The organism is Kitasatospora sp. CM 4170 (assembly GCF_032110285.1).
GTDB classification, from domain to species: domain Bacteria; phylum Actinomycetota; class Actinomycetes; order Streptomycetales; family Streptomycetaceae; genus Kitasatospora; species Kitasatospora aburaviensis.
This window is the reverse complement of sequence record NZ_CP134877.1, coordinates 2,054,861-2,111,576: the sequence shown is the minus strand read 5'-3', so window position 1 is coordinate 2,111,576 and position 56,716 is coordinate 2,054,861. Positions and strand designations below refer to the sequence as shown.

The window sequence follows — 56,716 nt, the reverse complement described above, 5'->3', positions numbered from 1 at the left end:
GCTGGACGATCCGCTGTTCTGGACGGCCCTGCGCAACACCGCGCAGATCCTGGTCCTGCAGGTCCCGCTGATGCTGGGCCTGGCCCTGCTGCTCGCCGTCGGGATCAACTCCGCGCTGGTCCGGTGGCGCGCCGTCTGGCGGCTCGGCGTCTTCATGCCGGCCGTCACCGGCCTGGTCGCGACCGGCGTCCTGTTCGCCTTCCTGCTGCGCACCGACCACGGCGCCGTCAACTGGCTGCTCGACCTGGTCGGCCTGCCCGCCGTGGACTGGCTCGGCAGCCCGTTCTGGTCCCGGATCGCCATCGTCCTCGTGCTGACCTGGCACTACACCGGGTACAACGCGGTCATCTACCTGGCCGGGCTCCAGGGCATCCCCAGGGAGCTGTACGAGGCCGCGATGGTCGACGGCGCCGGCCCGCTGCGCCGCTTCTGGTCCATCACCGTGCCGGCGCTGCGCCCGGTGCTGCTCTTCACCGTGGTGCTCTCGACCATCGGCACCCTGCAACTGTTCGACGAGCCCTACGTGCTGACCCACGGCGGGCCGGACAACGCCACCCTCACCGTGTCGATGTACCTGTACCAGAACGGCTTCCGCTACTTCGACTTCGGCTACGCCTCCGCCATCGCCTACGTGCTCACGCTGCTCGTGTCGGTGCTCGGCGCGGTCCAGATGCGCCTGATGGGAGAACGCGAATGACCACCCGTCCCGCCGCGGCGCGCCCCCGCACGCCGGGCCCCCGTACCCCGGCCGCCCCCCGCACGCCGGGCTCCGGAACCCCGGACGGCGCCGCCGCGCCCGCCCCCACCGGCCGCCCCGGCCGGTGGCGCGGCTGGCCGCTCACCTTCCTGCTGGCCGCCGTCGCCGGGCTCTCGGTCGGCCCGTTCTACTGGCTGCTGGTCGCCGCCACCCACAAGGACTCGGAGATCTTCTCCTGGCCGCCCAGCCTGCTCCCCGGCGGCAGCCTCGGGGACAACCTGGACCGCCTCCAGGCCAAGATCGGCGTGGGCCGGGTCCTGCTCAACTCCCTGCTGGTGGCGGGCCTGCAGACGGTCGGTGCGCTGATCGTCGCGCTGCTGGCCGGCTACGCCTTCGCCAAGTTCCGCTTCCGCGGCCGCTCGTTCCTCTTCGTCCTGCTGCTCTCCACCCTGGTGGTCCCGGAGCAGGTCATGCTGGTGCCGCTGTTCAAGATGATGCGGAGCTTCGGCCTGCTGGACAGCTACCAGGCGATCGTCCTGCCCGGCCTCTGCGTCCCGTTCGCGATCTTCCTGATGCGCCAGGCGCTCGCCGGGATGCCCGACGAACTGCTGGACGCCGCCCGGGTCGACGGCGCCGGCGAGTTCCGGGTGCTGTGGAGCGTGGTCGTCCCGGTCATGCGCCCCGTGCTGGCCGCGCTGTCGATCTTCCTCTTCCTGGGTGCGTGGAACCAGTTCGTCTGGCCGCTGATCGCGCTGCGCAGCCCCGAGATGCACACCCTGCCGGTGGCCCTCGCCACCCTCCACGGCGTGGAGGCCTCCACCGACTACGGCGCGATCCTCGCCGGGACCGCGCTCTCCACCGTGCCGATGATGGTCCTCTTCCTGGTCCTTCAGCGGCAGTTCATCTCCGGCCTGCTGGCCGGCGCCACGAAGGGCTGATCTTGACCGACATCTGGGAACCGCACGCCCCCGCGGCTGGCAGCGGGCTCCGGCCCCTGGACGCCGACGGCCTCACACTCTCGGTCAGCGGCGCCGCCACGGCCCGGACCACCGGCGAGGGCGTGGTCGAGGTGACCGCCGACCACGAGGGCGACGTCCGGATCGAGTGGCGCGTCCCCTGCGTGGACGCCACCGCCTTCTGGACCCCCGACACCAGGGCCACCGGCTGGCTGCCCGCCGCGTGGAGCGCGCCGCGCCGGGTCACCCTCACCCGCGGCGCCCCGGTGGCCGCCCTGGTCGGCACCGGTGACGTGGCCATCTGCGCCTTCGCCGCCGACCGCGACGACGTGCTGGCCGGCGCCGGGGTGGTGGAGGAGACCGGCGAGTTCCGGATCTGGGTCCAGGCCACCGGCCGGCTCACGCTCCGGATCGACACCTCCCGCCGCCACTTCGCCCGCTGCCTGGCCGCCGTCGCCGGCTGGTGGTGGGCCGACCGCGAGGCGTACATCCCCGACGCCGCCCGCCTGCCCGCGTACTCCACCTGGTACTCGCTGCACCAGAACGTCAGCCCCGAGGCGGTGGAGACCCAGGCCGCGCTCGGCAAGGAGCTCGGCCTCGACACGATCATCGTCGACGACGGCTGGATGACCCGCGACCGCACCCGCGGCTACGCCCACTGCGGGGACTGGGAGCCGCTCTCGCTGCCGGACACCGCCGCACACGTCCGGCGGGTGCACGAGCTCGGCGTCGCCTACCTGCTCTGGTACGCCCTGCCGTTCATCGGCAAGGACAGCGAGGCGTTCAAGAAGCTCGGCGGGTACGCGCTGGCCGACGCCGACCACATGGGCGCGATCGTCGCCGACCCGCGCTACCCGGAGGTGCGCGAGCACCTCGTCGGCCGGCTCGCCCGGGCCGTCGAGGAGTGGGGCATGGACGGCCTGAAGGTCGACTTCATCGACTGGTTCGGCGTCGCCGACCCGCCGGAGCCCGGCCCCGGGGCGGACAGCGCCACCGTCGACGAGGGCCTGGTGAAGCTCCTCGCCGAGCTGCGCCGCCGGATCACCGCCGTCCGGCCCGACGCCATGCTGGAGCACCGCCAGCCCTACGTCAGCCCCGGGCTCTGGCCGTACACCACCATGATCCGCGCCACCGACTGTCCGCTCAGCCCGGGCGAGAACCGGCAACGCACCGTCGACACCCGGCTGGTGGCCGGCCCGGTCGCGGTCCACGCCGACATGCTGATGTGGCACCCGGAGGAGTCGGCCGAGCAGGTCGCCTGCCACCTGATCAACGTGCTCTTCTCGGTCCCGCAGATCTCCGTGGACCTGGCCGCGCAGACCGCCGGGCAGCGGGCCGCGCTCGCCTTCTGGCTCGGCGTCTTCCGGGAGCACCTCGCCACCCTGCAGCTCGGCGAGCTGCGTCCGCACCGGCCCGACCTCGGCTACCCGATGATCACCGCGGCCGGCCCGTCGACCGTCGTGGTGGCCCGGTACGCGCCGCTGCCGGTGCAGCTCGGCGGGGCGCCGTGGCAGACCCTGCTGGTGGCCAACGCCGACCCGGACCAGGCGGTCCGACTGGTCGGCGGCGAGGGACCGGCCGAGGTCACCGTCCAGGACGCCCAGGGGCGTATCGTCCGGCAGGGCACCCTCGACCTGGCCGGGGACGGGGCCGCCGTCGCCGTTCCGCGCGGTGGCCTGCTGACCCTGCGCCGGATCTGACCGGCGGCCGGGCGGTCGAGCCGCCGAACCGCCCGCCCGACCGACCGGTCGAACCGCCCGACCGTCCCGTACCGGAGGACCGATGCCCCAGGGAGCGCCCCGACCGCGCCGCGCCGCCGCCACCATCGAGGAGGTCGCCCGCGCGGCCGGGGTCTCCCGGCAGACCGTCTCCAACGCGCTCAACGCCCCGCAGCGGGTGCGGCCGGACACCCTGACCAGGGTGCGGGCGGCGATCGAGCGGCTCGGCTACCGGCCGGACCAGTCGGCCCGCTCGCTGCGCACCGGGGCCCGCCGCACCCTCGGCTACCTCGCCCCGGTGGACGACCCCTACGACCCCAATCCGCTGATGGCCGGCTTCCTGGAGGCACTGGTCGACGCCGCCGCGGCCGCGGGGTACCGGCTGCTGCTGTTCCGCCCGGCCCCGGGCACGACGGACGCCCGGCCGGCCATCGACGAGCTGATCGCGGCCCGGCAGGTGGACGGGCTGGTCCTGGCGGACGTGCTGCGCGACGACCCGCGGGTCGGCCACGTCGCCCGGACCGGCGTCCCCTTCGCCGCCTTCGGCCGGACCGGCCCCGGCGAGCCGCAGCACTGGGTGGACATCGACAACGGCGCCGCCACCGCCGGGGTCGTCCGGCACCTGGCCGACCGCGGCCACCGCCGGGTCGCCTTCGCCGGCCCGGCGGGGGAGGAGCTGCCGTGGATGGCCGCCCGCCGGGCCGGCTTCGCCGCCGAGGCGGCGCGGCTCGGGCTCACGGCCGAGCTGCCCGGGGGCGCGCCCGGGGCCGCCGGTCCGGGCGGCCCGGCCGGGACGGCGGCGGGGCGCTCCCCGGCGGGTGCCTCCGCCGGGCCCGGGGTGCCGCAGCTCCGGGCGCTGCTGCAGGGCCCCGACCGGCCGACGGCGGTGGCCGCCGGCAGTGACCTGGCCGCCCTCGCCGTGTACGAGGCGGTCCGCGCCGAGGGGCTGGTCGTCGGCCGGGACGTCGCGGTGGTGGGCTTCCACGACACGCCGCTCTGCCGGCACCTGCACCCGGCGCTGAGCTCGGTGCGGCTGCCGCTGCGGGCGATCGCGGCCGGGCTGGTCGGGCTGCTGCTGACCCAGATCCGCGGCGAGACCGTACGGGGGGAGGGGCTGGTCCTGCAGACCGAGCTGGTGGTGCGCGCCAGTTCGGGCTGACCGTACGGGCACACCGGTGTCCGGCACTCCGGGCCGCGTACGGCCGCGGCCAGTCGCCGGACACGTCCGGAGAACACCCCGCCGGTGGGGCGGGGACCGGCCGGGCTGCTTGGGGCGCCCGGCCGGGCCGGGGCCGCGCGGGTGGGGTGCGGCCGCGGCGGGGGCGGCGCTGAGGACGGGTGGGGCCCGTCCGCAGCGCCGCCCCCGGGCGTTTCCTCCCGTCCCCCCGCGCGCCGGGGCGACCACTCGCCCGCCGAGGCGGCCGCCTCCCGCACCGGCTGCCGGCGGGTCCTCGCACGCCGCCGGGGCGACCACTCGCCCGCCGAAGCCTCCGTCTCGGCCACCGACAGCCGGCAGGTCCTTCCTCAGATGCCGTCCTGTTGGTTAATGTTCGATATTGTTTGTTCGTGTGGCAGTGGGAGGAGTCGCGGATGGTGCCGACAGAAGCCGGACCGACGACCAGGACGGTGGTCGCGCTGGCGGACGGCCGGGAGCTGATCTACTTCGACCGGGGGGAGGCGGTCGGGCGCGACGCCGTCGACAAGCGTCCGCTGGAGCCCGGCCGTTCGGCCTCGCAGGTCCGCCGTGACCCGCTCACCGGGGCCTGGGTGACCATCGCCGCGCACCGCCAGGTCCGCACCTACCACCCGCCCGCCGACGAGTGCCCGCTCTGCCCGTCGCGCGACGGCCGGCTGAGCGAGATCCCGGCCGAGGACTACCAGGTGGCCGTCTTCGAGAACCGCTTCCCCTCCCTGGCCGGCGACGCCGCCGATGCCGGGGTGGCGTCATTCGACGGCGATCCGCTGCACCTCGCGCGCCCGGGCGTCGGCCGCTGCGAGGTGGTCTGCTTCACCGCCGACCACGGCGCCTCCTTCGCCGGTCTCGACGAGGACCGCGCCCGGCTGGTGCTGGACGCCTGGACCGACCGGACGGCCGAGCTCTCCGCCCGCCCCGGCGTCGAGCAGGTCTACGTCTTCGAGAACCGCGGCGCCGAGATCGGCGTCACCCTGGCCCACCCGCACGGCCAGATCTACGCCCTGCCGTTCACCACCCCGCGCACCGCCCGGACGATCGAGCAGGCCGCCCGCCACCGCGCCGCCACCGGCCGCAACCTCTTCGAGGACCTGCTCGCCGCCGAACGGGCCGACCCCGCCCGGGTGGTGGCCGCCGGCGAGCACTGGACCGCCTTCGTCCCGTTCGCCGCCCGCTGGCCCTACGAGGTGCACCTCTACCCGCACCGCCGCGTCCCCGACCTCACCCGCCTGAGCGAGGCCGAGCGCGCCGAACTCCCCGGCATCCTCCTCGACCTGCTGCGCCGCTTCGACCGGCTCTTCGGCAGCGCCGAGCACCCCGTCCGGGCCCCGTACATCGCGGCCTGGCACCAGGCGCCCGCCACCGGCGGCGAGGAACTCGCCCTGCACCTGGAGCTGTTCACGATCCGCCGCACCGCCGACAAGCTCAAGTACCTGGCCGGGACGGAATCCGGCATGGAGGCCTTCATGAACGACGTCGCCCCCGAGTACGCCGCCGAGCGGCTGCGCGAGGTGGCGGGATGAGCGCCGCCGTCTTCCGCGGGCTGTTCGGCCACGACCCCGAGGGGGAGTGGGCCGCGCCCGGCCGGGTCAACCTGATCGGCGAGCACACCGACTACAACGACGGCTTCTCGCTCCCGATCGCCCTGGAGCAGACCGTCCGAGCCTGGGTGCGCCGCCGTGACGACGGCCTGCTCAGGCTGGCCAGCACCCGGACGCCGGGCCGCGTCGTCGAGCTCGACGTCGCCGCCCTCGCCCCGGGCGGCGCCGAGGGCTGGGCCGCCTACCCGGCCGGCGTCGTCTGGACGCTGCGCCGGGCCGGCCACGCCGTCGGCGGCGCGGACGTGCTGATCGACAGCGACGTGCCGGCCGGCGCCGGGCTCTCCTCCTCCGCCGCCCTCGAATGCGCCGTCGCCACCGCCTACGCGGACCTGCACGGCCTCGGCCTCGAACCCGGCGAACTGGCCCTGCTCGCCCAGCGGGCCGAGAACGAGTTCGTCGGCGTCCCCTGCGGGGTGATGGACCAGATGGCCTCGATGTGCTGCCGCGCCGGCAGCGCGCTCCACCTCGACGCCCGCGACCTCGCCACCCGCGACATCCCCTTCGACCCGGCCGCGGCCGGGCTGGTGCTGCTCGTCGTCGACACCCGGGTCCACCACGACCTCGGGGACGGCGCCTACGCCGCGCTGCGGGCCGGCTGCGAACGGGCCGCCGCCCTGCTCGGCCTGCCCGCCCTGCGCGACCTCGCCCCGGCCGGCCTGGACGCCGCCCTCGGCCGCCTGCCGGCCGAACTGCGGCCGCTGGTCCGGCACGTGGTCACCGAGGACGAGCGCGTCCGGCAGGCGGTGGACCTGCTGGAGAAGGACCCGGCGGCCCTCGGCCCGATCCTCACCGCCGGCCACGCCTCGCTCCGCGACGACTACCGGGTCTCCTGCCCCGAGACCGACCTGGCCGTCGCCTCCGCCGTCGCGGCCGGTGCGCTCGGCGCCCGGATGACCGGCGGCGGCTTCGGCGGCTCGGTGGTCGTCCTGGTCGAGCAGGGCGCCGCCGCCGAGGTGGCCGACGCGGTCACGGCGGCCTTCGCCGCCGCCGGCCACACCGCGCCGGAGATCCACACCGCCACCCCGTCGCGCGGCGCCCACCGGGTCCGCTGAGAGCGGCCGGGGCCGGTGCCGATGCCGGCGCCGGACCGACCGGCCCCGCGGCTGCCTGGTCCTGACAGGGCCAGGCAGCCGCCGGCGCCGTCCGGGAGACTGGCCGGGTGAGCACCTCGAACACCCTCAGCGAGTTCCTCCGGACCAGGCGCGCCCGGCTCCGCCCCGAGGACGTCGACCTGCCGGAATTCGGCGGCCGCCGCCGGGTGGCCGGCCTGCGCCGGGAGGAGCTCGCGCAGCTCGCCGGGGTGAGCGTCGACTACTACACCCGGCTGGAACAGGGCCGGGTCGGCAACCCCTCCGACGCCGTCCTCGACGCCGTCGCCCGCAGTCTGCGGCTCGACCCGGACGAGGCCCGGCACCTGCACCGGCTGGCCCGTCCCCGCCCGGCCCGCCGACCCGCCGCCGCGCCGTCGGCGGCGCGCGGCCCGCAGCCGGTCCGGCCGATGCTCGCCCGCCTGCTGGAGCAACTCCACGACACCCCCGCCATGGTGATGGGCCGCCGGATGGACGTCCTGGCCTGGAACCCGGCCGCCACGGCGCTGTTCGGCGACTACGCCGCGCTCGCCCCCGACGAGCGGAACATCGCCCGGATCACCTTCCTCGACCCCGCCTCGCGCGAGCTCTACGCGGACTGGGCCGCCTGCGCGCGGGAGAACGTGGCGTTCCTCCACCTGGAGGCCGGCCGCCGGCCCGAGGACCGCCGGCTGGCCGCGCTGATCGGCGAACTCTCCGTGCGCAGCGAGGAGTTCCGCCGCTGGTGGGCGGAGCACCCGGTGCGCGACAAGACCTCCGGCCGTAAGTGCTTCCACCACCCGCTGGTCGGCCGGCTCGACCTGGCGTACGACACCCTGCGCCCGACCGACGATCCGGACCAGGCCCTGATCACCTACGCCGCCGACCCGGGCAGCCCGTCCGACGACGCCCTGCGGATGCTCCTCACCTGGGCCGCGACCCCGGTCGGCTGACGGACCGGTCCGCTGCGCGGGCGCGCGGGGACGACGGAGGGCCCCGCCGGTGCGGCGGGGCCCTCCTACGGCCCTGTCCGGGCCTGGCCGGGTGGCGCGCCCGCGTGGCGCGGGGCGGTCCCGGTTACTGGTACTGGACGGTGGCGGTGACGCCGCCGAAGCCCTGCTGACCGGCGGCGAGGCTGAAGTAGACCCAGCCGGCCGGCGGGTTGCTGATGGTCAGCGTCTCGTTGTTGCCGGCGTTGGTGGACTTCGCCAGGTAGTTGCCGGTGGTGGCCCAGTTGCCGCCGCCGTAGTACAGGTCGGCGTTGCCGGTGCCGCCGCTGGTGGTGATGGTCAGCTGCTTGACGCCGGCCGGCAGGTTCAGGAAGTGGTAGCTGTAGTTGCCGGCGGTGGCCGAGAGGTTGTCCCGGCGGCAGTTGTTGTCGAACTGCCGGGTGTCGGCGATGGTGCAGACCGGGGTGGTCGGGGCGACCGGGGCGTCCGGCAGCGGGCCGCAGTCGTTGCTCGCGCAGGCGCTCAGCCAGGCGTCGAAGCCGGCGTCGTAGCGGGTGCCGATGGTCTGCTTCAGGATGGTGCGGGCGCCGTTCCAGTCACCCGTGCGGTACTTGGCGAGCACGGCGTCCATGTCGGCGCGGTGCTGCTGCAGCATGTAGCGGGTGGCCAGCCAGCCCCAGCGGTAGACGCGGTTGGAGTTGACGGTGGCGTCGCCGGTCTGGTCGTAGACGGTGTCGAACAGCTCGCTGAGCTTGTAGGTCTTCTTGGCGGCCTCGGCGATCGCGTCGGCGTTGCGCTCGTTGCGGTAGCCGTAGGAGATGTTCTCCGCGATGCCCTCGACCCACCAGATGGTCGGGGTGACGATGCCGGCGTCGAAGTCGCCGTACATGTTGTAGCGGCCGTCGAGGTAGTGGGTGTACTCGTGGTTCAGGTTCCAGATCGAGAACGACGGCCGCAGCCAGGACGCCTCGTGGGCGATGAAGCGGGCCTGGTTGCCCGGCTTGGACGGGTCGCCCTCCTCGTACATGCCGCCGTTGTCGACGTCGATGTTGTAGAAGGCCCAGGCGTACAGCGAGTACTGGTCGTAGTCGTCGAAGACGACGACCTCCAGGTTGGTGTTCACGTCGCCGGGGATGGCGCCCTTGTCACCGATGATCTTGTGGAAGTAGGCATCCTGGTTGATCAGGCTGGTGCAGGTGGTGGCGAGCTGCGCGGGGGACATGTCCTGCGCCTTGATCTTCAGACCGTCGTTGCAGGTCTGCTGGATCGGCAGGACCACCGGGATGAGGCGGGTGCCCAGGTCGCAGATGCCGTAGTCGGCGCAGTGGTTCTTGTCGAACTCGCGGGTGGCCCAGCCCAGGTTCATGGTGATCGGGGCGGTGGGGCCGGTGTTCGGGTAGCGGTTGATCAGGTCCTTCAGCATCGGCCGCAGCTGGGCCTGCAGCTCGGGGACCTGCAGCGCGTAGCCGAGGTAGCGGCCGATGTTGCTGACGACGTCCCAGCGGTTCAGCAGCGAGTCGTTGCGGGTGATGAAGCCGGACCAGGAGGTGAGGATGCCGGTGTCGGCCTTGAGCGCGGCCTTCCAGCCGGTGCTGTCGTTCGTGGACGCGAAGCCGTCCTTGAGGACCCAGTCGAACTCGGCGACGGTGGCCGTCATCCGCTCGGGCCAGGTGCCGGTGTAGTTGTTGAGCAGCCACTTGAAGAAGCCGGCGTAGCGGCCCAGGGTGTCGGTCTGGCCGATCACCTTGACGACCTCGACCAGGAGCTCGCCGTTGGCGGTGGTGGCGTCCTTGCTGTGCGCGTTGGCGAAGAAGGCGTCCAGCGCGCCGCGGGTGGCGGTGGCCAGCGTCGGGCCGTAGCCGCCGATGGTGCCGGGGTTGACCGACTGCTGGTAGTAGCCGGCCCGCAGGAAGAGGACCAGCTGGCCGACGGCGGTGCCGTTGTCGCCCGGGTAGGCCGGGGAGGCGTCGCGCAGCGCGTTGGCGACGGTCACCATGTTGGACTCGCGGAAGGCGGTCGCGGCGGTGTTCGCGTCGATGTTGAACAGCGGGTAGGTGCAGTCGACCCGCGGCAGCGCCTTGAGCTGCTGGACCAGCGCGCTGCCCGTGGCGTTGATCACCCCGGACAGGTCCGGACACGGGTCCCCGGCGGCGGCCGAGAGCTGCTTGGCGGCCTTGGCGGGGGCGGTGACCGGGGCGGCCGGCGGGGCGTGCTCCTCGGTGCTGTCCTGCGCGGAGATCTTGTAGGGGCTGTTGCTCTTGGCGTCGGGCGACTTGGGGACCGGGATCGACCGCGGGGCCGCGGCGCCGGTGGCGCTGGTGCCCGTCTGGGCCGCGGCGCCGGCGGGGGCGGCCTGGCTCGCCGGGGCGAAGAGGCCGAGCGCGATGAAGAAGGCCGCGCCGAGCGCAGGGAGCCTGCGCGCGTTGGCCTTGGATATCCGGAAGGGACGCATCTGTGGGGGCCTCCGGGGCCGTTCGGGGCCGCGGAATGGGGCGCGGCCTCTCGATGTGTGACATGTAAAATGTCACACCCGCGCGATGGCGGGAAGCCCCGTGCGCGGATTGCGGCCCGCCGCAACCGAAACGTTGTCAGAGATCCACCGCCGCCCCGCCCGAAGCCGGACGATTCGGGCGCTCGTGCCGCTCCGTGCCCCACGCCGCCGGGGCTCCGTCACGGCCGCGGCCCGCGGCGCGCGCTGACGGTGACTCCGTCCGACGGCATGTGAGGAATAAGCAGGAGCCCATGCTTCGTTCTTGCAACCGATACGCAATAGGGTGGCACCGGCACGATCACCACCCGTTGAACCCGCCGAAAGGGGCTGTGTCCCACCATGGGCACCTACTCGCTTCCCGACCTGCCGTACGACTACTCCGCGCTGGAGCGGGCGATGTCCGCCGAGATCCTGGAGCTGCACCACTCCAAGCACCACGCGGCGTACGTCAAGGGCGCCAACGACACCCTGGAGCAGCTCGCCGAGGCGCGCGACAAGGAGCAGTTCGGCGGCCTGGTCGGCCTGCAGAAGACCTTCGCCTTCCACCTGTCCGGCCACGTGCTGCACTCGCTCTTCTGGCAGAACCTCTCGCCCGAGGGCGGCGACCGCCCCGAGGGCGAGCTGGCCGACGCCATCACCGAGCACTTCGGCGGCTTCGAGGCCTTCAAGAAGCAGCTCACCAACGCCACCACCGGCGTCCAGGGCTCCGGCTGGGGCATCCTCTCCTGGGAGCCGCTTGGGCAGCGCCTGATCGTCGAGCAGGTCTACGACCACCACGGCAACGTGGGCCAGGGCACCACCCCGCTGCTCGCCTTCGACGCCTGGGAGCACGCCTACTACCTGCAGTACCGCAACGTCCGCCCCGACTACGTCACCCGCCTCTGGGACGTCGTCAACTGGCAGGACGTCTCGGACCGCTTCGCGGCCGTCAAGGCCGCCTGACCGGGCGGCCGCCGGTACGACGGGAGGGTCCCGGACCGCTCACCGGTCCGGGACCCTCCCCGTGGTCGTGCCGCCCGCGCGGGTTCAGTCGGCCGGGGGGCCGAAGAAGCCCTCCAGGATGCGCTGGGCGGCCAGGCCGGGGGGCAGCGAGCCGGCGCGGACCTGCTGTTCCAGGTCGGGAGCGAGGCGGCGGACCTCCGGGTGCTCGTGCAGCCGGGCGTAGAGCTGGTCGTGCACCATCGCCCAGGTCCACTCCACCTGCTGGTCCCGGCGCTTGGCCTGGAGCGCGCCGGTGGCGTCGAGGACCTTGCGGTGCTGCTGGATCCGCTCCCACAGCACGTCGAGACCGGCGCCGTCGCGGCCGCTGCAGGTCAGCACCGGCGGCGTCCACGGCGCGTCCGGGGCCTGCAACAGGCGCAGGGCGCCCGCGAGTTCACGGGCGGCGGCCCTGGCGTCGGTCTCGTGCGGGCCGTCCGCCTTGTTGACGGCGATGACGTCCGCCAGCTCCAGCACGCCCTTCTTGATGCCCTGCAGCTGGTCGCCGGTGCGCGCCAGGCTGAGCAGCAGGAAGGTGTCGACCATCCCCGCCACCGTCGTCTCCGACTGCCCGACGCCGACCGTCTCGATCAGGACGACGTCGTAGCCGGCCGCCTCCATCACCACCATGGACTCCCGGGTGGCCTTGGCGACCCCGCCGAGCGTGCCGGAGGTGGGGGAGGGGCGGACGAAGGCGTTCTGGTCGACGGCCAGGCGCTCCATCCGCGTCTTGTCGCCCAGGATGGAGCCGCCGGTGCGGCTGGACGTCGGGTCGACGGCCAGCACCGCCACCCGGTGGCCCAGCCCGGTGAGCATCGTGCCGAAGGAGTCGATGAAGGTCGACTTGCCGACGCCCGGAACGCCGGTGATGCCCACCCGGACCGCGCCGCCCGCGTGCGGCAGCAGCCGCCGCAGCAGCTCCTGCGCCAGCGCGCGGTGGTCGGGCCGGGTGGACTCGACGAGGGTGACGGCCCGCGCGATCCAGGCACGCGAGCCGTCCAGGACGCCCGTCGTGCAGCTGTCGAGGTCGATCGTCCGCGGAGGCATCCCGGTCAGCCGCTCAGAGCTCGTGGCCGAGGTCGGCCGCCAGCGACTTCAGCAGGTCGTAGGCGGCGTCCGGGATCACCGTGCCGGGCGGGAAGACCGCCGCGGCGCCCGCCTCGTACAGCGCGTCGAAGTCCTGCGGGGGGATCACGCCGCCGACCACGATGGTGATGTCGTCCCGGCCGGCCTCGGCCAGCTCGGCGCGCAGCGCCGGCACCAGGGTGAGGTGCCCGGCGGCCAGCGAGGAGACGCCGACGATGTGCACGTCCGCCTCGACGGCCTGGCGGGCCACCTCGGCCGGGGTCTGGAACAGCGGGCCGACGTCCACCGTGAAGCCGAGGTCGGCGAAGGCGGTGGCGATCACCTTCTGGCCGCGGTCGTGGCCGTCCTGGCCCATCTTGGCGACCAGGATGCGCGGGCGGCGGCCCTCGGCCCGCTCGAACCGCTCGACCAGGTCCCGGGTGCGCTGGAGGGGGGCCGACTGGCCCGCTTCGTCTCGGTACACACCGGAGATGGTACGGATCTGGCCCGAGTGCCGGCCGTACACCTTCTCCAGGGCGTCCGAGATCTCGCCGACGGTGGCCTTGGCCCGGGCCGCGTTGACGGCCAGGTGCAGCAGGTTGCCGTCCAGTGCGCCGCCGCGCTGCGGGCCGGCCTCGGCGGCCCGGGTCAGCGCGTGCAGGGCGGCCTGCGTGGCGGCCTCGTCGCGCTCGTCGCGCAGGCGGCGCAGCTTCTCGATCTGGCGCGCCCGCACCGAGGAGTTGTCGACCTTGAGCACGTCGATCTGCTCGTCGCTCTCCACCCGGTACTTGTTGACGCCGATCACCGGCTGCCGGCCGGAGTCGATCCGGGCCTGGGTCCGCGCGGCGGCCTCCTCGACCCGCAGCTTGGGGATGCCGGCGTCGATCGCCTTGGCCATGCCGCCGGCCGCCTCGACCTCCTGGATGTGCTGCCAGGCGCGGTCGGCCAGGTCGTGGGTGAGCTTCTCGACGTACGCCGAGCCGCCCCACGGGTCGATGACCCGGCAGGTGCCGGACTCCTGCTGGAGCAGCAGCTGGGTGTTGCGGGCGATCCGGGCGGAGAAGTCGGTCGGCAGCGCGAGCGCCTCGTCCAGCGCGTTGGTGTGCAGCGACTGGGTGTGGCCCTGGGTGGCCGCCATCGCCTCCACGCAGGTGCGGGTGACGTTGTTGAACACGTCCTGCGCGGTGAGCGACCAGCCGGAGGTCTGCGAATGGGTGCGCAGCGACAGCGACTTGGCGTTCTTCGGGTCGAACTGCTTGACCAGCTTGGCCCAGAGCAGCCGGGCCGCGCGGAGCTTGGCGACCTCCATGAAGAAGTTCATCCCGATCGCCCAGAAGAACGACAGGCGCGGCGCGAACGCGTCCACGTCCAGCCCCACGTCCAGGCCCGCCCGCAGGTACTCCACGCCGTCGGCCAGGGTGTAGGCCAGCTCCAGGTCGGCCGTGGCCCCGGCCTCCTGGATGTGGTAGCCGGAGATGGAGATCGAGTTGTACCGCGGCATCTTCTGCGAGGTGTACGCGAAGATGTCCGAGATGATCCGCATCGACGGCTGCGGCGGGTAGATGTAGGTGTTGCGGACCATGAACTCCTTGAGGATGTCGTTCTGGATGGTCCCCGCCAGCTTCTCCGGCGGCACCCCCTGCTCCTCGGCGGCCACGATGTAGAGCGCCAGGACCGGCAGCACCGCGCCGTTCATGGTCATCGACACCGACATCCGGTCCAGCGGGATGCCGTCGAAGAGCTGGCGCATGTCGTAGATGGAGTCGATCGCCACGCCGGCCATGCCGACGTCACCGGTCACCCGCGGGTGGTCGCTGTCGTACCCGCGGTGGGTCGGCAGGTCGAAGGCGACCGAGAGGCCCTTCTGGCCGGCCGCCAGGTTGCGGCGGTAGAAGGCGTTGGACTCCTCGGCGGTGGAGAAGCCGGCGTACTGCCGGACCGTCCACGGCTGGTTCACGTACATGGTCGGGTACGGGCCGCGCAGGTACGGGGCGATGCCCGGGTAGGTGCCCAGGAAGTCCAGGCCGGCCAGGTCGTCCGCGGTGTACAGCGGCTTGACGCCGATGCCCTCGGGGGTGTCCCAGACCAGCTCGTCGACGTCCTTGCCGGTGGCCTGCCGCCAGGCGGCGCGCCACTGGCCGTCGGTGACGTCCGCGGAGCCGTCCCGGTCCAGCCCGATTCCGGTGAAGTCGGGAATCATCGTGCCACTCCGCTTTCGTCGGTGATCAGGTTGAGCAGGCCGGTCAGGGTCGCCACGGCGTCGCCGCCGGCGAACACGAACGCGTCCACCCCGGCGGCCCGGAGGGCCTCGTGCTGCTCGCCCGGCCGGCCGGCCAGCAGCACCTGCCGGGCCCCGGCGGCCTTCAGGGCGGCGGCGACGGCCCCGGCGTGCTCGCCGTACAGCTGGTCGCTGGAGCAGAGGCAGGCGACCGGCGCGCCGGAGGCGGCGAAGGCCTCGGCGAACGCGGCCGGGTCGGTGCCCTCCAGCGCGGTGGTGGCGATGCCGCCGGCCTGGAACAGGTTGGCGGCGAAGGTGGTCCGCGCGGTGTGCGCGGCGGCGCTGCCGATCGAGGCCAGGAACAGCTTCGGCCGCTCGCCGGTGGCCGCCAGGTGGGCGTCCGAGCGGGCGCGCAGCGCCTCGTAGGCCTCGGCGCGCCGGACCCGCGGCAGCCCGCCGGCGGGCCCGGCCGGGGCCGGCTCGCGCACCGGGGACTGCTCGTCCAGGTTCGGGAACTCGCTGACGCCGGTGATCGGCTCGCGCCGCTTGGCGAGCTTCGTGGAGCGCTCCGCCCAGGTGGCGGCGATCCGCTCGCCGACCAGCCCGGAGCCCAGCGCGGCCCGCTGGCCGCCGGCCCGCTCGATCTCCTGGAACCAGGCCCAGGCGGCGTGCGCCAGCTCGTCGGTCAGCTGCTCGACGTACCAGGAGCCGCCGGCCGGGTCGACCACGCGGGCCAGGTGCGACTCCTCCAGCAGGATCGCCTGGGTGTTGCGGGCGATGCGGCGGGCGAAGGCGTCCGGCAGGCCCAGCTCGCTGTCGAACGGCAGGACGGTCACCGCGTCCGCGCCGCCCACGCCGGCGGCCAGACAGGCCACCGTGGTGCGCAGCATGTTCACCCACGGGTCGCGCGCGGTCATCATCACCGGGGAGGTGACGGCGTGCTGACGCTGCGCCGAGGCCTCCGGCGCGGCGCCCGACACCTCGGCCACCCGGGCCCAGAGTCGGCGCGCGGCCCGGAACTTCGCGATCGTCAGGAACTGGTCGGCGTCGGCCGCGTAGCGGAACTCCAGCTGGCCCAGGGCGGTGTCCACCGGGAGCCCGGCGACGGTGAGCGCGCGCAGGTAGGCGACGCCGGTGGCCAGCGAGCAGCCCAGCTCCTGCACCGGGGAGGCGCCGGCCTCGTGGTAGGGCAGGGCGTCGACGGTCAGCGCCCGCAGGCCCGGGTAGCCGTCGGCGCAGCGGGCGGCGAGCGCGGCGGCCTCGGCGAGCAGCGCCTCGGTGCGCCCGGCCTCGCCGGTCCGGGCCTCCAGGCCCAGCGGGTCGGCGCCGAGGCTGCCCGCGGCGGCCCCGGGGGAGACCTCGCGCTCCTGGTAGAGCCTGAACAACTGCTCGGCGGCCGCGCCGAATTCGGCGCCCGCGTCGAGGGTGACGCCGGCCAGGTCGAGGTAGACGCCGGTGAGCGCCTCGGGCAGGGCCGCGATCGGCAGGGCGTCACCGCCCAGCTCCAGCCAGAGCGAGCTGCCGCCGTTCTCCAGGTCGGCGAGGGCCGCCTCGTTGGTGCGGCGCGCGTCGGGGTCGGCGTGCCGCTGGCGCACGTCCCAGCCGGACGCCGCCGCGCCCTGCGGCCGGCCGCCGCGGACGAACGGCGGGAAGCCGGGGTAGCCGGGCTCGGTGGCGGAGTCCTCGGCGGTGTACAGCGGGCGGGCGTGCAGCCCGTCCTGGAGTGCGGTGGTGAGCGCCTGCTCGGCCGCTTCGCCGTCCGCGGGCTGCGCACCCGACTTGCGCAGCACGCCCTCGACGAGGTGCTGCCACTGCTCACGATGTGCGGCCGGGAACTCGGCGGCCAGGGGGAGCCCTTCGGGCGGGACCGTCATGTCCGGCAGGTTAGCGCTCGTCGGCGGGAGTGCAGCAGAGGCAGCGGGTGTGACCTTGCACTCCCTCTGCAATCGGTTGCACCGCCATTCGCGTGCCGTGACACCCCCGCCGCCCGTTGCGCCGCCCGGTGGCTGGCGGGGTGGAGCCCGGGAGCCCGGCTGCTCGGCCCTGCGTGCTTCGTCCCGGCGTGTTCTCGTTCCGCCCCGCCCGCCCGCCCGCCCGCCCGGACCGTCCCGGTCCCGGCCGGGCGGAGCCGCCGACCGGAGGGCCCCCGAACCGGCGCGGCGGGGCCGCTCAGCGGCGGCGCCGGGCCAGGTCGACGGCGGCGGCCGGCCAGTGCGGGTGCTCGAACCCGAACCCCGCCTCCTGCAACCGCCCGGGCACCACCGTGCGGCTCTTCAGCAGCAGCTCGGTGTCCGAGCGCAGCGCGAACGCGCCGAGCTCGGCCATCCACCGGGTGGCCGGCAGGCCCACCGGGATCCCCCACGCGCGCCTGATCGCCCGCATGAACGCGCGTTGCGCCACCGGGTGCGGCGAGGCGAGGTTGACCGGGCCGGCCAGCTCCTCCCGGTCCAGCAGGAACCGCACGGCGCGCACCAGGTCCCGGTCGTGGATCCAGGACATGTACTGCGAGCCGCCGTCGATCGGGCCGCCCAGCCCGCAGCGCGCCAACCGCAGCATCATGTCGAAGGCGCCGCCGCGGTCGGGGCTCATCACCATGGCGCAGCGCAGCGCGACCTTGCGGGTCTGCGGCGTGGGGGAGATCTCCTGCGCGCGCTCCCAGGCCCTGGCGATGTCGACGCTGAAGTCCCAGTATCGCGGCACGTCGGGCTCGCCGCCGCCGAGGACGCCGCTCTCCTCGTCGTGCGGTGCGCCGAAGTGGTGGGCGTAGATGGTGGCGGTGCTCATCTGCAGCCAGACCCGCGGCGGCCGCTTCGCGGCGGCGACCGCCTCGCCGACCACCCGGGCGGAGTCCACCCGGGAGTCCAGCATCTCCCGCTGGTTGGGCTCGGTGTAGCGGCAGTTGACGCTGCGCCCGGCGAGGTTGACCACGGCGTCGGCGCCGTCGACGGCCTCGGCCCAGCGGCCGAGGGTGCGGCCGTCCCAGTAGAGCTCGCGGTCGGCGCGCGGCCGGCGGGTCAGGACCAGGACCTCGTGGCCCTCGGCGGTCAGCGCGCGGTCCAGGATCCGGCCGATCTGTCCGGTTCCACCGGGTATGACGATGCGCATCGAGTCCCCCTCTCGTGGTGTCGGTCCGAGCGTAGGGCATAAATGAACGTGTTCAAAACCTGTCTCCGGGTGGTCGGTGCGTCCAGGTCGGACGATGGACCCGTTTTGCACGGCGTCGCCGTTCGCACTAGGTTTCGACGCCGTCGGTGCGGGGGGTCGCAACGGAGCTGATCAGGGGTCAGGCGGCCGGTGGCCTCGCCGGGCCGGCGGACGACACCACCTCGGGGGAAGGAAGCAGCACCTTGCGCACCAACCGCACCAACCGCACCGCCCGCACCGCCCGCGCCAACCGCACCGCCGGGACGGCCGTGGCCGCCGTGGCCGCGATCGCCTGTCTCGGCGCGCTGAGCGCCTGCGGCCCGGACAACGGCGGGGACCAGAACGCCGCGCCGGGCAAGGCCGCGAGCCCGGCCGCGACCGCCCCGGCCGGTGGGACGGCCACCGGCACCGTCGCGCCGCAGCCGTCGGGCGGCGCCGCCAAGCCGTCCGCGGCCGGCACCTCGGCCGCCGCCGGCTCCCGGGACGTCCCGGCCGGCACCTGGATCAACCCGCGCAGCATCCCGCTGGACGCGACCTACCACTGGCCCGCCCCCGCCGGCACCGCCAAGTCCGTCGCGGGCGCGCCCACGTTCAAGCTCCAGGAGCTCTGCCACTCGAAGCTGTCCCCGGACACCGCGGACCTCGGCACCGGCCGGGCGGCCGCGCAGTCGCTGCTCGGCGCCGGCGGCCCCGACCAGTGGCAGGCCCAGCAGACCCTGCTGTACGAGGGCGACCCGCGCCCGAGCAGCGGCGTCGCGCAGAGCGCCCACGCGGTCTTCAGCGACCTCCGGGAGGAGGTCAAGGCCTGCGCGAAGAGCGCCCCGGGCGCCACGGTCAAGGTGACCAGCCCCGAGGACGCGAACTACTTCGCCGCGACGGTGACCGTGCCGCAGGCCGGCGGCAACGCCGTCACCCTGCACGAGTACCTGACCGCCCCCGACGGCACGGTGAACGAGCTGGCCGTCTGGACGACCGGCAAGAGCGGCGCCCAGCCCAAGGTCCCGTGGGCCGGCCCGGCCGACGCCGACGTGGCCAAGGCGATGGACTCGGCGCTCTGCACCACCCTCAAGGACTGCTGAGGACGGGAAGGCTGCCGGGGCGTCCTCCGGCGCCGGCTGACGGCCCGCCCGGCAGCGCGCCTCTCCCCGCCCCGGCCTCTCCCGGGGCGGGGCGGCGTCGTCTCCCGGACGGCCGGTCGGGCGTAGAACGGACGGAGTGCCGGAACCGCCGGGCACGTACGACCGGAGGAGGAGCGCGATGAAGAGCGACCCGCGCCACGGCCCGCTGGTGCCGATGCTGCTGGCCCTGACCGTCGTCACCGGCGTGGTGGACGCCGTGAGCTACCTCGCCCTCGGCCACGTCTTCGTCGCCAACATGACCGGGAACGTGGTCTTCCTCGGCTTCGCCCTGGCCGGCGCCCCCGGCCTCTCCGCCACCGCATCGCTCGCCGCCCTGGCCGCCTTCCTGCTGGGCGCGCTCGCCGGTGGCCGGCTCGGCGAGCTCCTCCCCGGCCACCGCGGCCGGCTGCTCGTCGTCGGGGTCTCCGTCCAGGTGGTGCTGCTGGCCGGCGCCACCCTGCTCGCGGCCCTGGCGGACCACACCGCGGACCCGGTCCGGTACGGCCTGATCGGGCTGCTCGGCCTCGCGATGGGGTGGCAGAACGCGGTGGTCCGCCACCTGAAGGTGCCCGATCTGACCACCACCGTGCTGACCATGACCATCACCGCCCTGGCCGCCGACCGGGCGGGGCGCCGTCGCCTCGCCTCCGCGGTCTGGATGCTCGTCGGCGCGGTGCTCGGCGCCGTGCTGGTGCTCCACACCCACATCACCGCCGCCCTCGCCGCGGCACTCGTCCTGCTGGTCGCGGTCGCCCTCCTCACCCACGCCGCCGGCACCGCGCGCCCGGGCGCCCCCGCTCCGCCCTGGACCGCCCCGAACGACGCGCCCTGAGCCGTCGCTTCAGCCGGACAGGACCTAGTCGTCCTGCGGGCCGCCGGGGCTGCTGGCGGTCCGGCCGCTCCAGAGCGGTTCGTGGCGGGCCCATGACCGCGTCCAGGCGCGGTCGGCGCGGCGGTCGAGGACGCGCAGCCGCAGGGTCAGGGCGCCGGCGACGCCGGTCCCGAGGGCGGCGAAGCCGGCGAGGCCGAAGCAGACCGCCTCGACGGCGAGGCCGACCGCGGACGGCGGGGCGTCGTGGGGCGTTCCGCCCCGGTCGACCCAGAGGGTGACGGTGGATCCGGCCACGACGGTGTGGCGTACCTCGACGGCGCCGGTGTGCGGCTGCCCGTCGGGCGCGGTCCAGGCGGCCCGGACGGTGGTGCGCTCCGTGGAGTCGCCGGACCAGCGGGCGCCGGGGGTGGCGGTGGGCCGTTCGGTGGCGAGGACGGTGGCCCCGACCGGCGTCAGGCGGGCCCGGTCGGCCGCGGCCGCGCGCACGGTCGCCCGGTGGGCGAGTAACGCGCCGCCGACGGAGACGGCGAGGGCGAGCAGCAGCGCGAGCGCCGCCGCGGCCCCGGCCCGGCCGCGGGAGCGGTCCAGCGGACGGGCGAGCGGCTCGCGGAGCCGGTGGCGGCGGGTGCCGAAGGCCCGCCGCAGCTGCCGGGCCGCGCGTCGCGGCGGCGACCCGGGCCGGGGCGGGCGGGGTGTACTGGACACGGCGTGGCTCCTCGGGGTCGGCGCGGGCACGGCGACGGGCGGCGCCCGGACGGGATCGGGGGCGTCCGCCGGGCTCCGGCACCCAATCTCCCCCTGTCGGACGCCCCGCACAAGAGCCGTGCGCGCTCGTACCACCGGGACGTCCGGTGCCGTCTCCCCCTTGGCGGAAAGGGACGTTGGGCACTGGCCGACCGGCTGCGGCAGGGACGTTCGGCCCTCGGCGGGGGAGGGGGCGGCAGGGCAGGCTGGGGACAGCCGCGTCCTCCACGTGCCGGGACGCGGCAGGCCCGGCCCGCTGTGGGGGCTCGTCGGGCCGCGGTGCGGGAGCGGGCGGCGGCGTGGGGCCGCCCCCGCTCCGGCCGCCGTCACCGGGCGGGCGCCGAGCGCCCCAGCGCCCTCTTCGACCCCCTCGCGCCTCCGCCGATCCAGCGTCTTCGCAGGTCAGCGCCGTATTCTCGCCAGCTATACACTCGGAGTATACGTCTGGTGTATGTTCCTCCCATGAGTGTTCCTTTGACCCTCCTCGGGCTGCTGGAGCGGGAGCCGAGCCACGGCTACGACCTCAAGCGCGACTACGACACCTTCTTCGGCCGCGGCAAGCCCCTGCCGTACGGCCAGGTCTACGCCACGCTCGGGCGGCTCGCCCGGGACGGCAAGGTGGTGGCCGGCGAGGCCGAGCCCGGCGACGGGCCGGAGCGCAAGCGGTACGTCATCACCGAGGCCGGCGTGACCGAGTTCGAGCACTGGCTCACCGAGCCCGTCGCACCCGAGCCGAACCTGCAGTCGGTGCTGTTCACCAAGGTCGTACTCGCCCTGATGCTCGGCCGCGACGCCGAGGTGTACCTCGACACCCAGCGCGCCGCCCACCTGCGGCGGATGCGCGAACTGACGGAGCTCCGCCGCAGCGGCGCCCTGGTGGACGCCCTGCTCGCCGACCACGGACTCTTCCACCTGGAGGCCGACCTGCGCTGGATCGACCTGACCGCCGCCCGCCTGGACGCGCTCGCCGAGGCGGTGCGCCCGTGACCGCGCTGATCGAGGCCCGCGACCTCACCCTCTCCTTCGGCGAGACCCCCGCCCTGCGCGGCGCGAGCCTGGCCGTCGAGGCCGGCGAGGTGCTCGCCATCATGGGGCCCAGCGGCTCCGGCAAGTCCACCCTGCTGCACTGCCTGGCCGGCATCCTCACCCCCGACTCCGGCGAGGTGCACTTCGCCGGGCGCCGGCTCGACACCATGCCCGAGGCGCAGCGCAGCGCCCTGCGCCGCGACACCTTCGGCTTCGTCTTCCAGTTCGGCCAGCTCGTCCCCGAGTTGACCGCCGAGGAGAACGTCGCCCTGCCGTTACTCCTGCGGGGCACCAAGCGGGCGGCCGCCCTGGCCGAGGCCCGCCCGTGGTTCGCCCGGCTCGGTCTGGACGGCATGGAACGGCGCCGCTCCGGCGAGCTGTCGGGCGGACAGGCCCAGCGGGTCGCCCTCGCCCGCGGGCTGGTGGCCCGTCCGCAGGTGCTCTTCGCCGACGAGCCGACCGGCGCGCTGGACTCGCTCACCGGCGAGCAGGTGATGGAGCTGATGGTCGGTGCCGCCCGTGAGCAGGGCACCGCCGTGGTCCTGGTCACCCACGAGCCCCGAGTCGCCGCCTACGCGGACCGCGAGGCGATGGTCCGGGACGGCAGGGCCAGGACGACCCGGCTCGCACCGGAGCAGGTGGCCTCATGATCGCCTTCGCGCTCCGTCTCGCCGTCAGTGGCGGGCGGGAGGCCGTGGCCCGGCTGCTCATGATCGCCGCCGCCGTGGCGATCGGCGTCGGCCTGCTGCTCTCCGCGCTGGCCGGCATCAACGCCGTCGGCAAGTCCAACGAGCGGCTGCTGTGGACCAACACCGGCGCGGTGAGCCGCACCGAGACCGCGCCGGTGGATCCGCTCTGGTGGTGGGACCACGGCGACCACTTCGACGGCAAGGAGATCTTCCGGGTCGACGTCGCCGCCACCGGGCCGACCGCGCCCGTCCCGCCGGGCCTCGACAGGCTGCCCGCGCCCGGTGAGTACTACACCTCGCCCGCGCTCGCCGAACTGCTGCGCAGGACCCCGGCCGTGGAGCTGGGCGACCGCTTCCCAGGCCGTCCGGCCGGAGTCATCGGCGACGAGGCGCTGCCCTCCCCGGACGCGCTGTACGTGGTCGCGGGCCGCACACCGGCGGAGATCGAGCACATGCCCGGAGCGAGCAGGGTGACCACGATCGCCACCGCCCTCCCGCCCTCCTGCGAGCACGACTACTGCCCGGGGCTGGGTGTGCGCGGCGACGCGATGACGCTGATCCTCTCCGTGGTGGCCGGCGCACTGATCTTCCCGGTGGTCGTCTTCATCGGCACCGCGACCCGGCTCTCCGCCGCCACCCGCGAGCAGCGCTACGCCGCGATGCGGCTGGTCGGCGCCACCCCGCGGCAGGTCTCGGCGGTCTCGGCGGTGGAGTCCACGGTGGCCGCGGCGGCCGGCACCGCCCTCGGCTTCGGCCTGTTCCTCCTGCTGCGCCCGCTGGTGGCGACCGTCCCCTTCACCGGTGACCGGTTCTTCGTCGCGGACCTGACGCTCACCCCGCTCCAGGCGGTGGCGACCGCGCTGGGCGTCCCGGTGGTGGCGGCGGTCGCGGCCCGGCTGGCCCTGCGGCGGGTCACGATCTCGCCGCTGGGCGTCACCCGCCGGGTGACCCCGAAGCCGCCGAGCGCCTGGCGGCTGGTTCCGCTGCTGGGCGGCCTCGCCGAGCTCGGCTACTTCGCCGACCGCCGTCCGGAGACCACCGACGGGCAGACCGCGGCCTACCTGACCGGCTTCCTGGTGATCATGCTGGGCCTGGTGATCGCCGGACCCTGGCTCACCATGGCGGCAGCCCGCGGCGCGGCCCGGCGCACCAGCCGGCCGGCCACCCTGATCGCCGTCCGCCGGCTCGCCGACGACCCGAAGGCGGGCTTCCGCTCGGTCGCCGGCCTCGTCCTCGCCCTCTTCGTCACGACGGCGACGGTCTGCATCATCGGCACCATCAACGAGAACCGCGGCACGCTCAGCGGGGACCCGCAGACCCGGGTCGCGGTCGAGCAGAGCGGCCTGGTCGAGGACCCCCCGATGACGGACTCCGTGTCGGCGCAGTTGCTGGCCGACCTCCGGGCGGTGCCCGGCTTCCGCGGCCTCGCGCTGGGCCACGACAACCCGAAGGCGGTCGGCGCACTGCCGGGTGAGCGCCCCGGGTTCGCGCCGAACCTGGTGCTCTGCACCGACCTCGCCCAGGTCCCGGTGGTGGGCCGCTGCCCGGCCGGCGCGAGCGTCGCCGGTGTCCCGCCGTGGGGCTTCCTGAGCCTGCGCTCCACCTCCGCCATGGAGTGGCCGGCCGCACCGGTCTCCGCGGAGGAGGTGGCCGCGCTGCCCGTGCGCAACGTCTACGTGACCACCGACGGCTCCACCGCGGCCATGGAGCGGATCCGGACGCTGCTCACCCGGGCCCACCCGGGGTACGAGTCCCGGACGGTCGGCGACTGGGGCTCCGCCCAGCAGAAGGAGCTGGCCGGGTGGCGGCAGCTGGCCAACGTGGTGCTGCTGACCACCCTGCCGATCGCCGGCTGCAGCCTGGCGGTGAGCGTGGTCGCGGGCCTGTCCGACCGCAGGCGCCCGTTCGCGATGCTGCGGCTCACCGGGGCGCCGCTGCGCCTGCTGCAACGGGTGATCGGCCTGGAGAGTGCACTGCCGCTGCTGGTGGTGGCGGCGATCGCGACCGGGACGGGCTTCGCGGCGTCCGCGATGTTCCTCAAGTCCCAGATGCACTACGACCTGGTGTCACCGGGTGCGGTGTACTTCGTCCTGGTGGCGCTCGGCCTGGCGGCCGCGCTCGGGATCGTCGCCTCGACGCTGCCGCTGCTGAAGCGGATCACCGGCCCGGAGGCGGCCCGCAACGGCTGACCCGCCCCCGGTGCCCGGCGCGCCGCACCCCGGCGCCCGGGCGGTGCCCCGTCGTCCGCGCTCAGCGGGCGACGGGGTAGGCGTACGTGCCCGGACGGAGGGCGGACGGACGGTCCGTCAGCCAGCTGCCCAGCACCAGCGCGGACGGGTAGAACATCGGCTCCGGCAGGGCGTCCAGCGGGAACCGTTCCCAGCCGGCGCAGGCGTGCGGTTCGGTGACCTCGGCGGCGGCCAGGCTGGGCGGCGCGAGGACGGCCGCGGTCAGCCGGGGCCGGCCGAGCTCGTGGTCGAGCAGGACGCCCAGGACCCGCATCTCCCCGGCCGGCAGCACGATGCCGGTCTCCTCGGCCAACTCCCGTGCGGCGGCCTGCTCGAAGGACTCCCCGGGGGTGTCCACCTTGCCGCCGGGCAGGCTCCAGGTCGGCGGCTCGCCGGCCGTGGTCCGGCGGCCGATCAGGACCCGGCCGTCCCCGGTGGGGACGATCACGCCGGCGCCGATCAGCGGTGCGGTGGTCAACTCGGTCTCTCCTTCGGGCCGGTGTCTGCCGGGCGGCTCGGTCTGTCGGGGTGGCGCGGTCAACCAGGCGGCACGGCCTACCAGTTGGCGCGCTCGTAGTCCTTGAGGAAGCAGCCGTAGAGGTCCTCGCCCTGCTCGCCGCGGACGATCGGGTCGTAGACCCGGGCCGCGCCGTCGACGAGGTCGAGCGGGGCGTGGAAGCCCTCGTCGTGGAGCCGCATCTTGTCCGGGTGCGGGCGCTCGTCGGTGATCCAGCCGGTGTCGACGGCGGTCATCAGGATGCCGTCGGCCTGGAACATCTCCTCCGCGCTGGTGCGGGTCAGCATGTTCAGCGCGGCCTTGGCCATGTTGGTGTGCGGGTGGCCGGCGCCCTTGTAGCCGCGCGCGAAGACGCCCTCCATGGCGGAGACGTTGACCACGTACTTGCGGCGGGACGGCGAGGCGGCCATCGCCGGGCGGAGCCGGCTGATCAGGATGAACGGCGCGGTGGAGTTGCAGAGCTGGACCTCCAGCAGCTCCACCGGGCCGACCTCGGAGACGGTCTGCACCCAGCTGTTGGTGGGTGCGAGGTCGGGGACGAGGCCGCCGGCGTCGATGGCCGTGCCGGCCTCGATCCGGGCGGGCGTGGCGGAGCCGGTGACCAGGGCCAACGAGGTGACGTCCTCGGCGGAGATCCGCTCTCCCTCACCGCCCGCCTGGTGCGGCAGCGCGGGCAGGTCGACGCTGCCGCTGCCGAAGCGGCCGATGGTGGTGGACTGCGGCAGCTCGCCGGCCGGCAGCGGCGCGGACTCGGCGGCGACCAGCTCGCGGTAGGACTCCGGCGGACGGCGCACGGTCTGCGCGGCGTTGTTGATCAGGATGTCCAGCGGGCCGTCCGCGGCCACCTCGTCGGCCAGCGCCAGCACCTGGGCGGGGTCGCGCAGGTCGATGCCGACGACCTTGAGGCGGTGGATCCACTCGGCGCTGTCCGGCATCGCCTTGAAGCGGCGGATCGCGTCGTTGGGGAAGCGCGTGGTGATGGTGGTGTGGGCGCCGTCGCGCAGCAGCATCAGCGCGATGTACATGCCGATCTTGGCGCGGCCGCCGGTGAGCAGCGCCCGCTTGCCGGTGAGGTCGGCGCGGGCGTCCCGGCGGGAGCGGTTCTTGACCGCGCAGTCCTGGCAGAGGTTGTGGTAGAAGGCGTCCACCTCGACGTACCGGGTCTTGCAGGTGTAGCAGGAGCGGGGGCGCTCCAGGATGCCGGCGATCTCCGTGGTGGTGACGGTGGTCAGGCCGAAGGCGCCGGCCGTCTCGTCGTCGATCCGGGTCGGTGCCCCGGTGGCGGTGCGGGCGGTCACGGCGCGGTCGTTGGCGGTCTTCCGGGCCCGGGTCTCCTGGCGGCGGCGCTGCTTGAGCGTGCGGAATATGCCGCCGACGGCCTGGCGGACGGTGATCGCGTCCGGGTGGTCGACGTGCAGGGTGTCCAGCTCGGCGAGCACGTCGAGGCAGAGCCGCAGGCGCTCCGGGTCGAGGCCGGGACCGTAGTCGATCTCCTCCTCGGTGCCCTCGATACCGCTGTCCCGCTCGATGTCCGTACCCGCCGTCATTCCCACTGCCGCTTCCTGGTTCGCCTCACCGTTTACCGCGTGAATGCTACGGGAGGGGACACGGGCGGGGCGAAAACCCGATCATTTGGAGGAACCTCCAGTCCGGGACGCGGCACAGTGATCACGGTTTGTGCACTGCGCCAGCAAAGGTTCGCGGACTGGCGTTTTCACCCGTGGTTCGGCGAGGATTGGTCCACGGGTCAAGGGAGCCATGTGCGTCCACCCGTTCCCGGCCCAGTCCGCACCCAAGGTGTATCCACTGAACGCCGGAGTTCCCCCCATGCGTTTCCTGAACGATCTTCAGCCCTCGTACGACCTCACGTACGACGACGTCTTCATGGTCCCCAGCCGCTCCGCGGTCGGGTCCCGCCAGGGCGTCGACCTCTCCTCGAACGACGGCACCGGCACCACCATCCCGCTGGTCGTCGCCAACATGACCGCGATCGCCGGCCGCCGGATGGCCGAGACCGTCGCCCGCCGCGGCGGGCTGGTCGCCATCCCGCAGGACATCCCCACCGAGGTGATCGCCGAGGTCATCGGCTGGGTCAAGCAGCGCCACCTGGTGCACGACACCGCGATCACCCTGGCCCCCGGCGCCACCGTCGCCGAGGCGCTCTCGCTGCTGCACAAGCGGGCGCACGGCGCGCTGGTCGTGGTCGAGGACGGCAGGCCGGTCGGCGTGGTCACCGACTCCGACTGCCAGGGCGTCGACCGCTTCACCAGCCTCGCCGACGTCATGTCGCGCGACCTGGTGCTGCTCGACGAGGGCATCGACCCGCGGTCGGCCTTCGACAAGCTGAGCGAGGCGCACCGCAAGCTCGCCCCGGTGGTCGACCCCGAGGGCCGCCTGGTCGGCATCCTGACCCGCAAGAACGCGCTGCGCGCCACCCTCTACACCCCGGCCGTCGACGCGCAGGGCCGGCTGCGGATCGCCGCCACCGTCGGCATCAACGGCGACGTCGCGGGCAAGGCGAAGGCCCTGATCGAGGCCGGCGCCGACGTGCTGGTGGTCGACACCGCGCACGGCCACCAGGAGAGCATGATCAGCGCGCTGCAGGCGGTGCGCGGGCTGGACCCGCAGATCCCGATCGTGGCCGGCAACGTGGTCTCCGCCGACGGTGTCCGCGACCTGGTCGAGGCGGGCGCCGACATCCTCAAGGTCGGCGTCGGCCCCGGTGCCATGTGCACTACCCGGATGATGACCGGCGTCGGCCGCCCGCAGTTCTCCGCCGTCCTGGAGTGCGCCGCCGAGGCGCGCCGGCTCGGCAAGCACGTCTGGGCCGACGGCGGCGTCCGCCACCCGCGCGACGTCGCGATGGCGCTGGCCGCCGGCGCGTCCAACGTCATGATCGGCTCCTGGTTCGCGGGCACCTACGAGTCGCCGGGCGACCTGCAGACCGCCGCCGACGGCCGCCAGTACAAGGAGTCCTTCGGCATGGCCTCGGCGCGCGCGGTGAGCAACCGCACCGCCCAGGACTCCTCCTACGACCGGGCCCGCAAGGCGCTGTTCGAGGAGGGCATCTCGCACTCGCGGATGTTCATCGACCCGGCCCGCCCGGGCGTCGAGGACCTGATCGACTCGATCGTGGCCGGCGTGCGCAGCTCCTGCACCTACGCGGGCGCCTCCAGCCTGGAGGAGTTCCACGAGAAGGCCGTGGTCGGCATCCAGAGCGCGGCCGGCTACGCCGAGGGCAAGCCGCTGCACTCCAGCTGGGCCTGATCGCCCCGGCGCTCCCGTCCGACGGCCGGCCGGTTCCCCGCCCCGGGGAGCCGGCCGGCCGCCGGGTTCCGGGCGGGCTCCCGGCCGGGAGCCCCGTTGCGGTCCCGGGTGCGCTCCCGGTCGCGCGTCGGGCGGTGCTTCCGGCCGGACCCCTGACCGCACTCCTGGCCGCGTTCCTGACCGCACTCATGGTCGCGTTCCCGGTCGCACTCCTCGGTGAGTCCGAGCGGGGTGAGCAGGGCGCGGCCGAGCAGGCCGACCGAGGCGTCCAGCGCCTCGGCCAGCGCCGAGGCCGCACACGGCGAGCCGCGCAGCTCCCAGAGGGCGCGGGCGCTCGCCCAGGCCGCGTCCCGGGCGGTGTCCACCGACCAGGCGCCCACCCGGTGCGTCAGCGGCTCGACCCGCTCCAGCACGTCCGGCCCGGGCATCAGCTGCTCCCGGACGTCCGCCTCCACGCCGGCCAGCAGTCCGTTGATCCGCCGGTAGTCCCCGGCGAGGCGCCCCGGCGCGCAGCCGAGCCGGCGGCAGGTGTCCACCACCGCGAGCGGCAGGTCGTGCTGGATGTGCGCGTTCATCCCGGCCAGCGCGAACTGCAGTGGGTGCACACCCGGGTGCGCCCGCAGCTCGAACAGCGGCCGCCAGCAGGCCGGCGGCCGGTGCCCCGCCGCGACGGCGTCCACGGCCAGCAGGTACCGCCCGGCGAACACCGCGTCCAACTCGGCCATCGCCGCCGGGTCGGCGAAGTACGGCCGCGTCAGCCGGTCGCGCACCGCCTCGGTCACCGTGAGGTACATCCGGTTGAACACGGCGACGCCGTCGCCCGCCGGCAGGGCGGCGCCGATCGCCCGCAGCCGGCGGATCGCCCCGTCCACCCGGCGCAGGCGCGGCCGCCGGCCGTGCTCCGCCGCCGCCACGCTTCCCGCCGTTGCCGTTGCCGCCTCCGCCGTACCGGGCATGCGCCACCCTCCGCGATCGATCGTGCACTGATCGCATCATCGTGTCAGCGCGCCGATCGGCCGAGGCGGTGCCGCGCGGGCGGCGGGCGGCCCGTGTCGTCAGCCCAGCTCGTACTCCAGGGTGTAGGTGTGCCGGCCCTCGTCGTCCACGGTCAGCTCGAAGGTGCCGGTGATCCCGGCCAGCTCGCCCGCGCCCGTGCCGGAAACCACCCGGATCGCCAGCCGCTCGCCGCTGCTGCCGGGCGCCGCGTGCTGCAGGACGAACGACCCCTTCCGGCCGTCCAGCTCGCCGGTGAAGCGCTCCACCGCGACGTACGCCGCCGGCCCGCCCGCACCGTCCAGCACGGAGAGCATCCGCACCGTGCTCCGGCCGGTCAGGCCGCCCGTGAACTCCTTGGTGATCCGGACCCGGCCGAGCGTCGCACCCGGCCCCTCGTCCGTCTCCTCCGGCTCGAACGCCGTCACCTCGAACGCCCCGCTCGACCTCGTACCCATGGCGCACTCCGCTCACGACTCCGGACGGTGCGGCACCCCGCCGACCCGCGCACAGCCTTGCACGGGCCGCTGACATCGGGGCCCTGCCGGCGCACGCGGGGCCCGGCACGGCCCCGACGGGGCCCGCCCGCGACCGCTCAGCGCTCCCAGCGCAGGGCCAGCAGGGCGGCGTCGTCCGCCAGACCGGCGTCCCCGACCCAGGCGTGGACCTCCGCCAGCAGGGCGTCCAGCACGTCCTCCGGGTTGCCGGCCGTGACCTCCGCCAGCCGCTCCGCCACCGGGAAGAACCGGCCGGCCGCGTTGCGGGCCTCCGAGACGCCGTCGGTGTAGAGCAGCAGCAGATCGCCCGGGCCGGGGTCGAAGGAGCCCACCCGGTAGTGACCGCCGAGCAGGTCGAGCAGGCCCAGCGGCGGGGCGTGCTCCGGCGGCACCAGCTCGGTCACCCGGCCCGCGCGGCGCAGCAGCGGGTGCGGGTGTCCGCAGTTGACGAACCCGGGCCGGCCGCCTGGCCCGTCCACCGCCAGCAGCACCGCCGTCACGAACCGGTCGTTCTCCGGACGGCCCGCCAGTGCCGCGTCCAGCCGCTCGGCCAGCCGGCCGAGGTCCGGCTCGGTCCGGGCCGCCTCGCGGAACACCCCCAGCACGTCCGCCGCCGTCTCCACCGCCGGCAGCCCGTGCCCCTGCACGTCCCCCAGCAGCACCCTGACGCCCTGCGGGCCGTCCGCCGCCTCGTAGAGGTCCCCGCCGATCCGGGCCTCGGCCGCCGCCGCGACGTACCGCACGGCCACCCGCAGTGGGCCGAGGTGCTCCGGCGGCGGCCGCAGCAGCGCCCGTTGCGCGGCCTCGGCCACCGTCCGGACCTCGAACAGCTCGCGCTCCCGGGCCGCCACCAGGACGACGTTCCCCGCGCTGACCAGCGTGGCGGCGACCACGGTGACCAGCGCGGCCAGGTGCACGGAGGAGGGCAGCCTGCCGTTGACGACCTCCAGCACGGCGACGAGGGCCGTGGCGATCGCCCCGGTCACGAGCGGGCGCCGGGCCCGCCGGGTGGTCGCCCCGGCCAGCATCGGCGCCACCGCGAGCACCGGGGAGAGGGTCGTCCCCGGGCCGGTCACCAGGTCCACCACCACCGCGGCGACCAGCAGCAGCACCGCGCCGGCCAGCAGCCACCTGGTCCGCCGCGGCAGGCGCAGTGGCGGCAGGGCGTCCGGCGGGCCGTCGGCGGTCACACGCCACACCTCCCGGGGTTCGGTCGGACAGCGGGCCTCACCGTCCACTCTCCACCGCTCCCGCACCACCCGGCACGTCGGAGCGGCGGCGGGGCCGGCCGGGGACGGGGTCGCCGGGGGCGGGGGCGCCGGGGGCGGTCCGGGCCGGGCGGGGCGGCGTCGGACAGGACCCAGGCCTGACCCGAACGACACGCCCTAAGCTGGCGGCGAGATGAGACGCAAGAGCAAGGTGCCACCCGCCCCCCTTCCGCAGCGCCTCGGGGTCGACCCGGTGCACCTCCGGCTGCCCGCCGAGGACGCATGGCCGACGCTGCGCGCCTACCTGGCCGAGCGCCTTCCCACCGTCGCGCCGGAGCGGATCGACGCGCTGCTGTCCGGGCGCGAGATCGTCGGCGAGGACGGGCCGGTCGGGCCGGACGAGCCCTTCCGGCCCGGCGCGCACCTCTGGCTCCACCGCGACCTGCCCGCCGAGGTCCCCGTCCCCTTCGAGCTGGACGTGCTGCACCACGACGACCGCCTGGTCGTGGTCGACAAGCCGCACTTCCTGGCCACCACCCCGCGCGGGCGCCACGTGGTCGAGACGGCGCTGTCCCGGCTGCGGCACGCCCTCGGCCTCCCCGCCCTGAGCCCCGCACACCGGCTGGACCGGCTGACCGCGGGCCTGGCGATGTTCGTGGTGCGCCCGGAGGACCGGGGCGCCTACCAGACGCTCTTCCGGGACCGCCTGGTCCGCAAGGAGTACCGGGCCGTCGCGCCCTACGATCCGGCGCTGGCGCTGCCCCGCACCGTGCGCAGCCACATCGTCAAGGAGCGCGGCGTCATCGCCGCCCAGGAGCTGGACGCCCCGCCGAACAGCGAGAGCCGGATCGAGCTGGCGGAGCACCGCGACGGCCTCGGCCGCTACCGGCTGCGGCCGCTGAGCGGGCGCACCCACCAGCTGCGGCTGCACATGAGCGGGCTCGGTGTGCCGATCCTCGGCGACCCGGTGTACCCGGTGCTGCTGCCGGACCCGGCCCCGGACGACTTCCGCCGGCCGCTGCAACTGCTCGCCTCCGGCATCGAGTTCACCGATCCGCTGACCGGCCGCCCGCGCCGCTTCGAGAGCCGCCGCACCCTGGCCGCGTGGTCGGACCCGGCCGGGTGGGCCGACGGCGCGGCGCCGCGGCGCTAGGCCCTCCCTCTCCGGCGGTCGGGCGGTCGGGCAGACCGGCGGACCGGCGCTCGGGCGGTCGGTCTAGGGCGAAGGGACGACCGGCCTCCGGGGCCGGTGGCCGATCCGGACGGGACCGCGCCGGAGCGATCGTGGTGCCATGAACGTTCCGCAGAACACCGACGTCGCCGCCCCGCACGGCACCGAAGCCGCGCACGGCACCGAAGCCGGGCACCTCCCGCCCGCCGCCCGCGCCGCGTCCGCCGCGCCGGTCGCGGTGGTGACCGGCGCCTCGCGCGGGCTGGGCCTCGCGCTGGCCCGGGAGCTCGCCGCCGAGGGCTGGCAGCTGGTCGTCACCGCCCGCGACGCGGCCGAACTCTCCGTCGTCGCGGCCGAACTGGCCGCCCTCACCAAGGTCGTCGCACCAGCCGGGTCGGTGGTGGACGACGACCACCGCGAGCGCCTGGCCGAGGCCGCCGCGGGGCTCGGCGGCGCGAGCCTGCTCGTCAACAACGCCTCCACGCTCACCGGTTACGACCTCGCCGGCGCACCGCTTCCCCGCTTCGCGGACTTCCCGCTGCCCGGCCTGCTGGAGACCTTCGAGGTCAACGTGCTCGGGCCGATCGCCCTCACCCAGCTCGTCCTGCCCCAACTGCGCGAGCGGGCCGGGGCGGTGCTCAACGTCAGCTCGGACGCCGCCGTCGAGGCCTATGCGGGGTGGGGCGGTTACGGTGCCAGCAAGGCCGCGCTGGACCACGCCTCCGCGGTACTCGCCGAGGAGGAGCGGGAGCTGCGGGTCTGGGCGGTCGACCCGGGCGACATGCGGACCAGGATGCACCAGGAGGCCTTCCCCGGCGAGGACATCTCCGACCGGCCGCTGCCCGAGACCGTCGTCCCCGCGCTGCTGGCCCTGGTCCACGGCCGCCCCGCCTCGGGCCGCTACCGCGCCGCCGACCTCCTGCCGACGGCGGAGTCGGAGTCGGAGTCGGAGACGGAGGCTGAGCCGACGGGAGCCGCCGGAGCCGCGGCAGCCCCGGAGGCCCCGGCGGCCGCCACCGCCCCGACCGAGCCGGCCCCGGTCGGGGGTGGGCGATGACCGCAGCCGCCGACCCCGGGATCGACGTCGCCGTCCCGCCCGAACTCTCCGCCCGCGCCCCCGCCGAGGCCCGCGGCACCACCCGCGACGGCGTGCGGATGCTGGTCGGCCGCCGCGACGGCGGCGCGCTCGACCACCGGCGCTTCACCGAGCTGCCCGAGGTGCTGCGCCCGGGGGACCTCCTCGTGGTCAACAACTCGGCCACCCTGCCCGCCGCCCTGGCCGGCTGCCTGCCCGACGGCACCCCGGTCGCCCTGCACCTCTCCTCCGCGCAGCCGGACCGGCGGGGGGCGTACCTGGTCGAGCTGCGGCGGGTGGTCCCGGGCGCCGCGCCCGCCTACTACCCGCCGGACGAGTCGCCGGCCCGTCCGGGCCTGCGGGTGGCGCTGCCGGGCGGAGCCCGGGCGGAGCTGACCGAACCGTTCACCGCCCGCCTCTGGCACGCCCGACTCGACCTGCCCGGGCCCCTGGTGGCGTATCTGGGCCGCCACGGCAAGGCCGTCCGGTACGGCTACGTGGACCGCGACTGGCCGATCGAGGCCTACCAGACGGTGTTCGCGACCGTGCCCGGCAGCAGCGAGATGCCCAGTGCGGCACGGCCGTTCAGCGCCGAGGTGGTGGCCCGGCTGGCCGGGCGAGGGGTGCTGGTCGCGCCCGTCACGCTGCACACCGGGGTCGCCTCCCCGGAGGCCCACGAGCCGCCCTACGCCGAGCGGTTCGGCGTGCCGGCCGCCACCGCCCGGCTGGTCGGCCACGTCCGGGCCGGGGGTGGCCGGGTGATCGCGGTGGGCACCACCGTCGTCCGGGCGCTGGAGTCGGCGGCCGGGACCGACGGAACCGTCCACCCGGCCGACGGCTGGACCGAGTTGGTGATCACCCCCGAGCGCGGTGTACGGGTGGTGGACGGCCTGCTCACCGGCTGGCACGAGCCCCGGGCCTCGCACCTGCTGATGCTCGCGGCCGTGGCCGGACGTCCCCTGCTGGAGCGCTGTTACGCGGCGGCCGTCCGGCACCGCTACCTCTGGCACGAGTTCGGCGACGTCAACCTGCTCCTGCCGGACTGACCGGGCCGGACGTCGGCCGACCGGGCCGGGCGGACCGGCGCGGGTCGGACGTCGGCGGACCGCAGCGCCCGGCCCCCGGCTCGGCACCTCCGCGGCTCAGGCGGCCGGCTCCGCGAACAGCGTCCGCGCCGCGTGCTGGGTGTCAAGGTACTCGCGGACCGCCGTGATCAGCCCGTTCTCGACGGTGAAGATCCCCAGGCACCGGTTGTCGTAGGTGGAGCCGTTGGCGGCCGTGCCATGGGCCGTCCACTCGGCGACGACCTGCGGGCCGTCGGCGATCAGGCCGGTGAGGGTGATCCGCGGGCCGCCGCCGGGGGCGAACAGGGTGCCCGCCGAGCCGAGGAAGTCCTCGACGATGGCGGCCTTGCCCTGCCAGACCCGCGACAGCGGCAGGTCGCCGGGGTACTCCCAGGTGGCGTGCTCGGCGAAGCAGGCCACCGCGGTGGGGAGGTCGCCCTCGGCGATGGCGGTCACGTAGCGCTCCACGACGGTACGGGGGTCGAGCTGGTCCACGGCGGGCTCCTCGGATCGGTCGGGCCGTTCGGTTGATGGACCCAGCCAATCCCCACGCGCCCCGAGCGGGCGAACAACCGCACCGGTCCGACGACAACGATCCGTTGTCCTCCCTGGCCGGCCGGGGTGCGGCACGCCCGGCCGGCGGGCTCCGGGTACCCGCGCCCGGGCACCCCGCCGCCCCCGCCCGCACGCCGCCCCCGTCCTACCGGCCCGATGCCCCCGGCGGCAGCTCCAGCTCGAACCAGACCACCTTGCCGTCCCGGGTGCGCCGGCTGCCCCAGCGGTGCGCCAGCTCGTTGACCAGGTGCATGCCGCGCCCGCCCTCGTCCTCCTCCCGGGCGCGCCGCATCCGGGGCGTGCCGGCGTCCCGGTCGGCGACCTCCACGGTGAGCACCCGGTTGTAGAACAGGCGCAGTTGGACCGGGGAGCCGGCGTGCACCAGGGCATTGGTGATCAGCTCGCTGGTGAGCAGCTCGGCCCAGTCGGCGAGCGGGCCGAGGCCCCACTCGATGAGCGTGTCCCGGGTGAACCGGCGGGAGTGCGCGACCATCGCGTGGTCGTCGCTGAGCGGCAGGGTGGCGATCCGGTCCGAGCCGGCGGGCCGGACCTGGGCCAGGATGATCGCGATGTCGTCCTCGCTGGTGCGGCCGGTGAGTTCGGCCAGCACGGCGTCGCAGGTCTGCTCCAGCGAGCGGTGCCGGTCGGCGACGGTGCGGCAGAGCAGGTCGAGGCCCTCGTCGAGGTCGCGACCGCGCCGCTCGACCAGGCCGTCGGTGTAGAGGCCCAGGATGCCCTCCTCCGGGAGGGTGAACTCGACGCTCTCGAACGGGACTCCGCCGACCCCGAGCGGGGCGCCGGCCGGCAGCTCCAGCAGCCGGGCCCGGCCGTCGGCCTCGGCGATCACCGGCGGCAGGTGGCCGGCGCAGGCGGCGGTGCAGTGCCGCTCCACCGGGTCGTACACCACGCAGACGCAGGTGGCGAACTGGCCCTCGCCGATCGCCGTGGTGGCCTCGTCCAGGCGGTGCAGTACCCGCGCCGGGTCCAGCTCAAGGGTGATCAACGTCCGGGCGACCGTGCGGAGTTGGCCCATGGTGGCGGCGGCGCGGATGCCGTGGCCCATCACGTCGCCGACCACCAGGGCGACCCGGCCGGAGGAGAGCGGCACGACGTCGAACCAGTCGCCGCCGACCTCGCTGACCACGCTGCTGGGCAGGTAGCGGTAGGCGATCTCCAGGCCGAGGGTGCGGTGGATCTCCTGCGGCAGCAGGCTGCGCTGCAGGGTCAGCGCGGTGTCCCGCTCGCGCCGGTACAGCCGGGCGTTGTCCATCGCGAGCGCGGTGCGTGCGGCCAGCTCCTCGGCCAGCGCCCGGTCGGCCTGGCCGAACGGGACGGGATTGCGGATCCGGATGAACTCCGCACCGCCGAGCACGATTCCGCGTGCCAGCAGCGGCACCATGAGGTAGGAGTGCACCCCGGCGTTCACACCGGGCTCGACCCGGTCGGGCGAGGCGACGATCCGGCGCAGTGCCTCCTCGTCCACCTCCGAGACGAGGATCGACCGCCCGGTGCGCAGGCTCTCGGCGTAGATCTTCGCCGATTGCGAGGTCTCGCCGACCTGGTCGGCGGCCTCGGACAGGGTCCCGTCGGTGCTCGCCTCGCCGACCGCGACCGCCCTCATCAGCACCGAGCCGTCGTTCGGGACGGGTCCCGGCTCGTCGCCGCTGAGCACCGTGTCGCGCAGGTCGACGGTGACGAAGTCGGCGAAGCGCGGGATCACCACCTGCACCAACTCCTCGGCGGTGCGGTGCAGATCGAGCGTGGTCCCGATCCGGGTGCTGGCCTCGTTGAGCAGTGACAGCCGCTGCTGGGCCGCCCAGGCCTCGTCCAGGGCGCGCTGGCGGGCGGCGGCGGCGTCGCGTTCCCGGGTGAACAGCAGGGCGTTGTCGATCGACACCGCGGCCCGCACCGCCAACTCCCCGGCCAGCGCCAGGTCGTCGTCCTCGTACGGGCGCTCCACCACGGTCCGGTAGAAGCCGGCGACGCCGACCGGCGCGCCGCGCGCGATCAGGGGCACCACCATGAAGGAGAGGACGTTCTGCTCGCGCACGGCCTCCGTCCGCACCGGGTCGTCGGCGAACCAGGCCATGCCGGCCTCGTCCATCCGCGGCACCAGCACCGGCTTGCGGTGCCGCAGGCTCCACGCGTACGGCGAGCCGGGCCGGAACCGGTGCACCCCGCCGGTCCGGTCGATCGGCTCCAGGGTGGAGCCCTGCGCGGAGTGGAACGCCATCCGGCGAAGCAGGGCCGAGCCGTCCGGCATGCTGCGGGCCTCGCGCTCGCCGCGGACCAGGTCGTCCAGCACCTCGACCACCACGGTGTCGGCCAGCCGGGGCGTTGCGACCTCGGCCAACTCCTGGGCGGTGTGGGCGAGATCGAGCGTGGTCCCGATCCTGGCTGAGGCGGAGTTGACCAGTGCCAGCCGCTCCTGGGCGGCCTTCGCCTCGCGCAGCGCCTGCTGGCGGGCCAGTACGGTCTGGTGCTGGCGCAGGTAGAGGCGGGCGTTGTCGATCGCCACGGCCGCCCGCGAGGACAGTTCGTCGCCGAGGGTGATGTCCGCCTCGGCGAAGGACTCCCGCTCGCCGCGCCGTGAGTACACCACCATGCCGAGCGTGGTGCCGCGCGCGACCAGCGGGGTGATCCGCACCGAGCGCGGCCGGTCGCCGAGGTAGGCCTGGCGGCGGCTCTCGGTGATCCCCTCGCTCAGCAGCGGCAGTTCCCACGACGGGACCACCACCGTCCGCCCGGTCATCAGCGCCCGCGCGTACGGCGAATCGGGCGCCAGCTCGTAGACGGTGTCCACCGGCAGGGCCTCGGCCGGGTAGAGGGGGTCGTCGGTGGCGAGGGCGAGCCGGCGCACCAGGTGCGGGGCGGCCGGGTCGGGCGGCTCGACGTTGCGGCCGGCCACCAGCGCCTCCAGCGCGAAGACGCCGCTGATGTCGGCGACCCGCGGGACCATCGCGTCGGCCAGCTCGCGGGCGGTCTGCCGCAGGTCGAGCGTGGTGCCGATGGACGCGGTGGCGTCGACGAGCAGGGCCAGACGCTCCTGGGCCCGTGCGGCCCGGGCGTCCGCGCGGAACCGCTCGGTGATGTCGACGACGGTCGAGCTGACCCCGAGCACCTCGCCGGCCTGGTCCTCCAGCCGGAAGTACGAGGCCGACCAGGCGTGGTCGTGCGCGGGGTCGCCGGGGGTGCGGCCGTGCGAGCGGGTGTCCAGGACCGGCTCGCCGCTCTCCAGCACCTGCCGCATCACGGCCTCGCTCTCCGCGCCGTTGATCCCGGGCAGCAGGTCGGTGAGCCGGTGCCCCAGGTGCTGTTCGACGGTGAAGCCGTTGACCCGGGCGAGGGCTTCGTTCAGCCGGACGAAGGCGAGCCGGGTGTCGTACACGGCCATGCCGACGGGGGACTGGGTGAAGAACCCGTCGAGCACGGCGAGGTCCGACTGGATCCGGCGCAGCGTGGTGACGTCGGAGGCCACGGCGAGCACCAGCGGGCTGCCGCCGGGCCCGGCGATCGGGTGGGTGCGGAACTCCAGGTTGACGTGGTGGCCGTCCCGGTGCCGGACCGGGAACACGCCCGACCAGCCGCGGCCGTCCAGGATCTCCTGGAACAGCTCCAGCACGTCGGGCCGCTCGTTGTCGGCGACCAGCAGCTGGGCGGCCTTGGCGCCGATCGCCTCGTCGGCGCTGTAGCCGAGCAGCGCCTCCGCGTCGTCGCTCCAGTGCAGGATCCGGCCGTCGGCCTCGATCAGCGCGGTCGCGATCGGCACCATCAGCAGGGCGTCCGGGCGCGATTCCCCGCCCGGCTCGCCCCGGCGCGACCGGCCGGGCCCGTCGGCATCCCGCTGCTCGTTCACCATGGCCAGAGAACCGCCCGGAGATCGTTTCCACCAGCCCTGCCATCTTCCCACGCGGGCCCGGCCGCCCGCTCGTTCCGGCGGTGGCGGCCCGGCCGGGGCCCGGCGTGGGCCCGGTACGGGCCGGCCCGGCGTGGCCCGCACCGAAAGCTGGGCCTACTCCAGCGCCTCCAGGACGACGGCGTTGGCCAGGCCGCCCGCCTCGCACATGGTCTGCAGCGCGTAGCGGGCGCCGCGCTCGCGCATCGCGTGCACCAGGGTGGTCATCAGCCGGGTGCCGCTCGCACCGAGGGGGTGTCCGAGGGCGATCGCGCCGCCGTTGACGTTCACCTTCGCCGGGTCGGCCCCGGTCTCCTGCAGCCAGGCCAGGACGACGCTGGCGAAGGCCTCGTTCACCTCGAACAGGTCGATGTCCGCGAGCGAGAGCCCGGAGCGCCGCAGTACCTTCTCGGTGGCGGGCAGGACGCCGGTGAGCATCAGCAGCGGGTCCGAGCCGGTCACCGCGAAGGAGTGCAGCCGGGCCAGCGGGCGCAGGCCGAGCCGGGCGGCCGTCTCGCTGCTGGTGATCAGGACGGCTGAGGCGCCGTCGTTGATCGGGCTGCTGTTGCCGGCCGTCACCGACCAGTCGATCTGCGGGAAGCGCTCGGCGAAGGACGGGTCGGCGAAGGACGGCCGGAGGCCGGCCAGCACCTCGGGCGTGGTGCTCGGCCGCACCGACTCGTCCGCCGTGACCACCGTGCCGTCCGGCACCGTCACCGGGGCCAGCTCCGCCGCGAAGCTCCCGGCGGCGTGGGCCCGGGCGGCCTTGGCGTGCGAGGCGGTGGCGAACTCGTCCATCGCCTCCCGGGTGATCGACCACTTGGCGGCGATCAGTTCGGCGCTCACGCCCTGGGGGACCAGCCCGCCGGGGTAGCGGGCGGCGATCGCCGCGCTGAACGGGTCCGCGCCGGGCGGCACGTTGGACCACATCGGCACCCGGCTCATCGACTCGATCCCGCAGGCCACCACCAGGTCGTACGCCCCGGCGATCACCCCCTGGGCGGCGAAGTGGACGGCCTGCTGGGAGGAGCCGCACTGCCGGTCGACCGTGGTGGCCGGCACCGACTCGGGGAGTCCGGCGGCCAGCCAGGCGTACCGGGTGGTGTTCATGGCCTGCTCGCCGACCTGGTCGACGCAGCCGCCGATGACGTCGTCGACGAGCGCCGGGTCGACGCCGCTGCGGGCGATCAGGGTTCCGAGGGTGTGCGCCAGCAGCTCCACCGGGTGGACGCCGGAGAGGGCACCCCCCGGCTTGCCCTTGCGATGGGGGTGCGGACGGCTTCGACGATCACGGCGTCACGCATGACGGCCGCCTTCCTCTGAGGGTCGTTGGATTTCCAAACTTACTAGAGAGTAGTGAGTTTGGGAATCCAACCCTATGAAGTTGTGGGAGCGCGGGCGTCCGCCCGTCGATCGCCGCGCCCCAGGGCGCGCCTCAGCCCTTCTGCAGCGAGCGGAGCAGGGCCACGCCGGCCGGGTCGACCGCCCGCCGGCTGTTCGCCAGCGCGATGACGCCCACCTGCTTCTCGGGGTCGAAGGCGACGAACGACCGGAAGCCGCCCGTCCCGCCGTTGTGCCAGATCTGCAGGTGGCCGCCCTGGCGCTGGTGCAGGCGGTGGCCGAGCCAGCCGAGGTGCGCCCAGGCGAACGGGTTGACGCGGTGGCGGACCTCCCGGGTGAGCGCGATCGCGGGTGCCGGGGGCGAGCCGCCGTCCGGGCCGGAGGCCAGCTGGGCCTGCAGGAAGACCGCCAGGTCGCTCACGGTCGAGTGCAGCCCGCCGGCCCCGACCAGGTCCGCCAGGTGCCAGGCGGGCACCGGCCGGCCGCCGGTCGTGTGGCCCCGGGCGAGCCGGGCGGACCGCTCGCCGTCGACCGCCACGACCGTGTCGGTCAGCCCGAGGGGTGCGCAGACCTCGCGGGCGATCAGCTCCTCGTACCCGAGGCCGGACCGGTGGGCGAGGGCCAGCCCGAGCAGCCCCGCTCCAAGGTTGGAGTAGCGGAACCCGCGCCCGGGCGCCGTGCGGAGCCTCGTCCGGGCGAGCCCGGCCAGCAGGGCGTCACGGGTGCAGTGGCGGTACGGGTCGGGCTTGTTCGGGTTGAGCAGCGCGGGCAGCAGCATCCCGGCGGGCAGCCGGGGCAGGCCGGAGGTGTGGGTGGCGAGGTGCTGCAGGGTGATCGGGGTGCCGCCCCTGGCGGGCACGGCGGCACCGGCCGGCAGTGCGTCCGCGAGCACCACGGCGAGCGGCTCGTCGAGCGCGGCCGACCCGGCGAGCACCAGCCGCGCCAGCGCGAGCGAGGTGAACACCTTGGTCACCGAGCCGATTTCGAACAGCGTGTGCGGGCCGGGCACGTCGCCGGCGGGGTCGGTGCCGCCGGTGCGCCCGGCACCGCGGATCTCCACCGCGCCGCCGGCCAGTCCGGCGACCACCGCGCCGACGTGGTGGCCGGCGAGCCGGTCGGCGGTCTGCTGGACGAGGCTGCCAAGGTCGTTCATGGCGGTGAGCCTAGGGCGCGTCGGCTGCGCCGTCGTCCGCCGGGACGATGATTCCCCACCCCGCCGGTCCGCCGCCCGGGCTGCTCCCCGCTACGCCTCGGGGAGCAGCCCGGGTTCCGGGTGCCTGGCGGAGCCGCGGGCCCGGCCGGTGGAGCCGTCGGACCGTCAGCAGCCCAGGTTCGGGCCCGGGACGGTGCCGAGGATGCGGGTGAAGTTCTGGTACGCGTCGATCCGGCTCTGCACCTGGGCCGGGTTGCCGCCGTTGCACTCCAGGCTGCCGTTGATGCTGCGGATCGTCTCACCGAAGCCGTAGCCGTTGACCATCGCGTTGTGCGGGGTCATGGTGCCCGGCCCGGTCTGGGTGTTCCAGTACCAGAGCGCGGTCTTCCAGGCCACGGCCGGATCGGTCTGCACCAGGTTGGGGTTGTGCAGCAGGTCGATGCCGAGGGCGTCCCCGGCCGCCTTGTAGTTGAAGTTCCAGCTCAGCTGGATCGGGCCGCGTCCGTAGTACGCGGCCTGCCCGGCCGGGCACCCGTACGGCTGCGAGGTGTCGCAGTAGTGCGGGTAGTTGGCGGTGTTCTGCTCGACCACGTACACCAGGCCGCCGGTCTCGTGGTTGACGTTGGCGAGGAAGGCGGCGGCCTCCTGGCGGCGGACGGTGTCGCTGCCGGTGTTGGCGAAGCCGGGGTAGGCGCCGATCGCGTCGAGCAGGCCCTGGTAGGTGTAGAAGGCGTTCCGGTTCGGGAACATCTGGTTGAACTGCGCCTGGCTGACCGGGAATCCGCCGGGGTTCGGGGTCGTGGTGGGCGTGCCGGTGGGCGCCGGGCCGCAGGTGTACGGCTCCCAGTACCAGGTGCTGATCACCGGGTCGTAGCCCGGGTTGTCGTGGGTGGCCCGGTAGAGCCCGCCGTTGGTGTAGCGGACGATGCTCCCGGTGGTGTAGGTGCGGCCGGCCACCCAGGCCGGGTAGTCGCAGCTGCCCGCGGTGGGCGTGGGCGTGGGACCGGTGCCGCCGCAGGCGCCCTGGTCGGACCAGACGCCGGAGCCGGCGGTGCTGGGGGCCTCGTTCTGGGTCCACCACTTGGCGTTCCAGTTGTGGCCGCCGTAGGAGACGGTGGCTCCGCCGGTGTAGGCGGTGGCCGCGTTCCAGGGCGCGGCGCAGGTGGCGGCGCCGGCGGGGGCGGCGGGCAGCAGCAGCGCGAGCGCGAGCGCCGTGATGACGGCGGAGAGCAGTGCGAGCAGGCGTTTCACGGACACTTGATCACCCCTTGTGCGGTGGGGGCCGCACGGTCGTGGAGGCGGGAAGGTTCGGCGCAGGGAGTGCTGCCGGGCGCGTGGTGGTGCCCGGCAGGGCAGGGAGGGTGTCGGGGCGGGGCGGCCCCGCGGTGTGGCGGCTCGTCGTGGGGGACGGGCCGACCGGGGTGCGGGCCGGGTGCGGGGCTGACCGAGACTCAAGCGGAATGGTCTATACCTGTCAAGGGGTTTGCCCGGAGGTTGGCGCGACACGTCCGCGGATTCGGCCTGAATCGGGCGGTGGAGTGCGAAGGCCGGACCGGATCGAGGGGGTGGCGGTCGCGCCGGTGGCCGGTCGCGCCGGGGGTCGCACGGGGCGGTCCACCGGGCCCGGGCGCGGGGCCGGGTCTGGGAGGATGTCCGGATGGACCAGACCCCCGGCCCCGCCACCCCGCCGCCCGGCGGCCTCGACGCGCCGATCCGGGCCGGCATCCCCGAGCACGGCCGGGTGCCCAAGTACTACGCCGTCAAGGGCCGGTTGGAGGAGCTTCTCGACGAGCTCGGCGAGGGCGGCGTGCTGCCCACCGAGCGCGACCTCGCCGCCCGCTTCGAGGTCGCCCGGGAGACGCTCCGCCAGGCCCTGCGGGACCTGCTGATCCAGGGCCGGGTCCGCCGGCGCGGCCGCAGTACGGTGGTGGCCGGGCCCAAGCTGGAGCAGCCGCTCTCGCTGGCCAGCTACACCGAGGGCGTCCGGCGGCAGGGGCGGATCCCGGGCCGCACCCTGATCGGCCTGGAGCGGTTCGCCGCCGACCCGGCGCTCGCCGGGCAGCTGGGCCTCGCGGTGGGGGAGCAGGTCTGGCACCTGGAGCGGGTGCTGCTCGCCGACGGCGAGCGGGTCGGACTGGAGAGCACCTACCTCGCGGTGGCCCGGGTCCCGGCGCTGGAGCGGGAGTTCGACCCGGGCTCGTCGTTCTACGCGTTCCTGCGGGAGAAGGCCGGGGTCGAGTTCGGCGCGGCCGACGAGCGGATCGAGACGGTGCTGGCCTCCCCCCGGGAGGCCCTGCTGATCGGGACGCCGCCCGCGCTGCCGATGCTGCTGCTGCACCGGCTCACCCGGGACGCCGCCGGCGTCCCGCTGGAGCGGGTGCGCTCGCTCTACCGCGGCGACCGGTTCAGCTTCACCACCCGCCTCGAAGCCGACTGACGCCCCGGCGCCGACTGACGCCCCGGCGCCGACTGACTGCCGGAAGCGCCGGCCGACCTGCGTCGCCGGGCCGCCGCGCGCGAACCGCCTCTCGCACGGGCACCCTGCGCAGCCCTCTTCTGATCACCGAATGGTAACGGGTCTGGACCGAATTCGAGCACTGTTCACGCCCGGGACGAAACCCCGGCGACCGCCGTCCACCCGCCGCTCCGACCGTTGTCACCGCTCCTCCTCCGCCCCATTCCCCGCCGTGACGAAGCATCAGGAGACGAACGTGGCCGCCGGATTCCCCCGCCGCAGCCTGCTCCTCGGCGCCGCCGCCGTGCTCGCGGCCGGCCCGCTGGCCCGTACCGCCGTGGCGGCGACCGCCGCCGCCCGCACCCCGAAGGTCCTGGTCATCGGCCTGGACGGCACGATGCTCAACCGCATCAAGGACGCCGACGCGCCCAACCTGGACGCGCTGATGGCCGGCGGCCTCACCGCCGCCAGCAGCCTCTACGCCAACCCGATGGCCGCCACCGCCTCCGGCCCCGGCTGGTCCACCATCGCCACCGGCGTCTGGCCCGACAAGCACAACGTCAGGGACAACAACTTCACCGCGCCCGCCTTCGCGGCCTACCCGGACTTCCTGACCCGGATCGAGAACGCCGCCCCCGCGCTCTCCACCTACGCGGTCGCCTCCTGGGCACCGATCGCCGACACCATCTACTCCGGCAAGGTCGACACCCGCGTCGCCACCCCGTCCGCCGAGTACGACACCGGCACCACCGCCCGCGCCGTGGCCAGGCTCCGCGACGGCAACCCGGACGCCGTCTTCGTCCAACTGGACAACGTCGACCACGCGGGCCACTCCAGCGGCGCCGCGAGCCAGGCCTACCTGGACGCGATCCACGGCGTGGACGCCCAGGTCGGCCAGATCGTCGCCGCCGTCCGGGGCCGTGCCACGTACGGGCAGGAGGACTGGCTGATCATGGTCACCGCCGACCACGGCCACACCGACGCGGGCGGCCACGGCGGCTCCACCTGGAGCGAGCGGCAGACCTTCGTGATCGCCACCGGCTCGGCCTTCCCGGCCGGTTCGGTCCGCCACGACGTGCGCATCGTCGACATCGCGCCCACCGCCATCGCCCACCTCGGCCTGGCGATCGACCCGGCCTGGCAGCTCGACGGCAGCCCGATCCCCGGCCTCGTGCCGGACGCCTTCGACGCGTTGCGCCCGCAGCTCACCGGGCCGGTGGACGAGACCGGCATCGCCGCCGGCACGATCGGCTTCACCCACACCCCGCCGAGCGGCTGGTCGATCGACAACTCGGCGATGGGCACCGGCGGCGTCACCGAGTGGCGCGGCTGGTCCTTCACCACCGACGAGTTCTGGACCAAGACCCAGCGCGACCAGTACCGCGAGCTGAACGTCCGCTCCCGCAACGTCTTCGCGGTCGCCGACTCGGACGAGTGGGCCGACAAGACGTTCAAGGGCGACTACGACACCACCCTGGTCAGCCCGGAGTACCCGGTGGCCGGGCTGAGCGCGGTGCCGGTCTCCTACACCACCTACTACCAGCAGGAGGGGGCGCAGACCGCGCAGGTGCTGGCGGTCTGGGACGGCGGCACGCCGGTGCCGGTCAAGAGCTACACCGCCGAGACCAACGGCCGGCAGAGCCTGCTGCTGACCGTTCCGGCGGGCGCGAGCCGGCTGCGGCTGCGGTTCCGGTACACCGGCAGCAACAACTGGTACTGGGTCCTGGACAACGTCCGGGTCGGCTGACCGCGCCGGCGGCCCCGGGGCGCGGGTCCGGACGACGGACCCGGCGCCCCGGTGCGCGGCCGGAGGGGCTCACCCGGTGGCGGCCAGCGCGGCCCGCAGCCGCTCGGCGACCTCGGCCGCACCCGCCTCGTCCGGGTACTTCCCGCGCGGCCAGAAGAAGCCGCGCAGCCCGTCCTTCGGGTTGCGCGGCACCACGTGGACGTGGAGGTGCGGCACCGACTGGCTGATCCGGTTGTTGGCCGCGACGAAGCTGCCCGCCGCACCGAGCCCGCGCTCCACGGCCGCCGCCACCCGCTGGACCTGCAGGAAGAACGGGCCCACCTCCGCCGCGGGCAGGTCCGCCAGGGTCCGGTGGTGGGCCCGCGGCACCACCAGGACGTGGCCGGGGAAGAGCGGCCGCCGGTCCAGGAAGGCCACCGCCGCCTCCTCGTCCAGCACCCGGTGGGCGGCCTCGGTGCCCGCGACCACCGCACAGAAGACGCAGTCCATCCGTCCATTCAACCGAGCGGCCGTCCGCCCGGCGCGCCCGCGAACCCCGCCCGGCGCGGATTCACCCGCCCGGCGGCCGCCCCCGCCCCGGCCGCCCCGGCCGCCGGACGGCGGGCGCGTGCGGCTACTCGTAGCGGTAGAGCAGGGACTCGCGCTCGGCCTGCTCGATCGCCTCGATGGTCAGCGACGGGTCCCGCAGGTGGGAGAGGGTGACCTCGGCCGAGCTCGGCTGCTCGTCCTTGCCGAGCCAGTTCTCCGGCTTCCACGCCGAGCTGCGCAGGAACGCCTTCGGGCAGTGTGCGTAGACCTCCTCGACCGCCACCACGATCGCGCTGCGCGGCGGCTTGCCGACCGCCGTCAGCTGCTCCAGCAGGCGCGGGTCGGTGGAGACGCAGGCGCGGCCGTTGACCCGCAGCGTGGTTTCCCGGCCCGGCACCACGAAGATCAGCCCGACCTGGCCGGTCTCGACGACGTTGTGCAGGGTGTCCAGCCGCTTGTTGCCGGTGGCGTCCGGTATCGCCAGGGTGTGCTCGTCCAGCACCGACACCAGCCCGGCCGGCCCGCCGCGCGGCGAGACGTCGCACCGGCCGGCCGCGTCGGCGCTCGCCACGAAGACCAGCGAGGAGCAGGCGATCAGCCGCCGGGCCACGTCGTGGATGTGGTCCACCTGCTTGCGGCGGGCGTGGTCGCCCGGCTGCTCGTAGATCTCGCGCAGCTGCGCGGCCTCGCGGACGGCGTCCGCGCGGAGCGACTCGAACAGGCTCGCCGGCGCGCGATCCGGCGTCGCGGGCCCGGTGGTTGACGGTGTGACGGTCCCCGATGTTGTGGTCATGCCGGGAAATCTAGCGGAGCCCCGCCCGGCGGCCCCGATCGCCGTTCGCGAAACCCTCCGACGCCCCTCCCCACCAGCGGTTTTGCGCCGATAATGGGGCCAAGGGCTCCGTGGGAGGTGGTAGCCGTGATCGTCAGGATCTGGGCCGGGCAGGTCATGGCCGGGCGCGTCGAAGAGTTCTGCAGCGTGCTGCTCTCGCAGGTCATCCCGCAGCTCGGGGAGACGGACGGCTGCCTGGGCGGTGAGCTGCTGCGTTCGGTCACCGAGGACGGCCACCGGGTGCTGGTGGTGAGCCGGTGGCGCGACGAGGAGGCCCTGCGCGGGTACGCCGGGCCGATGTGGCGGATCCGGCCGGTCTGGTCGGAGGGCGAGCTGCGCTACCTCGCGCACCCGCCCGAGGTCACCCACTTCATGCCGGTGGCGACCGCCCAGCCGGTCTGAATCCGTACGCCCGCAGCGCCCGCAGCGCCCGCACGACGTGGCGCGGCGTCCGGCCCGGGGCCGCGCGCCGACCCGCGCGAGCCCCCGGGCCGGAGAGAGCCGGCGGCCGTCAGACCATCAGCGGCACCGGGTGGATCTCGTCCGCCGGGTGGCCGGTGCGCTCGTGGACCCGCATCACGGCTTCCTTGGACGGAGCCTCGGAGAGGCAGTAGACGGTGCCCGATGCGGGGTCGGCCCAGGCCTGCTCGAAGTGCACGCCCTCGGCGCCCTCGGCGTCGAGATCGGCCTGGTGCGCCATCCGCAGCTGCTCCTCGGTGATCCCGGTCATACCGTGGTGGACGTCCATGAACTTCGCCATCGCCCTCGCACCTCCTGGGTCCGGGCCGGCGGTTGCCGACCGCCTCTCACCAGCCTGCGCCCGCCGCACCCCGGCCCGCCACCGGGCGGCGGCCCGGGGCCCGTCTTCGAACTCCCGCCGCCCGCTGCCCGCCGCCCGCTGCCCGCCGCCCGCATCGCCGGGCGGCGGCCCGGTCCGGCGGCCTACCCTCGGAGCGGGGGCGGTCCCGGGTGTCCCCGCGGTGGAGAGGACGGTCCGATGCCCGTGCTTCCCTTCGTCGGCCGAGCCGACCTGCTGGCCGAGCTGACCGCGGCGCTCGCCGACGCCCGGGCCGGCCGGGGCGGCCTGACCGTCCTCACCGGTGCGGCCGGCGCGGGCAAGACGCGGGTGGCGGAGGAGGCCGTCCGCCGGGTCGAGGGGTTCCGGACGCTCTGGCTCTGGTGTCCGCCGCAGGCGGGCGGCCGAGCCGACCCGCTCGGCCCGTGGGCGCAGGCCGTGCACGAGCTCGCCGCCGCCGACACCGCCTGCAGCCGGCTGGTCCGGTCCTCACCCGGGCTGCGCGCCCTCGTCGCGGCCGGGACCGAACCGGCGGGTGCCCCGGCCCGGGGCGAGCCGCGCACCCGCGACCCGCAGGCCGCCCGCCGGCGCCTCGGCACCGATCTCGCCCTCCTCCTGCGCACCGCCGCCGGGACCGGCCCGCTGCTGCTCGTCCTGGACGACGTCCACGAGGCCGACGCCTCCACCCTGCGGCTGCTGACCGAGCTCGCCGCCGCGCTGCGCACCGCGCCCGTGCTGCTGCTGGTCACCGCCCGCGACGACGAGGCCGCCTGGCAGGGGCGCACGGCGGAGCGGGCGGCGCTGCTCCGGGCCGGACGGAGCCTGCCGGTCGGCCCGCTCGGCGAGCCGGAGGTCCGGACGCTGCTCGCCGCCGCCGGAGCGGCGCGTACCGGTCCGGCGGAGGTCCGGGAGCTGCTGGAGCGCACCGGCGGTGACGCCTTCTTCGTCACCGAACTCCTGCGCCACGGCGGCGCCGAACGGCCGGGCCCGCTGCCGGCCACCGTCCGGGCGGCCGTCGCGGCGCGGCTGGCGCGGCTGCCGGGGGAGTGCGCCCGGGTGCTCGGCGCGGCCTCCGTGCTGGGCAGCCGCTTCGCCCTCGACGTGCTCGCCCACCTGGCCGGGGTGCCGCTGGCCGACCTGCGGACGGTGCTCGCCGCGGCGGCCGACGAGGGGCTGCTGGCGCTGGTCGAGCCGGGGGCGGGCGAGTTCCGCCACGAGTTGATGCGGGAGGCCGTCCTGGACGGCCTCGCCCCGGCCGACCGCGCCGCGCTGCACGCGCGGGCGGGCACCGTCCTGGCCGGTCTCGCCGACCGCGGCCGCGACACCGGACCGGCCGGGGCCGCCCGCCACCTGCTGCTGGCGGGACCCGAACACGCTGCTGCCGCCGCAGAGTTCGCCGGCCGGGCGGCGGACCGCTCGGCCCGGCTGCTCGCCTTCGAGGACGCCGTCCAGTGGTACGGGCAGGCTCTGACCGCGCTCGCCGCGGCCGGCGGCGACGACGCCCGGCGGGCGTCCCTCCTGGTCGGCCTCGGCACCGCCCGGCTCGGTGCGGGCCGCCGCGAGGAGGGCCGGGCGGACCTCCTCGCCGCCGCCGACCCTGCCCGCCGCGCCGACCGCCCGGACCTGTTGGCCCGGGCCGCGCTCGGCCTCGGCTCCGGCCCGGTGGGCTTCGAGGTGGAACTGCTCGACCGCCCGCAGATCGACCTGCTCGCCGAGGCGCGGACCAGGCTGCTCGCCCGCCCCGACCGGCCGCCGGGGCCGGGGGTGCAGCCGGCCGCCGGGTCCGCGGTCGGCGCCGCCGCGCTGCTCGCCGCCGTCACCGCCCGGCTCTCCGTCGCCGGCGCGCTGGTCGAACCGGACCGGGACCGGCTGGCACTCGCCGAGGAGGCGGTCCGGACCGCCCGGGCGAGCGGTGACTCCGCCGTGCTGGCGTACGCGCTCTCGGCGCTCTGCGACGCGCGCTCCGGTCCGGCGCACCGCACCGGGCGCCGGGCCTGGGCGGGCGAGATCGTCGACCTCGCGCGCGGTCTGCCCGAACCCGATCGCGAACTCGAACTCCTCGGCCGGCGCCTGCGGTTGGTCGCCCTGCTGGAGGGCGGGGAGCTGGCCGCGGTGGACGCCGAGAGCCAGGCGTACGAGGCGGTGTCGAGGGCGCTGGGCCGGCCGTTCTACGCGTGGTACGTGCCGCTCTGGCGTGGCATGCGCGCCCTGCTGGAGGGCCGGTACGAGGACTGCCCGGCCGCGCTGGCGCAGACGGAGGAGCTCGGGCGGCGGGCGGACAGCCCCAACGCCGCGCTGCTCGCCGCCACCCAGCGCTGGTGCCTGTACGCCGAGACGGGCCGGACCGAGGAGCTGGCCCGGATGCTCGCCGGGATGCCCCCGCTGGACGCGCTGCCGGGTGTCTGGCCCCGGGTGGCGGTCGCGCTGGTCGCCGCCCAGTTCGGCGACCGGGCCGAGGCCCGGCGCCGACTCGCCGCCGCCGCACCGCTGTTGGACTCCGCCCCGGTGGACAGCGAGTGGCTGCCGATGCTGGCCCAGGGCGCCGAGGCGCTGGCCCTCGTCGGGACCGCAGGGCCCGGCGGTCCCGACGAGCCGGCCGTTCCCACCGTCCCCACCGGCCCCACCGGCCACGTCGGCCATGTCGGGCCCGAGGACCCCGCCGGCCCCGAGAGCGACGAGGACGCCGAGCTGCGCGCCCTCGCCCGCCGCCTCTACGACGCCCTGCACCCCCACCGCGAGCTGCTGGTGGTGGAGGGCATCGGGGCCGCGGTCCGCGGTCCCGTCCACCGCCACCTCGGCCTCCTCGCCGGTGTCCTCGGCCGATCCGCCGTCGCACGGGAGCACTTCACCGCGGCCCTCGCGACCGCCCGCGCGCTCGGTGCGCCGCGCCTCGCCGAGCGGATCGCGCGCGAGGCCGACGCCTTGGCACCGCTCGGCCCCCGGCCGTCGGCCGCTGCCGGGGAGGGGGAGGGGGAACCCGGGGCCCCCGCCCCGGACGGGCAGGTCTTCCGCCGACAGGGCGAGTTCTGGCAGCTCCGCTACGCGGGGGAGGAGGTCCGGCTCGCCGACAGCAAGGGACTGCGGGATCTCGCCGCGCTGCTGGCCCGTCCCGGCACGCCCGTCGCCGCGCTCGACCTGGCCACCGCGTCGGCACCGGCGCCGTCGATGCCGGGGCCGGGGGCAGCGGGGGTCGGAGCCGACCTCCACCAGCCCGCCGACACGGGGGAGTTGATCGACGCCACCGCCCGGGCCGCCTACCGCCGCCGACTCCACGAGCTGGACGAGGAGTCCGCGGAGGCCGACGCCGCCGGGGACGCCGAGCGCTCGGCCCGGATCGCCGTCGAGCGGGACGCGCTGGTCGGCCAGCTCTCCGCCGCGTACGGCCTGGGCGGCCGCCCGCGCCGGACCGGTTCGGCCGCCGAACGGGCGCGCACGGCCGTCACCGCCCGCATCCGCGCCGCCATCGACCGGATCGCCCGCACCCACCCGCCGCTCGGCCGCCACCTGGCCAACGCCGTCCGCACCGGCACGCTCTGCGTCTACGAGCCGGAGCAGCCCGTCCACTGGCGGCTCTGACCGGGCGGCCGCCGGCGGCCTCCTTCCGGCCGTGCGGCCCGCACCCCCGCCCCGGCCCGTGCTGCCGCGGCTCACATCGTGCGGCCGTTCCTCACGCCCCCGGAGCAGAGAAGCAGGACCGCACCGAGGAGGACGCCATGCCCCGCATCTCCAAGGCCGAGGCCGAGCTCACGCTGGACGAGCCGGTGATCGAGGGCCGCTACGCCGAACTCGGCGGCTACACCGTCGGATTCGAGACCCACAAGGCCGACCTGGACCCGGCTCCGCTCTTCGCCGGCCTCCCGCAGGACCGCTGCCAGAGCCCGCACTGGGGCGTCGTGCTGACCGGCCGGGTGGTGTTCCGGTACGCCGACCACGACGAGGTCTTCCGGGCCGGCGACGCCTACTACGGCGCGCCCGGCCACCTGCCGCTGGTCTTCGCCGGAACGGAGCTGATCGAGTTCAGCCCGACCGACGCACTGGAGCGGACGATGGCGGTGGTCGGCCGCAACCTCGAAGCCGCCAACGCCGCCGAGGCCCCCGCCGGCTGAGGCCGGCCGCACCCACCGGAGCGCATCATGACCACCACCGCCCCCGAAGCCGGACCCGGCGTCCTCGCCGCCGACGCCGTCGACCCCACCGGCACCACCGACCCGACCGGGCGCCTCGCCGCGCTCCTGATCGCCTTCCTGGAGACCGGCACCCCGCCCGACGGCCTCTTCCGCCCCGGGGTGTTCTGTGACCTCACCGTCCCGCAGTGGCGGCTCCAGGCGCGCGGTGTCCCCGGCCTGGTCGCCCTGCGGCGGGGCGGCCACCCGGCGCCCGGTGCCGTGCCGCGCCACCGACTGGACCGCACCGGAAGCGGGTTCGTCCTGGAGGTCGAGGAGAGCTGGGAGCAGGACGGGCAGCGCTGGTACTGCCGCGAGCTGCTGCGCGCCGACGTCCGGGACGGCGCGGTCGACCGCCTCTCCGTCTACTGCACAGGGGACTGGGACGCCGAACAGCAGCGCCGCCACCGCGCGGAGGTGACCCTGCTGGAACCCTGACCCCCGCACACCGGCACGCACCCCGGACGCCCGCGACACCCGTGCCCATTCCCGGCCCGCGCGTGAAACAGGCCACAGTGGAAGCCTCTCCCTCGGCCCGCGCGGGCCATGGCACAATGACGTCAGTAGTAGCAGTGACGTTCAGCGCACTCCGGGGTCGGTGAAAATCCGAACCGGCGGTTACAGTCCGCGACCCGTCCGCAGCCAGCGGCCGGTTGACCAGGTGAAATTCCTGGACCGACGGTTAAAGTCCGGATGGGAGGCGTGCGCGGCGGACGAAGAGCAGTGCCCGAGGATCCCCCGGTGGACCTCGGGAAGGTGTGCGACGGGAGATCCCTCTCCCGACGGCTCCGGCACCCCGGCGACGGGTCCTGCCGTCGGCCGTCCCGCGCACCCGTACAGCTGCGCCCGTCCGTGTCCTCTCCCATGCCGCCCCGGAGTCCGCGCCCCAAGCGCGAGGAGAACCCGGGTGTTCACCGGCATCATCGAAGAGCTCGGCGAGGTCGTGTCGATCGAGGAGATCGGCGACTCCTCGCGAATCCGCCTGCGCGGCCCGGTGGTCTGTCAGGACGCGCACCACGGCGACTCCATCGCGGTCAACGGCGTCTGCCTGACCGTCGTCGACACCCCTGAGCAACTGGCTTCCGGCACCGGCGAGTTCAGCGCCGACGTGATGGCCGAGACGCTGCACCGTTCCAGCCTGGGCGAGTTGAAGCCGGGCTCCCGGGTCAACCTGGAGCGGGCGATGGCGCTCGGCGCCAGGCTCGGCGGCCACCTGGTGCAGGGTCATGTCGACGCCACCGGCTCGCTGTTGGGCCGCGAGCCGGGCGAGCGCGACGCGGACGGGAACCTCCGCTGGGAGGTGCTGCGCTTCTCGCTGCCGGCGGGCATCTCCCGCTACCTGGTGGAGAAGGGCTCGATCACCGTCGACGGCGTCAGCCTCACCGTGGTCGAGGCCGCCCGGGACAGCTTCACCGTCAGCCTCATCCCCGCGACCCTGGCGCTGACCACGCTGGGTGCCAAGACCGTCGGCGAGAGCGTCAACCTGGAGGTCGACGTCCTCGCCAAGTACGTGGAGCGCCTGCTGGAGTCGCGCACCCTGCCCGCCGGGCTCGCCCCCGCCGAGACCGTCGAGGACGCCTCGTGAACTGGCTCAACGGCACCGTCCACCTGGTCGGCCAGGACGTCTACCGGTCCGACATGATCGGCAACCTGCTCGGCCTGACCGCGCTGGCCCTCGGCTGGCGCCGCTCCCGGCTGACCTGGCCGGTCCAACTCCTCTCCGGCGTCGTCCTGGTGGGCGCCTACTGGTCCGCCCACCTGAGCGGCGGCGTCGGCAAGCAGATCGTGGTCATCCTCGCCGCCGTCTGGGGCTGGACCCAGTGGCAGCGGGGCAATCGCTCCGACGGGGACGTCGAAGTGCGGTTCGCGACCGGCCGTGAGCGCGCGGTGCTGGTCGCCGGTACGGCGCTGGGCACCCTGGCGGTCGGCACGCTCTTCACCGTCTACCCGCAGCTGTCCTGGGACGCCTGGCCGGACGCCTACATCTTCGTCGGCACGCTGGCCGCGATGGTGGCGCAGGCGCGCGGCTGGGTGGAGTTCTGGTTCGCCTGGGTCGCGGTCGACCTGGTCGGCGTCCCGCTCGCCTTCAACAACGGCCTGGTCTTCTCCGGCCTCACCTACAGCATCTACTTCGTCCTGGTGCTCCTCGGCCTGCGCGCCTGGTGGCAGCGCGGCCGCACGGTCCGCCCGGCGAAGGACACCGTCCTCCAGGGAGCCTCCGCATGAGCACCGACCGCGTCACCGAAGAAGACCTCGTGCTCGACCCGGTCGAGCGGGCCATCGCCGACATCGCGCTCGGCCGGGCCGTGATCGTCGTCGACGACGAGGACCGCGAGAACGAGGGCGACATCGTCTTCGCCGCCTCCGCCGCCACCCCCGAGCTGATGGCCTTCACCATCCGCTACAGCTCCGGCGTGATCTGCGCACCGATGACGGGCGAGGAGCTGGACCGGCTCAAGCTGCCCCCGATGACCCAGGTCAACGAGGACCGCAAGGGCACCGCCTACACCGTCTCGGTGGACGCCCGCGAGGGGGTCGACACCGGCATCTCGGCCGCCGACCGGGCCCGTACGGTCAGGCTGCTCTCCTCGCCCGGCACCGAACCGGGCGACCTCACCCGCCCCGGCCACGTCTTCCCGCTGCGCTCCGTCGAGGGCGGCGTGCTGGTCCGCCCCGGGCACACCGAGGCCGCCGTCGACCTGGCCCGGCTGGCCGGACTGCCCCCGGCCGGCGCCATCGCCGAGGTGGTCAACGACGACGGCACCATGGCCCGGCTGCCCGAGCTGGTCGCCTTCGCCCGCGAGCACGGTCTGGCGATCATCTCCATCGAGGACCTGATCGCCTACCGCCGCCGCACCGAGCTGCACGTGGACCGGGCCGCCGTCACCGCGCTGCCCACCGCGTACGGGGAGTTCACCGCGGTCGGCTACCGGGGCAGCATCGACGGCGTCGAGCACCTCGCCCTGGTCGCCGGCGGGCTGGACGCCGACGGCCGGCTGCCGGACGGCGAGGACGTGCTGGTCCGGGTCCACTCCGAGTGCCTCACCGGCGACGTGTTCGGCTCGCTGCGCTGCGACTGCGGCCCGCAGCTGGAGGCCTCGCTGCGCCGGGTCGCCGAGGCCGGCCGCGGCGTCGTCCTCTACCTGCGCGGGCACGAGGGCCGGGGCATCGGCCTGGCCCACAAGCTGCGCGCCTACGAGCTGCAGGAGCAGGGGCGCGACACCGTCGACGCCAACCTGGACCTCGGCCTGCCCGCCGACGCCCGCGACTACAGCATCGGCGCGCAGATGCTCGGCGACCTCGGCGTGCGCTCGCTGACCCTGCTCACCAACAACCCGGAGAAGCTCGCCGCGCTCACCGAGCACGGCCTGAAGGTCAAGGGCCGCGAGGGGGTCCAGCCCCCGGCCGGCGAGCACAACCTGCGCTACCTGCGCACCAAGCGCGACCGGATGGGCCACGACCTGCCCGGCCTCGACTCCTGAGGCCCGCGCCGTCCCGCCGGACAGCGCCCTCCCCACCTCACGCACCCCCCGATTCCACGTACCGCAGCACCGAAAGGGAACAGCAGATGAGCGGCCACGGAGCCCCCGAGCTGACCATCGAGAACGCCGCCGACCTCAAGGTCGCCGTGATCGCCGCCCAGTGGCACGAGCAGGTGATGAACGGCCTGCTGGACGGCGCGCACCGCGCGCTCAAGGAGCTCGGCATCGCCGAGCCGACCGTGCTGCGGGTGCCCGGCACCTTCGAGCTGCCGGTCGCCGCCAAGCGGCTCGCCGACCGCGGCTACGACGCGGTGATCGCCCTCGGCGTGGTCGTCCGCGGCGGCACCCCGCACTTCGACTACGTCTGCCAGGCCGCCACGGCCGGCCTCACCCAGGTCAGCGTCGACACCGGCGTCCCGGTCGGCTTCGGCGTCCTGACCTGCGACAACGAGCAGCAGGCGCTGGACCGCGCCGGCCTGCCGGGCTCCGCCGAGGACAAGGGCCACGAGGCGGTGACGGCGGCCGTCGCCACCGCCGCCGTGCTCCGCGCGCTCTGACCGACCCGCCCCGCACGGGCCCGGAACACCCCCCGGACCGTGGACGTCCACCGGACTGTCCACGGTCCGGAACCGTTTACCGCCTGTCAGCCCGCACGCCGTAAGGTGAGTCCATCATGGCTTCGAAGACATTCGAGGAGCTCTTCACCGAGCTCCAGCAGAAGGCCGCCACCGGCGACCCCTCGTCCTCCCGCACCGCGCAGCTCGTCCAGCAGGGCGTCCATGCGATCGGCAAGAAGGTCGTCGAGGAGGCCGCCGAGGTCTGGATGGCCGCCGAGTTCCAGTCGGACGAGCAGACCGCCGAGGAGATCTCCCAGCTCCTCTACCACCTTCAGGTGATGATGGTCGCCCGCGGGCTGACGCTCGACGACGTCTACAAGTACCTCTAGCACCCGGCCCCCTGCACCACGTCCAGGGCACGTGCACACCACCCCCCAACCAGGTAAGGAACTGACCTCCATGCTGCGCATCGCCGTTCCCAACAAGGGTTCGCTCTCGGGTCCTGCGGCGGAGATGCTCCATGAGGCCGGCTACCGCCAGCGCAAGGACCCCAAGGAGCTCGTCCTCGTCGACCCGGACAACCAGGTCGAGTTCTTCTTCCTGCGCCCGCGGGACATCGCGGTCTACGTCGGCTCCGGCCGGCTGGACGTCGGCATCACCGGCCGCGACCTGCTGCTGGACTCGCACTCCAACGCCGAGGAGGTGC

46 protein-coding genes, 2 pseudogenes and 1 riboswitch (2 of these 49 cut by a window edge) are annotated in these 56,716 nt (G+C 74.9%); of the genes and pseudogenes, 29 read left to right on the top strand and 19 right to left on the bottom strand.

Annotated features, from left to right (window positions below; all coding sequences use genetic code 11):
* The 7 genes from RMN57_RS08400 to RMN57_RS08370 form a co-directional block, all read left to right on the top strand.
* Positions 1-697: the 3' portion of a sugar ABC transporter permease gene (locus RMN57_RS08400; protein ID WP_313762762.1), read on the top strand. It extends 230 nt beyond the left edge of the window; 697 of the gene's 927 nt are visible here — the last part of the coding sequence; its start codon lies off the left edge, out of view; its stop codon occupies positions 695-697.
* On the top strand, positions 694-1,635 hold the full coding sequence (locus tag RMN57_RS08395) for a carbohydrate ABC transporter permease (protein ID WP_313762761.1): 942 nt from the start codon (positions 694-696) through the stop codon (positions 1,633-1,635). The genes RMN57_RS08400 and RMN57_RS08395 overlap by 4 nt, the downstream gene beginning before the upstream one ends.
* 2 nt (positions 1,636-1,637) lie before the next feature.
* Entirely contained in the window at positions 1,638-3,353 is a 1,716-nt protein-coding gene (locus tag RMN57_RS08390; protein WP_313762760.1) for an alpha-galactosidase, read from the top strand.
* Between the two features lie 82 nt (positions 3,354-3,435).
* Positions 3,436-4,530, top strand: a complete 1,095-nt coding sequence (locus RMN57_RS08385) for a LacI family DNA-binding transcriptional regulator (RefSeq protein ID WP_313762759.1) — start codon at positions 3,436-3,438, stop codon at positions 4,528-4,530.
* 431 nt (positions 4,531-4,961) lie between these two features.
* Positions 4,962-6,086: a galactose-1-phosphate uridylyltransferase gene (gene galT / locus RMN57_RS08380; RefSeq protein ID WP_313762758.1), complete on the top strand. Its 1,125-nt coding sequence runs from the start codon at positions 4,962-4,964 to the stop codon at positions 6,084-6,086.
* Entirely contained in the window at positions 6,083-7,216 is a 1,134-nt protein-coding gene (gene galK / locus RMN57_RS08375; RefSeq protein ID WP_313762757.1) for a galactokinase, read from the top strand. Before galT ends, galK begins: the two co-directional genes overlap by 4 nt.
* Positions 7,217-7,323: 107 nt before the next feature.
* Positions 7,324-8,184 carry a helix-turn-helix transcriptional regulator gene (locus RMN57_RS08370; protein WP_313762756.1) on the top strand — a complete coding sequence of 287 codons (861 nt, stop codon included), beginning with the start codon at positions 7,324-7,326 and terminating at the stop codon, positions 8,182-8,184.
* A 124-nt stretch (positions 8,185-8,308) separates the two neighbouring features.
* Here RMN57_RS08370 and RMN57_RS08365 read toward each other — a convergent pair whose 3' ends face one another.
* Positions 8,309-10,633, bottom strand: coding sequence for a collagenase (locus tag RMN57_RS08365; RefSeq protein ID WP_313762755.1), 2,325 nt, complete (start codon positions 10,631-10,633; stop codon positions 8,309-8,311).
* Between the two features lie 378 nt (positions 10,634-11,011).
* On the opposite strand from RMN57_RS08365, the gene RMN57_RS08360 reads away from it, so the two are divergent.
* Entirely contained in the window at positions 11,012-11,614 is a 603-nt protein-coding gene (locus RMN57_RS08360; protein ID WP_313762754.1) for a superoxide dismutase, read from the top strand.
* Positions 11,615-11,698: 84 nt separating this feature from the next.
* Here the strand turns inward: RMN57_RS08360 and meaB are convergent, their stop codons facing one another.
* The 4 genes from meaB to RMN57_RS08340 all read right to left on the bottom strand — a co-directional run bounded on the left by meaB (position 11,699) and on the right by RMN57_RS08340 (position 18,038).
* The gene (gene meaB, locus RMN57_RS08355) at positions 11,699-12,697 is read right to left on the bottom strand and encodes a methylmalonyl Co-A mutase-associated GTPase MeaB (RefSeq protein ID WP_313762753.1); all 999 of its coding nucleotides are present in this window, start codon (positions 12,695-12,697) and stop codon (positions 11,699-11,701) included.
* A 13-nt stretch (positions 12,698-12,710) separates the two neighbouring features.
* Positions 12,711-14,915: a methylmalonyl-CoA mutase gene (gene scpA / locus RMN57_RS08350; protein WP_313762752.1), complete on the bottom strand. Its 2,205-nt coding sequence runs from the start codon at positions 14,913-14,915 to the stop codon at positions 12,711-12,713.
* Positions 14,912-16,807 (bottom strand): methylmalonyl-CoA mutase subunit beta, encoded by a 1,896-nt coding sequence (locus RMN57_RS08345; protein ID WP_313762751.1) that lies wholly within the window; start codon positions 16,805-16,807, stop codon positions 14,912-14,914. Before RMN57_RS08345 ends, scpA begins: the two co-directional genes overlap by 4 nt.
* 295 nt (positions 16,808-17,102) lie before the next feature.
* Positions 17,103-18,038, bottom strand: coding sequence for a TIGR01777 family oxidoreductase (locus RMN57_RS08340; RefSeq protein ID WP_313762750.1), 936 nt, complete (start codon positions 18,036-18,038; stop codon positions 17,103-17,105).
* A gap of 242 nt (positions 18,039-18,280) precedes the next feature.
* Between RMN57_RS08340 and RMN57_RS08335 the strand changes: the two genes are divergently transcribed.
* Complete coding sequence (locus RMN57_RS08335) at positions 18,281-19,156, top strand: hypothetical protein (protein ID WP_313762749.1); 876 nt, start codon at positions 18,281-18,283, stop codon at positions 19,154-19,156.
* A 178-nt stretch (positions 19,157-19,334) separates the two neighbouring features.
* On the top strand, positions 19,335-20,027 hold the full coding sequence (locus RMN57_RS08330) for a YoaK family protein (protein WP_313762748.1): 693 nt from the start codon (positions 19,335-19,337) through the stop codon (positions 20,025-20,027).
* Positions 20,028-20,051: 24 nt separating this feature from the next.
* Here RMN57_RS08330 and RMN57_RS08325 read toward each other — a convergent pair whose 3' ends face one another.
* Positions 20,052-20,732, bottom strand: a complete 681-nt coding sequence (locus RMN57_RS08325) for a hypothetical protein (RefSeq protein WP_313762747.1) — start codon at positions 20,730-20,732, stop codon at positions 20,052-20,054.
* 501 nt (positions 20,733-21,233) lie between these two features.
* Here RMN57_RS08325 and RMN57_RS08320 point away from each other — a divergent pair.
* The 3 genes from RMN57_RS08320 to RMN57_RS08310 are packed head-to-tail and all read left to right on the top strand — an operon-like array spanning position 21,234 to position 24,675.
* A complete protein-coding gene (locus RMN57_RS08320; RefSeq protein ID WP_313762746.1) occupies positions 21,234-21,758 on the top strand; it encodes a PadR family transcriptional regulator in 525 nt (174 codons plus the stop codon).
* On the top strand, positions 21,755-22,447 hold the full coding sequence (locus RMN57_RS08315) for an ABC transporter ATP-binding protein (RefSeq protein WP_313762745.1): 693 nt from the start codon (positions 21,755-21,757) through the stop codon (positions 22,445-22,447). The genes RMN57_RS08320 and RMN57_RS08315 overlap by 4 nt, the downstream gene beginning before the upstream one ends.
* Positions 22,444-24,675, top strand: a complete 2,232-nt coding sequence (locus tag RMN57_RS08310; protein WP_313762744.1) for an FtsX-like permease family protein — start codon at positions 22,444-22,446, stop codon at positions 24,673-24,675. The genes RMN57_RS08315 and RMN57_RS08310 overlap by 4 nt, the downstream gene beginning before the upstream one ends.
* 61 nt (positions 24,676-24,736) lie before the next feature.
* Here the strand turns inward: RMN57_RS08310 and RMN57_RS08305 are convergent, their stop codons facing one another.
* Both RMN57_RS08305 and RMN57_RS08300 read right to left on the bottom strand, forming a co-directional pair.
* The gene (locus tag RMN57_RS08305) at positions 24,737-25,192 is read right to left on the bottom strand and encodes an NUDIX domain-containing protein (protein ID WP_313762743.1); all 456 of its coding nucleotides are present in this window, start codon (positions 25,190-25,192) and stop codon (positions 24,737-24,739) included.
* A gap of 77 nt (positions 25,193-25,269) precedes the next feature.
* Entirely contained in the window at positions 25,270-26,778 is a 1,509-nt protein-coding gene (locus tag RMN57_RS08300) for an SDR family NAD(P)-dependent oxidoreductase (RefSeq protein ID WP_313762742.1), read from the bottom strand.
* 280 nt (positions 26,779-27,058) lie between these two features.
* On the opposite strand from RMN57_RS08300, the gene RMN57_RS08295 reads away from it, so the two are divergent.
* Entirely contained in the window at positions 27,059-28,498 is a 1,440-nt protein-coding gene (locus RMN57_RS08295) for a GuaB1 family IMP dehydrogenase-related protein (protein WP_313762741.1), read from the top strand.
* Here the strand turns inward: RMN57_RS08295 and RMN57_RS08290 are convergent.
* The 3 genes from RMN57_RS08290 to RMN57_RS08280 form a co-directional block, all read right to left on the bottom strand.
* Entirely contained in the window at positions 28,459-29,454 is a 996-nt protein-coding gene (locus RMN57_RS08290) for a DUF5995 family protein (RefSeq protein ID WP_313762740.1), read from the bottom strand. The two genes, RMN57_RS08295 and RMN57_RS08290, sit on opposite strands and share 40 nt — an antisense overlap.
* 99 nt (positions 29,455-29,553) lie before the next feature.
* Positions 29,554-29,949 (bottom strand): DUF3224 domain-containing protein, encoded by a 396-nt coding sequence (locus RMN57_RS08285; RefSeq protein WP_313762739.1) that lies wholly within the window; start codon positions 29,947-29,949, stop codon positions 29,554-29,556.
* Between the two features lie 137 nt (positions 29,950-30,086).
* The gene (locus tag RMN57_RS08280) at positions 30,087-31,178 is read right to left on the bottom strand and encodes a PP2C family protein-serine/threonine phosphatase (RefSeq protein WP_313762738.1); all 1,092 of its coding nucleotides are present in this window, start codon (positions 31,176-31,178) and stop codon (positions 30,087-30,089) included.
* A gap of 211 nt (positions 31,179-31,389) precedes the next feature.
* On the opposite strand from RMN57_RS08280, the gene RMN57_RS08275 reads away from it, so the two are divergent.
* The 3 genes and pseudogenes from RMN57_RS08275 to RMN57_RS08265 all read left to right on the top strand — a co-directional run bounded on the left by RMN57_RS08275 (position 31,390) and on the right by RMN57_RS08265 (position 34,488).
* Positions 31,390-32,349, top strand: coding sequence for a pseudouridine synthase (locus RMN57_RS08275; protein WP_313762737.1), 960 nt, complete (start codon positions 31,390-31,392; stop codon positions 32,347-32,349).
* Positions 32,350-32,488: 139 nt separating this feature from the next.
* Positions 32,489-33,289: pseudogene (locus tag RMN57_RS08270) on the top strand (SDR family NAD(P)-dependent oxidoreductase); the annotation flags it as partial.
* A 131-nt stretch (positions 33,290-33,420) separates the two neighbouring features.
* Positions 33,421-34,488: an S-adenosylmethionine:tRNA ribosyltransferase-isomerase gene (locus RMN57_RS08265; RefSeq protein ID WP_313762736.1), complete on the top strand. Its 1,068-nt coding sequence runs from the start codon at positions 33,421-33,423 to the stop codon at positions 34,486-34,488.
* A 96-nt stretch (positions 34,489-34,584) separates the two neighbouring features.
* Here the strand turns inward: RMN57_RS08265 and RMN57_RS08260 are convergent, their stop codons facing one another.
* The 5 genes and pseudogenes from RMN57_RS08260 to RMN57_RS08240 all read right to left on the bottom strand — a co-directional run bounded on the left by RMN57_RS08260 (position 34,585) and on the right by RMN57_RS08240 (position 42,701).
* The gene (locus RMN57_RS08260) at positions 34,585-35,001 is read right to left on the bottom strand and encodes a nuclear transport factor 2 family protein (protein WP_313762735.1); all 417 of its coding nucleotides are present in this window, start codon (positions 34,999-35,001) and stop codon (positions 34,585-34,587) included.
* 205 nt (positions 35,002-35,206) lie between these two features.
* Positions 35,207-38,920, bottom strand: a complete 3,714-nt coding sequence (locus RMN57_RS08255; protein WP_313762734.1) for a SpoIIE family protein phosphatase — start codon at positions 38,918-38,920, stop codon at positions 35,207-35,209.
* Between the two features lie 153 nt (positions 38,921-39,073).
* Positions 39,074-40,260, bottom strand: a pseudogene (locus RMN57_RS08250) (thiolase family protein).
* A gap of 131 nt (positions 40,261-40,391) precedes the next feature.
* Positions 40,392-41,450, bottom strand: a complete 1,059-nt coding sequence (locus RMN57_RS08245; protein ID WP_313762733.1) for a serine hydrolase domain-containing protein — start codon at positions 41,448-41,450, stop codon at positions 40,392-40,394.
* A 165-nt stretch (positions 41,451-41,615) separates the two neighbouring features.
* Positions 41,616-42,701 carry a glycoside hydrolase family 19 protein gene (locus RMN57_RS08240; RefSeq protein ID WP_380233818.1) on the bottom strand — a complete coding sequence of 362 codons (1,086 nt, stop codon included), beginning with the start codon at positions 42,699-42,701 and terminating at the stop codon, positions 41,616-41,618.
* Positions 42,702-43,107: 406 nt separating this feature from the next.
* Here RMN57_RS08240 and RMN57_RS08235 point away from each other — a divergent pair, with 406 nt between their 5' ends.
* Both RMN57_RS08235 and RMN57_RS08230 read left to right on the top strand, forming a co-directional pair.
* On the top strand, positions 43,108-43,887 hold the full coding sequence (locus RMN57_RS08235) for a GntR family transcriptional regulator (protein WP_313762731.1): 780 nt from the start codon (positions 43,108-43,110) through the stop codon (positions 43,885-43,887).
* A 250-nt stretch (positions 43,888-44,137) separates the two neighbouring features.
* A complete protein-coding gene (locus tag RMN57_RS08230) occupies positions 44,138-45,652 on the top strand; it encodes an alkaline phosphatase family protein (RefSeq protein WP_313762730.1) in 1,515 nt (504 codons plus the stop codon).
* A 69-nt stretch (positions 45,653-45,721) separates the two neighbouring features.
* On the opposite strand, the gene RMN57_RS08225 is transcribed toward RMN57_RS08230, so the two are convergent.
* Together RMN57_RS08225 and RMN57_RS08220 are read right to left on the bottom strand one after the other, a co-directional pair.
* The gene (locus RMN57_RS08225) at positions 45,722-46,141 is read right to left on the bottom strand and encodes an HIT family protein (RefSeq protein WP_313762729.1); all 420 of its coding nucleotides are present in this window, start codon (positions 46,139-46,141) and stop codon (positions 45,722-45,724) included.
* Between the two features lie 124 nt (positions 46,142-46,265).
* Positions 46,266-46,973: an MSMEG_1061 family FMN-dependent PPOX-type flavoprotein gene (locus RMN57_RS08220; protein WP_313762728.1), complete on the bottom strand. Its 708-nt coding sequence runs from the start codon at positions 46,971-46,973 to the stop codon at positions 46,266-46,268.
* A 126-nt stretch (positions 46,974-47,099) separates the two neighbouring features.
* On the opposite strand from RMN57_RS08220, the gene RMN57_RS08215 reads away from it, so the two are divergent.
* The gene (locus tag RMN57_RS08215) at positions 47,100-47,414 is read left to right on the top strand and encodes an antibiotic biosynthesis monooxygenase family protein (RefSeq protein ID WP_313762727.1); all 315 of its coding nucleotides are present in this window, start codon (positions 47,100-47,102) and stop codon (positions 47,412-47,414) included.
* 109 nt (positions 47,415-47,523) lie between these two features.
* On the opposite strand, the gene RMN57_RS08210 is transcribed toward RMN57_RS08215, so the two are convergent.
* Positions 47,524-47,772: an SCO4226 family nickel-binding protein gene (locus tag RMN57_RS08210; protein WP_313762726.1), complete on the bottom strand. Its 249-nt coding sequence runs from the start codon at positions 47,770-47,772 to the stop codon at positions 47,524-47,526.
* A gap of 237 nt (positions 47,773-48,009) precedes the next feature.
* Here RMN57_RS08210 and RMN57_RS08205 point away from each other — a divergent pair, with 237 nt between their 5' ends.
* From RMN57_RS08205 to hisG, 9 genes are all read left to right on the top strand, one after another.
* Positions 48,010-51,384: an AAA family ATPase gene (locus tag RMN57_RS08205; protein ID WP_313762725.1), complete on the top strand. Its 3,375-nt coding sequence runs from the start codon at positions 48,010-48,012 to the stop codon at positions 51,382-51,384.
* A gap of 137 nt (positions 51,385-51,521) precedes the next feature.
* Positions 51,522-51,914, top strand: a complete 393-nt coding sequence (locus RMN57_RS08200) for a hypothetical protein (protein WP_313762724.1) — start codon at positions 51,522-51,524, stop codon at positions 51,912-51,914.
* A gap of 27 nt (positions 51,915-51,941) precedes the next feature.
* Complete coding sequence (locus RMN57_RS08195; protein ID WP_313762723.1) at positions 51,942-52,409, top strand: hypothetical protein; 468 nt, start codon at positions 51,942-51,944, stop codon at positions 52,407-52,409.
* Positions 52,410-52,552: 143 nt separating this feature from the next.
* Positions 52,553-52,680, top strand: a riboswitch (FMN riboswitch).
* A gap of 198 nt (positions 52,681-52,878) precedes the next feature.
* Positions 52,879-53,556 carry a riboflavin synthase gene (locus RMN57_RS08190; RefSeq protein ID WP_313762722.1) on the top strand — a complete coding sequence of 226 codons (678 nt, stop codon included), beginning with the start codon at positions 52,879-52,881 and terminating at the stop codon, positions 53,554-53,556.
* Positions 53,553-54,197, top strand: coding sequence for a nicotinamide riboside transporter PnuC (locus RMN57_RS08185; protein ID WP_380233751.1), 645 nt, complete (start codon positions 53,553-53,555; stop codon positions 54,195-54,197). Before RMN57_RS08190 ends, RMN57_RS08185 begins: the two co-directional genes overlap by 4 nt.
* On the top strand, positions 54,194-55,453 hold the full coding sequence (locus RMN57_RS08180) for a bifunctional 3,4-dihydroxy-2-butanone-4-phosphate synthase/GTP cyclohydrolase II (protein WP_313762721.1): 1,260 nt from the start codon (positions 54,194-54,196) through the stop codon (positions 55,451-55,453). The genes RMN57_RS08185 and RMN57_RS08180 overlap by 4 nt, the downstream gene beginning before the upstream one ends.
* 86 nt (positions 55,454-55,539) lie before the next feature.
* A complete protein-coding gene (ribH, locus tag RMN57_RS08175; RefSeq protein ID WP_313762720.1) occupies positions 55,540-56,010 on the top strand; it encodes a 6,7-dimethyl-8-ribityllumazine synthase in 471 nt (156 codons plus the stop codon).
* A gap of 116 nt (positions 56,011-56,126) precedes the next feature.
* Positions 56,127-56,399 (top strand): phosphoribosyl-ATP diphosphatase, encoded by a 273-nt coding sequence (locus RMN57_RS08170; RefSeq protein ID WP_030306151.1) that lies wholly within the window; start codon positions 56,127-56,129, stop codon positions 56,397-56,399.
* Between the two features lie 70 nt (positions 56,400-56,469).
* A protein-coding gene (gene hisG / locus RMN57_RS08165; protein ID WP_313762719.1) for an ATP phosphoribosyltransferase crosses the window boundary here: on the top strand, positions 56,470-56,716 show its 5' end (the start). Its footprint extends 602 nt past the window's final position; only the first 247 of its 849 coding nucleotides appear in the window; the start codon lies at positions 56,470-56,472; its stop codon lies off the right edge, out of view.

What these genes read in the sequence shown, in the direction of transcription:
- RMN57_RS08395 (WP_313762761.1), top strand. Translation starts at nt 694, where the DNA reads ATGACCACCCGTCCCGCCGCGGCGCGCCCCCGCACGCCGGGCCCCCGT.
- RMN57_RS08385 (WP_313762759.1), top strand. Translation starts at nt 3,436, where the DNA reads ATGCCCCAGGGAGCGCCCCGACCGCGCCGCGCCGCCGCCACCATCGAG.
- galT (WP_313762758.1), top strand. Translation starts at nt 4,962, where the DNA reads ATGGTGCCGACAGAAGCCGGACCGACGACCAGGACGGTGGTCGCGCTG.
- galK (WP_313762757.1), top strand. Translation starts at nt 6,083, where the DNA reads ATGAGCGCCGCCGTCTTCCGCGGGCTGTTCGGCCACGACCCCGAGGGG.
- RMN57_RS08365 (WP_313762755.1), bottom strand. Translation starts at nt 10,633, where the DNA reads ATGCGTCCCTTCCGGATATCCAAGGCCAACGCGCGCAGGCTCCCTGCG.
- RMN57_RS08360 (WP_313762754.1), top strand. Translation starts at nt 11,012, where the DNA reads ATGGGCACCTACTCGCTTCCCGACCTGCCGTACGACTACTCCGCGCTG.
- meaB (WP_313762753.1), bottom strand. Translation starts at nt 12,697, where the DNA reads ATGCCTCCGCGGACGATCGACCTCGACAGCTGCACGACGGGCGTCCTG.
- scpA (WP_313762752.1), bottom strand. Translation starts at nt 14,915, where the DNA reads ATGATTCCCGACTTCACCGGAATCGGGCTGGACCGGGACGGCTCCGCG.
- RMN57_RS08345 (WP_313762751.1), bottom strand. Translation starts at nt 16,807, where the DNA reads ATGACGGTCCCGCCCGAAGGGCTCCCCCTGGCCGCCGAGTTCCCGGCC.
- RMN57_RS08340 (WP_313762750.1), bottom strand. Translation starts at nt 18,038, where the DNA reads ATGCGCATCGTCATACCCGGTGGAACCGGACAGATCGGCCGGATCCTG.
- RMN57_RS08330 (WP_313762748.1), top strand. Translation starts at nt 19,335, where the DNA reads ATGAAGAGCGACCCGCGCCACGGCCCGCTGGTGCCGATGCTGCTGGCC.
- RMN57_RS08320 (WP_313762746.1), top strand. Translation starts at nt 21,234, where the DNA reads ATGAGTGTTCCTTTGACCCTCCTCGGGCTGCTGGAGCGGGAGCCGAGC.
- RMN57_RS08310 (WP_313762744.1), top strand. Translation starts at nt 22,444, where the DNA reads ATGATCGCCTTCGCGCTCCGTCTCGCCGTCAGTGGCGGGCGGGAGGCC.
- RMN57_RS08300 (WP_313762742.1), bottom strand. Translation starts at nt 26,778, where the DNA reads ATGACGGCGGGTACGGACATCGAGCGGGACAGCGGTATCGAGGGCACC.
- RMN57_RS08295 (WP_313762741.1), top strand. Translation starts at nt 27,059, where the DNA reads ATGCGTTTCCTGAACGATCTTCAGCCCTCGTACGACCTCACGTACGAC.
- RMN57_RS08290 (WP_313762740.1), bottom strand. Translation starts at nt 29,454, where the DNA reads ATGCCCGGTACGGCGGAGGCGGCAACGGCAACGGCGGGAAGCGTGGCG.
- RMN57_RS08285 (WP_313762739.1), bottom strand. Translation starts at nt 29,949, where the DNA reads ATGGGTACGAGGTCGAGCGGGGCGTTCGAGGTGACGGCGTTCGAGCCG.
- RMN57_RS08275 (WP_313762737.1), top strand. Translation starts at nt 31,390, where the DNA reads ATGAGACGCAAGAGCAAGGTGCCACCCGCCCCCCTTCCGCAGCGCCTC.
- RMN57_RS08265 (WP_313762736.1), top strand. Translation starts at nt 33,421, where the DNA reads ATGACCGCAGCCGCCGACCCCGGGATCGACGTCGCCGTCCCGCCCGAA.
- RMN57_RS08255 (WP_313762734.1), bottom strand. Translation starts at nt 38,920, where the DNA reads ATGGTGAACGAGCAGCGGGATGCCGACGGGCCCGGCCGGTCGCGCCGG.
- RMN57_RS08245 (WP_313762733.1), bottom strand. Translation starts at nt 41,450, where the DNA reads ATGAACGACCTTGGCAGCCTCGTCCAGCAGACCGCCGACCGGCTCGCC.
- RMN57_RS08235 (WP_313762731.1), top strand. Translation starts at nt 43,108, where the DNA reads ATGGACCAGACCCCCGGCCCCGCCACCCCGCCGCCCGGCGGCCTCGAC.
- RMN57_RS08225 (WP_313762729.1), bottom strand. Translation starts at nt 46,141, where the DNA reads ATGGACTGCGTCTTCTGTGCGGTGGTCGCGGGCACCGAGGCCGCCCAC.
- RMN57_RS08220 (WP_313762728.1), bottom strand. Translation starts at nt 46,973, where the DNA reads ATGACCACAACATCGGGGACCGTCACACCGTCAACCACCGGGCCCGCG.
- RMN57_RS08210 (WP_313762726.1), bottom strand. Translation starts at nt 47,772, where the DNA reads ATGGCGAAGTTCATGGACGTCCACCACGGTATGACCGGGATCACCGAG.
- RMN57_RS08205 (WP_313762725.1), top strand. Translation starts at nt 48,010, where the DNA reads ATGCCCGTGCTTCCCTTCGTCGGCCGAGCCGACCTGCTGGCCGAGCTG.
- RMN57_RS08200 (WP_313762724.1), top strand. Translation starts at nt 51,522, where the DNA reads ATGCCCCGCATCTCCAAGGCCGAGGCCGAGCTCACGCTGGACGAGCCG.
- RMN57_RS08195 (WP_313762723.1), top strand. Translation starts at nt 51,942, where the DNA reads ATGACCACCACCGCCCCCGAAGCCGGACCCGGCGTCCTCGCCGCCGAC.
- RMN57_RS08180 (WP_313762721.1), top strand. Translation starts at nt 54,194, where the DNA reads ATGAGCACCGACCGCGTCACCGAAGAAGACCTCGTGCTCGACCCGGTC.
- ribH (WP_313762720.1), top strand. Translation starts at nt 55,540, where the DNA reads ATGAGCGGCCACGGAGCCCCCGAGCTGACCATCGAGAACGCCGCCGAC.
- RMN57_RS08170 (WP_030306151.1), top strand. Translation starts at nt 56,127, where the DNA reads ATGGCTTCGAAGACATTCGAGGAGCTCTTCACCGAGCTCCAGCAGAAG.